This is a genomic window from Flavobacteriales bacterium (assembly GCA_016713875.1).
In the GTDB taxonomy this organism is placed as follows: Bacteria; Bacteroidota; Bacteroidia; order Flavobacteriales_F; family PHOS-HE28; genus PHOS-HE28.
Genome location: JADJOI010000003.1, coordinates 1,540,499 through 1,596,415 on the forward strand (window position 1 = coordinate 1,540,499; position 55,917 = coordinate 1,596,415).

General features: G+C 64.7%; 57 protein-coding genes and 1 other RNA gene (2 of these 58 only partly in view). 35 read left to right on the top strand and 23 right to left on the bottom strand.

The features are described 5' to 3' along the window. Positions 1 to 403: the 3' portion of a murein L,D-transpeptidase catalytic domain family protein gene (locus tag IPJ87_08220; protein MBK7941846.1), read on the top strand. It extends 170 nt beyond the left edge of the window; 403 of the gene's 573 nt are visible here — the last part of the coding sequence; the start codon falls outside the window, past its left edge; it ends in the stop codon at positions 401 to 403. Further along, positions 400 to 2,097, top strand: a complete 1,698-nt coding sequence (locus IPJ87_08225; protein MBK7941847.1) for a L,D-transpeptidase family protein — start codon at positions 400 to 402, stop codon at positions 2,095 to 2,097. Before IPJ87_08220 ends, IPJ87_08225 begins: the two co-directional genes overlap by 4 nt. On the opposite strand, the gene IPJ87_08230 is transcribed toward IPJ87_08225, so the two are convergent. Next, positions 2,066 to 3,484 carry a hypothetical protein gene (locus IPJ87_08230; protein MBK7941848.1) on the bottom strand — a complete coding sequence of 473 codons (1,419 nt, stop codon included), beginning with the start codon at positions 3,482 to 3,484 and terminating at the stop codon, positions 2,066 to 2,068. The genes IPJ87_08225 and IPJ87_08230 overlap by 32 nt on opposite strands. 26 nt (positions 3,485 to 3,510) lie before the next feature. Then, the gene (locus IPJ87_08235; protein ID MBK7941849.1) at positions 3,511 to 4,464 is read right to left on the bottom strand and encodes a glycosyltransferase family 2 protein; all 954 of its coding nucleotides are present in this window, start codon (positions 4,462 to 4,464) and stop codon (positions 3,511 to 3,513) included. A 57-nt stretch (positions 4,465 to 4,521) separates the two neighbouring features. On the opposite strand from IPJ87_08235, the gene ffs reads away from it, so the two are divergent. The 4 genes from ffs (at position 4,522) to IPJ87_08255 (ending at position 6,857) form a co-directional block, all read left to right on the top strand. Further along, positions 4,522 to 4,614, top strand: an RNA gene (ffs, locus tag IPJ87_08240) — signal recognition particle sRNA small type. Positions 4,615 to 4,671: 57 nt separating this feature from the next. Further along, positions 4,672 to 5,481, top strand: coding sequence for an SDR family oxidoreductase (locus IPJ87_08245; protein MBK7941850.1), 810 nt, complete (start codon positions 4,672 to 4,674; stop codon positions 5,479 to 5,481). Between the two features lie 90 nt (positions 5,482 to 5,571). Then, the gene (gene fsa / locus IPJ87_08250) at positions 5,572 to 6,234 is read left to right on the top strand and encodes a fructose-6-phosphate aldolase (protein ID MBK7941851.1); all 663 of its coding nucleotides are present in this window, start codon (positions 5,572 to 5,574) and stop codon (positions 6,232 to 6,234) included. Beyond that, the gene (locus IPJ87_08255; GenBank protein ID MBK7941852.1) at positions 6,231 to 6,857 is read left to right on the top strand and encodes a threonylcarbamoyl-AMP synthase; all 627 of its coding nucleotides are present in this window, start codon (positions 6,231 to 6,233) and stop codon (positions 6,855 to 6,857) included. Before fsa ends, IPJ87_08255 begins: the two co-directional genes overlap by 4 nt. A gap of 401 nt (positions 6,858 to 7,258) precedes the next feature. Here the strand turns inward: IPJ87_08255 and IPJ87_08260 are convergent, their stop codons facing one another. The 3 genes from IPJ87_08260 to IPJ87_08270 form a co-directional block, all read right to left on the bottom strand. Next, a complete protein-coding gene (locus tag IPJ87_08260) occupies positions 7,259 to 8,788 on the bottom strand; it encodes an NAD(P)H-hydrate dehydratase (protein MBK7941853.1) in 1,530 nt (509 codons plus the stop codon). A 72-nt stretch (positions 8,789 to 8,860) separates the two neighbouring features. Beyond that, positions 8,861 to 9,709, bottom strand: coding sequence for a hypothetical protein (locus tag IPJ87_08265; protein ID MBK7941854.1), 849 nt, complete (start codon positions 9,707 to 9,709; stop codon positions 8,861 to 8,863). Positions 9,710 to 9,954: 245 nt separating this feature from the next. Continuing rightward, the gene (locus tag IPJ87_08270) at positions 9,955 to 10,608 is read right to left on the bottom strand and encodes a protein-L-isoaspartate(D-aspartate) O-methyltransferase (protein ID MBK7941855.1); all 654 of its coding nucleotides are present in this window, start codon (positions 10,606 to 10,608) and stop codon (positions 9,955 to 9,957) included. Positions 10,609 to 10,674: 66 nt separating this feature from the next. Here IPJ87_08270 and IPJ87_08275 point away from each other — a divergent pair, with 66 nt between their 5' ends. The 6 genes from IPJ87_08275 to IPJ87_08300 are packed head-to-tail and all read left to right on the top strand — an operon-like array spanning position 10,675 to position 16,179. Beyond that, positions 10,675 to 11,712, top strand: a complete 1,038-nt coding sequence (locus IPJ87_08275) for a Gfo/Idh/MocA family oxidoreductase (protein ID MBK7941856.1) — start codon at positions 10,675 to 10,677, stop codon at positions 11,710 to 11,712. 11 nt (positions 11,713 to 11,723) lie between these two features. Further along, the gene (locus IPJ87_08280) at positions 11,724 to 12,581 is read left to right on the top strand and encodes a hypothetical protein (GenBank protein MBK7941857.1); all 858 of its coding nucleotides are present in this window, start codon (positions 11,724 to 11,726) and stop codon (positions 12,579 to 12,581) included. 9 nt (positions 12,582 to 12,590) lie between these two features. Next, positions 12,591 to 14,006, top strand: a complete 1,416-nt coding sequence (locus IPJ87_08285) for a sugar transferase (protein ID MBK7941858.1) — start codon at positions 12,591 to 12,593, stop codon at positions 14,004 to 14,006. 48 nt (positions 14,007 to 14,054) lie between these two features. Continuing rightward, positions 14,055 to 14,945, top strand: coding sequence for a 3-hydroxybutyryl-CoA dehydrogenase (locus IPJ87_08290; GenBank protein ID MBK7941859.1), 891 nt, complete (start codon positions 14,055 to 14,057; stop codon positions 14,943 to 14,945). A 47-nt stretch (positions 14,946 to 14,992) separates the two neighbouring features. Further along, complete coding sequence (locus IPJ87_08295; GenBank protein ID MBK7941860.1) at positions 14,993 to 15,676, top strand: hypothetical protein; 684 nt, start codon at positions 14,993 to 14,995, stop codon at positions 15,674 to 15,676. 5 nt (positions 15,677 to 15,681) lie between these two features. Beyond that, the gene (locus IPJ87_08300; protein ID MBK7941861.1) at positions 15,682 to 16,179 is read left to right on the top strand and encodes a GNAT family N-acetyltransferase; all 498 of its coding nucleotides are present in this window, start codon (positions 15,682 to 15,684) and stop codon (positions 16,177 to 16,179) included. A 24-nt stretch (positions 16,180 to 16,203) separates the two neighbouring features. On the opposite strand, the gene IPJ87_08305 is transcribed toward IPJ87_08300, so the two are convergent. Together IPJ87_08305 and accC are read right to left on the bottom strand one after the other, a co-directional pair. Further along, on the bottom strand, positions 16,204 to 16,899 hold the full coding sequence (locus IPJ87_08305; protein ID MBK7941862.1) for a DUF4294 domain-containing protein: 696 nt from the start codon (positions 16,897 to 16,899) through the stop codon (positions 16,204 to 16,206). A gap of 64 nt (positions 16,900 to 16,963) precedes the next feature. Further along, positions 16,964 to 18,463 carry an acetyl-CoA carboxylase biotin carboxylase subunit gene (gene accC / locus IPJ87_08310; protein MBK7941863.1) on the bottom strand — a complete coding sequence of 500 codons (1,500 nt, stop codon included), beginning with the start codon at positions 18,461 to 18,463 and terminating at the stop codon, positions 16,964 to 16,966. Positions 18,464 to 19,009: 546 nt separating this feature from the next. Here accC and IPJ87_08315 point away from each other — a divergent pair. Further along, on the top strand, positions 19,010 to 19,351 hold the full coding sequence (locus IPJ87_08315) for a hypothetical protein (GenBank protein ID MBK7941864.1): 342 nt from the start codon (positions 19,010 to 19,012) through the stop codon (positions 19,349 to 19,351). On the opposite strand, the gene IPJ87_08320 is transcribed toward IPJ87_08315, so the two are convergent. Beyond that, entirely contained in the window at positions 19,352 to 20,044 is a 693-nt protein-coding gene (locus tag IPJ87_08320) for an alpha/beta fold hydrolase (protein MBK7941865.1), read from the bottom strand. Between the two features lie 10 nt (positions 20,045 to 20,054). Beyond that, a complete protein-coding gene (gene sucC, locus IPJ87_08325; protein MBK7941866.1) occupies positions 20,055 to 21,245 on the bottom strand; it encodes an ADP-forming succinate--CoA ligase subunit beta in 1,191 nt (396 codons plus the stop codon). 59 nt (positions 21,246 to 21,304) lie between these two features. Between sucC and IPJ87_08330 the strand changes: the two genes are divergently transcribed. Genes IPJ87_08330 through IPJ87_08345 form a run of 4 tightly spaced genes read left to right on the top strand, consistent with a single transcriptional unit; the run spans position 21,305 to position 24,035 of the window. Then, on the top strand, positions 21,305 to 21,952 hold the full coding sequence (locus IPJ87_08330; protein MBK7941867.1) for an ABC transporter ATP-binding protein: 648 nt from the start codon (positions 21,305 to 21,307) through the stop codon (positions 21,950 to 21,952). 18 nt (positions 21,953 to 21,970) lie between these two features. Then, a complete protein-coding gene (locus IPJ87_08335; GenBank protein ID MBK7941868.1) occupies positions 21,971 to 22,684 on the top strand; it encodes a hypothetical protein in 714 nt (237 codons plus the stop codon). An 11-nt stretch (positions 22,685 to 22,695) separates the two neighbouring features. Continuing rightward, complete coding sequence (locus IPJ87_08340) at positions 22,696 to 23,439, top strand: DUF4412 domain-containing protein (protein MBK7941869.1); 744 nt, start codon at positions 22,696 to 22,698, stop codon at positions 23,437 to 23,439. Beyond that, positions 23,436 to 24,035, top strand: a complete 600-nt coding sequence (locus tag IPJ87_08345) for a YdeI/OmpD-associated family protein (protein MBK7941870.1) — start codon at positions 23,436 to 23,438, stop codon at positions 24,033 to 24,035. The genes IPJ87_08340 and IPJ87_08345 overlap by 4 nt, the downstream gene beginning before the upstream one ends. A gap of 16 nt (positions 24,036 to 24,051) precedes the next feature. Here the strand turns inward: IPJ87_08345 and IPJ87_08350 are convergent, their stop codons facing one another. Beyond that, positions 24,052 to 24,840: a hypothetical protein gene (locus tag IPJ87_08350; GenBank protein ID MBK7941871.1), complete on the bottom strand. Its 789-nt coding sequence runs from the start codon at positions 24,838 to 24,840 to the stop codon at positions 24,052 to 24,054. Positions 24,841 to 24,926: 86 nt separating this feature from the next. Here IPJ87_08350 and IPJ87_08355 point away from each other — a divergent pair, with 86 nt between their 5' ends. After that, positions 24,927 to 25,676, top strand: coding sequence for a TIGR02757 family protein (locus IPJ87_08355; GenBank protein MBK7941872.1), 750 nt, complete (start codon positions 24,927 to 24,929; stop codon positions 25,674 to 25,676). Here the strand turns inward: IPJ87_08355 and IPJ87_08360 are convergent. After that, positions 25,663 to 28,083: a VCBS repeat-containing protein gene (locus IPJ87_08360; protein ID MBK7941873.1), complete on the bottom strand. Its 2,421-nt coding sequence runs from the start codon at positions 28,081 to 28,083 to the stop codon at positions 25,663 to 25,665. The two genes, IPJ87_08355 and IPJ87_08360, sit on opposite strands and share 14 nt — an antisense overlap. A gap of 178 nt (positions 28,084 to 28,261) precedes the next feature. Here IPJ87_08360 and IPJ87_08365 point away from each other — a divergent pair, with 178 nt between their 5' ends. Continuing rightward, positions 28,262 to 30,298: a BatA and WFA domain-containing protein gene (locus tag IPJ87_08365; protein ID MBK7941874.1), complete on the top strand. Its 2,037-nt coding sequence runs from the start codon at positions 28,262 to 28,264 to the stop codon at positions 30,296 to 30,298. Then, positions 30,295 to 31,587 carry a dihydroorotase gene (locus tag IPJ87_08370; protein ID MBK7941875.1) on the top strand — a complete coding sequence of 431 codons (1,293 nt, stop codon included), beginning with the start codon at positions 30,295 to 30,297 and terminating at the stop codon, positions 31,585 to 31,587. Before IPJ87_08365 ends, IPJ87_08370 begins: the two co-directional genes overlap by 4 nt. On the opposite strand, the gene IPJ87_08375 is transcribed toward IPJ87_08370, so the two are convergent. From IPJ87_08375 to IPJ87_08390, 4 genes are all read right to left on the bottom strand, one after another. Further along, positions 31,584 to 32,159, bottom strand: coding sequence for a tetratricopeptide repeat protein (locus tag IPJ87_08375; protein MBK7941876.1), 576 nt, complete (start codon positions 32,157 to 32,159; stop codon positions 31,584 to 31,586). The two genes, IPJ87_08370 and IPJ87_08375, sit on opposite strands and share 4 nt — an antisense overlap. Then, complete coding sequence (locus IPJ87_08380) at positions 32,156 to 32,749, bottom strand: peptide deformylase (protein ID MBK7941877.1); 594 nt, start codon at positions 32,747 to 32,749, stop codon at positions 32,156 to 32,158. Before IPJ87_08380 ends, IPJ87_08375 begins: the two co-directional genes overlap by 4 nt. A gap of 67 nt (positions 32,750 to 32,816) precedes the next feature. Then, a complete protein-coding gene (gene ruvX, locus IPJ87_08385; GenBank protein MBK7941878.1) occupies positions 32,817 to 33,236 on the bottom strand; it encodes a Holliday junction resolvase RuvX in 420 nt (139 codons plus the stop codon). Positions 33,237 to 33,719: 483 nt separating this feature from the next. Beyond that, complete coding sequence (locus IPJ87_08390; GenBank protein ID MBK7941879.1) at positions 33,720 to 34,244, bottom strand: four helix bundle protein; 525 nt, start codon at positions 34,242 to 34,244, stop codon at positions 33,720 to 33,722. 480 nt (positions 34,245 to 34,724) lie between these two features. On the opposite strand from IPJ87_08390, the gene IPJ87_08395 reads away from it, so the two are divergent. From IPJ87_08395 to IPJ87_08425, 7 genes are all read left to right on the top strand, one after another. Beyond that, positions 34,725 to 35,540: a 2,3,4,5-tetrahydropyridine-2,6-dicarboxylate N-succinyltransferase gene (locus tag IPJ87_08395; protein ID MBK7941880.1), complete on the top strand. Its 816-nt coding sequence runs from the start codon at positions 34,725 to 34,727 to the stop codon at positions 35,538 to 35,540. A 4-nt stretch (positions 35,541 to 35,544) separates the two neighbouring features. Further along, entirely contained in the window at positions 35,545 to 36,669 is a 1,125-nt protein-coding gene (locus IPJ87_08400; protein ID MBK7941881.1) for a serine hydrolase, read from the top strand. A gap of 4 nt (positions 36,670 to 36,673) precedes the next feature. Beyond that, a complete protein-coding gene (locus IPJ87_08405) occupies positions 36,674 to 37,954 on the top strand; it encodes an HlyC/CorC family transporter (GenBank protein ID MBK7941882.1) in 1,281 nt (426 codons plus the stop codon). After that, positions 37,951 to 38,985, top strand: coding sequence for a glycosyltransferase family 9 protein (locus IPJ87_08410; protein ID MBK7941883.1), 1,035 nt, complete (start codon positions 37,951 to 37,953; stop codon positions 38,983 to 38,985). Before IPJ87_08405 ends, IPJ87_08410 begins: the two co-directional genes overlap by 4 nt. A 304-nt stretch (positions 38,986 to 39,289) precedes the next feature. After that, entirely contained in the window at positions 39,290 to 39,841 is a 552-nt protein-coding gene (locus IPJ87_08415; protein MBK7941884.1) for a hypothetical protein, read from the top strand. Positions 39,842 to 40,207: 366 nt separating this feature from the next. Beyond that, positions 40,208 to 40,423, top strand: coding sequence for a helix-turn-helix domain-containing protein (locus IPJ87_08420; protein ID MBK7941885.1), 216 nt, complete (start codon positions 40,208 to 40,210; stop codon positions 40,421 to 40,423). A gap of 63 nt (positions 40,424 to 40,486) precedes the next feature. Then, positions 40,487 to 41,596: a site-specific DNA-methyltransferase gene (locus tag IPJ87_08425; GenBank protein MBK7941886.1), complete on the top strand. Its 1,110-nt coding sequence runs from the start codon at positions 40,487 to 40,489 to the stop codon at positions 41,594 to 41,596. Here the strand turns inward: IPJ87_08425 and IPJ87_08430 are convergent. Next, positions 41,586 to 42,584 (bottom strand): BstXI family restriction endonuclease, encoded by a 999-nt coding sequence (locus IPJ87_08430; GenBank protein MBK7941887.1) that lies wholly within the window; start codon positions 42,582 to 42,584, stop codon positions 41,586 to 41,588. The two genes, IPJ87_08425 and IPJ87_08430, sit on opposite strands and share 11 nt — an antisense overlap. A 343-nt stretch (positions 42,585 to 42,927) precedes the next feature. Here IPJ87_08430 and IPJ87_08435 point away from each other — a divergent pair, with 343 nt between their 5' ends. The 8 genes from IPJ87_08435 (at position 42,928) to IPJ87_08470 (ending at position 48,994) form a co-directional block, all read left to right on the top strand. Next, positions 42,928 to 43,566 (top strand): hypothetical protein, encoded by a 639-nt coding sequence (locus IPJ87_08435; GenBank protein MBK7941888.1) that lies wholly within the window; start codon positions 42,928 to 42,930, stop codon positions 43,564 to 43,566. A 181-nt stretch (positions 43,567 to 43,747) separates the two neighbouring features. Next, entirely contained in the window at positions 43,748 to 44,545 is a 798-nt protein-coding gene (locus IPJ87_08440) for a cation transporter (protein ID MBK7941889.1), read from the top strand. A gap of 258 nt (positions 44,546 to 44,803) precedes the next feature. Continuing rightward, a complete protein-coding gene (locus IPJ87_08445; protein MBK7941890.1) occupies positions 44,804 to 45,511 on the top strand; it encodes an ABC transporter ATP-binding protein in 708 nt (235 codons plus the stop codon). Beyond that, on the top strand, positions 45,508 to 45,831 hold the full coding sequence (locus tag IPJ87_08450) for a tetratricopeptide repeat protein (GenBank protein ID MBK7941891.1): 324 nt from the start codon (positions 45,508 to 45,510) through the stop codon (positions 45,829 to 45,831). Before IPJ87_08445 ends, IPJ87_08450 begins: the two co-directional genes overlap by 4 nt. Next, positions 45,828 to 46,754: a hypothetical protein gene (locus IPJ87_08455; protein ID MBK7941892.1), complete on the top strand. Its 927-nt coding sequence runs from the start codon at positions 45,828 to 45,830 to the stop codon at positions 46,752 to 46,754. The genes IPJ87_08450 and IPJ87_08455 overlap by 4 nt, the downstream gene beginning before the upstream one ends. After that, a complete protein-coding gene (locus tag IPJ87_08460) occupies positions 46,751 to 48,022 on the top strand; it encodes an endonuclease/exonuclease/phosphatase family protein (protein ID MBK7941893.1) in 1,272 nt (423 codons plus the stop codon). Before IPJ87_08455 ends, IPJ87_08460 begins: the two co-directional genes overlap by 4 nt. Continuing rightward, positions 48,019 to 48,537: a DinB family protein gene (locus IPJ87_08465; GenBank protein MBK7941894.1), complete on the top strand. Its 519-nt coding sequence runs from the start codon at positions 48,019 to 48,021 to the stop codon at positions 48,535 to 48,537. Before IPJ87_08460 ends, IPJ87_08465 begins: the two co-directional genes overlap by 4 nt. Position 48,538: 1 nt before the next feature. Next, complete coding sequence (locus IPJ87_08470; protein ID MBK7941895.1) at positions 48,539 to 48,994, top strand: DUF962 domain-containing protein; 456 nt, start codon at positions 48,539 to 48,541, stop codon at positions 48,992 to 48,994. On the opposite strand, the gene IPJ87_08475 is transcribed toward IPJ87_08470, so the two are convergent. From IPJ87_08475 to IPJ87_08505, 7 genes are all read right to left on the bottom strand, one after another. Beyond that, a complete protein-coding gene (locus IPJ87_08475; GenBank protein MBK7941896.1) occupies positions 48,988 to 50,097 on the bottom strand; it encodes a hypothetical protein in 1,110 nt (369 codons plus the stop codon). The genes IPJ87_08470 and IPJ87_08475 overlap by 7 nt on opposite strands. Then, positions 50,094 to 51,566, bottom strand: coding sequence for a hypothetical protein (locus IPJ87_08480; GenBank protein ID MBK7941897.1), 1,473 nt, complete (start codon positions 51,564 to 51,566; stop codon positions 50,094 to 50,096). Before IPJ87_08480 ends, IPJ87_08475 begins: the two co-directional genes overlap by 4 nt. A 99-nt stretch (positions 51,567 to 51,665) precedes the next feature. After that, positions 51,666 to 53,279 (bottom strand): phosphoenolpyruvate carboxykinase (ATP), encoded by a 1,614-nt coding sequence (gene pckA, locus IPJ87_08485; GenBank protein ID MBK7941898.1) that lies wholly within the window; start codon positions 53,277 to 53,279, stop codon positions 51,666 to 51,668. Between the two features lie 63 nt (positions 53,280 to 53,342). Then, on the bottom strand, positions 53,343 to 53,732 hold the full coding sequence (locus IPJ87_08490) for a DUF423 domain-containing protein (protein ID MBK7941899.1): 390 nt from the start codon (positions 53,730 to 53,732) through the stop codon (positions 53,343 to 53,345). Positions 53,733 to 53,800: 68 nt separating this feature from the next. Then, on the bottom strand, positions 53,801 to 54,400 hold the full coding sequence (locus IPJ87_08495) for a hypothetical protein (GenBank protein MBK7941900.1): 600 nt from the start codon (positions 54,398 to 54,400) through the stop codon (positions 53,801 to 53,803). Between the two features lie 76 nt (positions 54,401 to 54,476). Continuing rightward, positions 54,477 to 55,859, bottom strand: a complete 1,383-nt coding sequence (locus IPJ87_08500; protein ID MBK7941901.1) for an LPP20 family lipoprotein — start codon at positions 55,857 to 55,859, stop codon at positions 54,477 to 54,479. Continuing rightward, a protein-coding gene (locus IPJ87_08505) for a hypothetical protein (protein ID MBK7941902.1) crosses the window boundary here: on the bottom strand, positions 55,859 to 55,917 show its end. Its footprint extends 1,324 nt past the window's final position; the window shows 59 of its 1,383 coding nt (coding positions 1,325-1,383); the start codon falls outside the window, past its right edge — the gene reads right to left on this strand; the stop codon is at positions 55,859 to 55,861. Before IPJ87_08505 ends, IPJ87_08500 begins: the two co-directional genes overlap by 1 nt.

Consider the following 55,917-nt stretch of genomic DNA (forward strand, 5'->3'; position numbering starts at 1 on the left):
CCTCATCACAGGCCGCACCTTGCTGCATACCTACGTGGCCCACGGACAGGGCACCGGGGAGTTGATGGCCGAGGTGTTCGGCAACGAGGAGGGCTCGCACCGCACCAGCCTGGGCCTGTACCGGGTGGGGACCGAGATCGTCAGTCCGAAGCACGGGCAGGCCTTGCTTCTCCATGGACTGGACAAGGGGGTGAATGACCGGGCCTTGGAACGGGAGATCATCATGCACGGCGCGGATTACGTGAGCGAGGCCTTCATCGCTGAACATGGCCGCCTGGGCCGCAGCTGGGGGTGCCCGGCCGTACCGCGCAACACCATGTCGGACCTGGTGCGTCTGCTCGCGGATGGCGGGCTCCTGTACGTGCACCACCCGATGGCCGGTGCCCTGGCCGCGGCCCGATGATCTCACCCGGATCCGGAGGTTCGCTGGTCATCGGCATGGCGCTGCTGTGCTGCGGCGCTTGCGAAGTGGTGCAAGTGCCCTCGGTGAGCGCCGAGGAGGAGGCACGCACCATCAACGCCGTCTTCGAATCGCCCCAGGACTACACCGTGCGCCAGCTCCTGGCCGTCGAGCTCGACAGCTTCCTGCTGGCGCATCCTGAGCACGCGGTGGATTCCACCGCGATCCGCGCGTTCTATCGCCGCCGCAACTGGCAGTATGCCTGGTTCATCAACGACTCCCTCTCGTCCGCCGCGGGCAACTTCCTCAACCTGGTGGCCGCGAACGACAGCGTGCTCCAACGGGCCTTCTCGCATGACGCCCTTCACGCGCTGGTGGACCGGATCGGCGACCGGCGGGACAGCATGCCCCTGACGCCCACCTTCATGCGGCACGTGGAGCTCTCGCTCACAGCGCAGTTCTTCCGCTTCGCCGACAGCAAGTACAGCGGGCTGGTGCAGCGCGACCTCCGTGAGCTGGACTGGTTCATCCCGCGCCGCAAGAAGGACCTGGCGCAGCTGCTGGACTCCCTGGTGGCCGGCCGCATGGACCTGTCACCCATCGAGCCGTTGCACCCGCAGTACATGGCCCTCAAGCGTCACCTTCCCGCGTTGTACGGCCTGCGTTGGATGGATCGGTTGCCGCGCGTCGACCTCGGCACGCGGCGCAAGCTCGAGCCTGGTGACCGGGACAGTGCAGTGGTGCTGATCCGCGAACGGCTGTCGGCCCTGGGCGACCTCACCTGGTATGACCTGAGCGCCGCAAAGGAGCCAGCTCTGTATGACAGCACGCTGGAGTCCGCCGTGAAGGTCTTCCAAGGCCGGAACGGACTGCTGCCGGACGGAGTGATCGGCAAGGGGTTCATGGCCCAACTGAACACCCGGGTGGCGGATCGGATCCGCACCGTGCTGGTGAACATGGAACGGTTGCGGTGGGTGCCCGAACGAACCGCACCCGACATGCTGCTGGTGAACATCCCCGAGTTCCGTTTGCACGTGCACGAAGGGGGCCGGACCATCTGGAGCATGGACGTGGTGGTGGGTGCCGAGGCCACGAGCACCGTGGTCTTCACCGACTCCTTGTCACGGATCGTGTTCAGCCCAACCTGGTCAGTGCCAACGAGCATCGTGCGCAATGAGGTCCTGCCCGCGATGCGACGGGACCCGGGTTACCTGGCGCGCAAAGGCATGAAACGCGTGGGCGGCAGAGACGCACTTCCACGGATCGTGCAGGAGCCGGGGCCGGGCAATGCGCTCGGGCGGGTGAAGTTCCTCTTCCCCAACTCCTACAGCATCTACCTGCACGACACCCCCAGCAAGGGGGCCTTCGCGCGGGAGAACCGCGCCCTGAGCCATGGCTGCGTGCGGCTCAGCGACCCCAGGCGATTGGCGGCCTACCTGTTGCGCACCGACACCAGCTGGACGGCTGAGCGCATCGAGGCCGCAATGGACCGAAAGACCGAACTGGGCGTACCTGTGCGGCCGCGCCTTCCGGTGGTCATCGGGTATTTCACCGCATGGGTCGACGAGGACGGACGCTTGAACTTCCGCGACGACATCTACGGCCACGACGCCCGACTGGCACGCGAGCTCTTCAATGAGCCCACACCAGCGGACGAGCACGTGGTCAGCGCGACAGCTGTGGAGGCCGGACCGTAGCCGGATCGACCACCACCACCCGGAAATCATCGCCGCCGAAATAGCCGGCCAGCGTGCGGTTCCAATAGGCGTCCGGGTCGGCGGTGGGCTCAGGGATGCGTAGGCTCCGCAGGGGTTCGGCGAAGATCGGGACCTCCGACAGGGACGACCCGCTCCGTGCACTGAACGTGAGGATGCGGTGCAGATCCGCCGTATGCCGACGGAAGCGCGATGCATCGCCGCTCAGGAGATCATGCGTCACCCAACGGTCGTTGCCCCACAGCAGCAAAGCGGCCAAGCCGGTTCCCATCGCCAGCCCGCGGGTCGTCCTCGTGAGGAGCCAGGCCGGCACACGTCGCCCGCGCATGCGATGTCCCAGGGCCAGGGCCGCCCCGAGCAGGGCGATGAGGAAGGGCCCCAGCACGAAATTGAGCGTTCGGTGCTGCCCCAGCATGCCCATGCTCCAATAAGGCAGCACGGTGCCCACGGCCAGGGCCATGGCCGCCGCGACGAGCCATGGCATCGGTCCTGGGTCCGATCGCACAAGGCGGCCCGGACCTGTGCCTGAGCGACCGACGACCCACGCCAACAGAAGGGCGGCCAACACCCCGGGATCGGTGACCCACACGAGCGCGAACCGGAGCGCCTGTGCGCCGCCCATGCCGAGCGTCAGCAGCAGGTCGTGGCGTTGCGGGAAGTGCATGCTGCGGACGGCATTGCCAGGAGCCAACGCCACCAAGAGCCCACAGCCGACCGCGGCCGCGAGCACCATCCACCGCCAGCCGGGGGGCATACGCCTGTTCGTGGCATCGCTGATGATCCAGGTCGTGTGGCCGACAACAAGAAGCACCATGGCCGTTTCATTGCTGCCGACGGCCGCGATCAGCGAACCGATCGAGATCACCGCTCTGGACCATCCCCAGCCCGTCCGCACCAAGCGGAGCACGGCTCCGACATGCGCAAGAACGAACACCCAAGCCCCCTGGTAGGTCACCGCACCAGTGTACCAGTAGAGCCCTTCTCCCAAGTGAGGCATGGCATGCAGGTGGAGCAGCGCAAAGGCCAGTGCCAGCATCCAACGATCAATACGCCGGGGCACATGGCCCGGGAAGGCCGCTAGCAGCCAAGCGGTGGCCGCGATGCTGAGGATGAGCAGCAGCACCGGTACCAGACGATACAGCGGAAGGCCGGACGGGATGCCCAGGGTCAGCGGTCCGTAGAGGACAAGCGCGTTGCTGAAGTAGCGGCCGTTCCAGGTGTGATGCTCATGCACCAAGCGGTCCCATGGATCGCTGCGGATACCCATGGCCGCGTAACCCCAATCGTCGCCGTAGGGCGCACAGGCGAAGGCCAGCAGCACATACCGGAGCAGAAGAAGGAAGAGGAGAGCGCCGATCAACCTCCGCATGGACCCGGACGACATGGCATGTCCGGTCACAGACCGACCCGATCGTCGATCCGGTGGTGCCCGCGTTCAGGAGCGTTGCGCGCCACCAGTTCGGCCACGAAGCCCACCGTGAAGAGCTGGACCCCGATGACCATGGCCACCAGCGCCACATAGAAAAGGGCGTTATCGGACACCAGGCGTGCAGGCTGATGGTGGAGCACGTGCCACATCTTGTCGCCAACGAGCCAGGCCGTGGCGGTGAACCCGAGCACGAACATCAGTGTGCCCAACGCGCCGAAGAAGTGCATCGGCTTACGCCCGAAACGGAACACGAACCAGATGGTCATCAGGTCCAGGAACCCATTGATGAAGCGATCGAGCCCGAACTTGGTACGACCGAAGCGTCGCGGGTGGTGCTTCACGACCTTCTCGCCGATGCGGGGGAAACCTTCACGCTGGGCGATGAAGGGGATGTAGCGATGCATCTCGCCATACACCTCGATGGACTTCACCACCTGAGCGCGATAGGCCTTCAGCCCGCAGTTGAAGTCGTGCAGGCGCACCCCGCTCACCAGGCGTGTGGCCCAGTTGAACAGCTTGGTGGGGATGGTCTTGCTGAGGGGGTCGTGGCGCACCTTCTTCCATCCGCTCACCAGGTCGTAGCCCTCCTTGTCGATCATGGCATAGAGGGCCGGCACTTCCTCGGGATCGTCCTGGAGGTCGGCATCCATGGTGACCACCACCCTGCCGGTGGCGGCTTTGAAGCCCTCGTTGAGCGCGGGGCTCTTGCCGTAATTGCGCCCCAGGCGGATGCCCTTGACCCTCTTGTCCTGCGCAGCGAGCGACCGAATGACCTGCCAGGATCCGTCCGTGCTTCCGTCATCCACCAGGATCACTTCATAGTCCACGCTCATTGCGCCCAACACAGCATGCAAGCGCTCCGCCAACGGGGTCAGCGATTCATGCTCGTTGAGAAGGGGAACGACGATGGAAAGGTCCATGGAGCGCACAAAGGTGCGCAAACGCCCGGTGCGCCACGGAGCGCTACCTTTGCCCCGGGGCAAGTCTTTCACGACCAGCTCCCGCTGAACCCCCCAGGGCCGGAAGGCAGCAAGGGCAGGCGGTCGTAGCGGTGCGATGGGAGTCGCTTGCCCCACCTATTCGCGTGCCCGGGCCGGTGATCGGACCGGCCTGGGGCACGATCTCAAATGACCGATCAGGCGTTCGTGAAGGTGGTGCTCGTCACCGGCGGCAGCAGCGGCATCGGCGCGGCCATCTGCACGCGGCTGGCCGCGGAAGGGCATCGCGTGTACGGTACAGGGCGGAAGGTGGACCGGCAGCCCCATGGCTATCATCTGGTGGCGATGGATATCACGGACACCGCTTCGGTTCAACGAGGGGTCGAACAAGTGCTCCGCGAAGCGGGCCGCATCGACGTGGTGGTGAACAATGCCGGTCTTGGTATCCAAGGCCCTGCGGAGGACATCGCCCCCGAACTGGCGCTGGAGGTCTTGAACACCAATCTGATGGGTGCGCATCGTGTATGCCAGGCGGTGCTGCCCGGCATGCGCGACCGCCGGCGGGGGCTGGTGATCCACATCACGAGCCTCGCGGCCAACTACGGCCTGCCGTTCCGAGGCTTCTATAGCGCGAGCAAAGCGGCCCTTGAACGCTATGCGGAGGCTCAACGGATGGAACTGGCGCCGTTCGGGGTGCACGTGGTCACCTTGCAACCGGGTGAATACCGCACCGGCATCGCTGCAGCTCGGGCGCGGCCTACCTCCATCGGCGCCCACTATGCCGAAGCCTACCAGCGCGTGATGCAGGTGCTGGATGGCGGCCTGCATTACAGCCGCGACCCTGACGAGGTGGCGGTGAAGGTCTCCAGGCTCATGCAGCGGTCTTCACCGTATGGCGTTCACTTCGCCGCACACGGCGTCCAACGCTTGTCGGTGCTGTTGAAAAAGGTGCTGCCTTCGCGCCTCTTCGAGCGGTTGATGATGCGGCATTACCGCTAGGGAACGGTGATCCGCCGTGCACCGTGGGACCAGGTCCGGCTGTGGAGAACCTCTCCTTCCAGCTGTTCCCCGTCCGTCTACCTTCGGCGCATGAAATTCTTCATCGACACGGCCAGCCTGGCGCAGATCCGGGAGGCCCACGCCTTGGGTGTACTGGACGGGGTGACGACCAACCCGAGCCTGATGGCCAAGGAGGGCATCACAGGCGACGAACAGGTGCTCAAGCATTACGTGGACATCTGCTCGATCGTGGACGGGGATGTGAGCGCCGAGGTGATCAGCACGGACCTGAGCGGCATGTTGGCCGAAGGGGAACGGCTGGCGGCCCTGCACCCCAACATCACCGTGAAGGTGCCCATGACGCGCGATGGAGTGAAGGCGATCAAGACCTTCACCGGCAAGGGGATAAAGACCAACTGCACGCTGGTGTTCAGCGCAGGCCAGGCGTTGCTTGCGGCCAAAGCAGGCGCGACGTACGTATCACCTTTCATCGGTCGACTGGATGATGTGAGCACGGATGGCATTCAGCTCATCGAGCAGATCAGGACGATCTTCGACAACTACGGATCGACCACACAGGTGCTGGCCGCCAGCATCAGGCACCCCATGCACATCGTCCAATGCGCCGAGGTGGGTGCCGATGTGGCCACCTGTCCGCTGAGCGCCATTCTGGCCCTTTTCGACCACCCGCTGACCACGATCGGGCTGGAGAAGTTCCTCGCCGACCACAGGAAGGCCCAGGCGATGCGCTGATCATGCTGCTTCAGATCCACCCCCGCGATCCGGAGCCCAGGAAGGTGCGCACTATCGCCGAGAAGCTGCGCGATGGAGCAGTGGTGGTTTGTCCAACGGACACGGTGTACGCGTTCGTGTGCAGCCCCAAGCACGCCACAGCGATGGAACGCGTGGCCCGGCTGAAGGGGGTGAAGCCCCAGCGCGCCGAACTATCGTTGGTGTGCAAGGACCTCTCGCAGGCCGCATTGTTCGTCCGTCCGATCGATACCGCCACGTTCAGGCTGTTGAAACGCGCCCTACCAGGCCCTTACACCTTCATCCTTCCGGCCGGTGGCGATGCACCGAAACTGTTTCAAACGAACCGGCGGACGATCGGATTCCGCATTCCGGATCATCCGGTGGCGTTGGCCTTGGTAGAGGAATTGGGCCACCCCTTGGTGGCGGCCTCTGTGCACGATCCGGACCACGTGGTGGACTACACCACCGATCCTGAGCGGATCGCGGAGCATTTGGGCCCGCAGGTGGACCTGGTGATCGATGCGGGAATGGGCGGCCTGGTGGGCAGCACCGTGATCGACCTGAGCGGAGAGACCCCGGTGGTGCTTCGGCTGGGAAAGGGCGAAGTGGAGGGGCTGATCTAGGCCCCGGAACGTTCATTCATGCCAGCGGTGGTACCTGGACCAGGACCCTGTCCCCAGCGATGAAGCTGAACTGGAGCCGTTCTGCTTAAGATCCTGGAAGAGGCTGGTGGTTGGATCATCCGAGTGTTGCTTTGCGGTTCACGAAACGTATGCATGGCCATACATATATTTATTACCCTGATTTTCAATACGTTAATGTAAAGTCAGGCTTGACTGACCAATCAATGATGTTTTATATGCTTGATTATCAATGATTTACCAGCTCAACCCGGGTCGATATATGCATGGCCATGCATATGTTCGATTTCCCTACTTGGCACGCAATGCCGCTTCGTCCGCGCACCACAGCCATAAGGACCTTCACCCTCCACGAGACCGCTAACAGATCCGCCGATAGCAGCTCACTCGCAGTCGACCAAGGTCGCGCCGCGGTGCCTGCGGAAGGCATCGGGTAGGGCCCCGACCACATCCATCGCGGTCATCCCGTCCGCTCCACGCTCTTCAGCGGCGATATCACCGGCCAGACCGTGGATCCAAACACCGACAATGGCGGCGTCCGACGGGGAAAGTCCTTGTGCGAGGAGCCCGGTGATCAGGCCGGTCAGCACATCGCCCGTTCCCCCTTTGGCCATGCCGACGTTGCCCGTCGCATTATACAGGACCCGGCCATCTGCCAGGCAGATGGCCGTATTCGCTCCTTTCAGCACCACCACGCCCCGCCGCTTTTGTGCGAAGGAGGATGACTTTGCGATACGGTCCCGGGTATCCATGGCCGGTCCGAAGAGTCGATCCGCTTCTCCAGGATGCGGGGTGAGCACGGAGCCGGGAGGGAGCAACTCCAAGAGATCCGGCGACCCCGCCAGAATGTTGAGCGCATCTGCATCGAGCACCAGCGGCCAGGACGTGGTGCGCAGAACGTTCTTCAGCAGGAGCGCCGTCTCGTGGTGCAGACCGATACCTGGTCCGATGCCTACGGCCGACCACCGACCTGATGGAGGAGTGCCTCCGAGGTGATCTCCGTCCCCGAGTTCCAGCACCATGGCCTCTGGCACCGCGCTGTGCAGTGCCATGCCCATCTGCCGGGGAACGGTGACGGTGACAAGTCCTGCCCCGCTGCGAGCGGCTGCGGCCGTGGCCATGATCGCTGCGCCGAGATGCCCTGTCCCTCCGGCCATGAGCATGGCGTGACCGAACCTGCCCTTGTGCGCGGCTCTAGGGCGCTCAGGCAGGATGGCATCAATATCCGTGGCTTCCAACAGGAAGTGCAGGCTTCCGCACGATGCCACGGCATCGCGATCGAGGCCGATGTCGACCACGCGCCATTCGCCGCAATGACCCATGGATCCGGGTAGGAGCATGAAAGGCTTCGGCACCTGGAAGGTGCACGTCCATCGCGCGTGCACGATCGCTGAACGGTCCTCCGGGCCACCATCTGCGAAGGCGCCGGACGGAAGGTCGACCGCCACGACCGCTCCCTTCCGCGCGTTGAGCTCGCGCACCAGATGGAGGTAGTGGCCGGTCAATGGTCTGTTGAGGCCGGTCCCGAACAAGGCATCGATCACCAGTTCATCGTTCCGGAACGCAGGCAGCGTCCGGTCCGGACCGGAGAGGACATCCACGACGACCTCCCTTAGTCGCTTGAGGTTAAGTACATTATCAGGGGATGATCCTACGGGATCATAGGGACAGAGAACCCGCACCGGCCACTTCCGGGCCGCCAGGTGGCGGGCGATGGCCAGACCGTCGCCACCGTTGTTACCAGGGCCACAGATGACCAGAACGGGACGGGGAGCGGACCCAAGGACTTCGAGGAAGGCCTTCGTGAAGGCGAGCGCCGCTCGCTCCATCAGGTCCGTGCTCCGTATTGGTTCCCGTTCGGTCGTGAGCGCATCGACGCGTCGGACCTGCTCGGCGGTAAGGACGGGCAGCATGGCAGAAAGGTATCCGAAATGAGGAAGCCCCTGCCTTTCGGCAGGGGCTTCCTCTTCAGCAGGATGGACTCCTTACTGGAAGTAGAAGTTCATGTTGATGGACACACCATTGTTGTTGGTGTCCACGCCGAAGTCGTTCTCCTTCGTACCACCTTCGATCTCGCCAGGTCCGTTGTCGCCAGTGGCGCGGTCCCAGCTCGTGGTGTTGAAGCCTTTGCTGGCCAGCATCAGGCCCCAGCCGTACTCAGCGCCCAGGGACACTTTGGGAGCGACGAACCACTCCACGCCCACGAAGGCGTTCAGGCCCACCATGAGGGCACCGCCCTGCTTCTCTTCGGTGATGCGCGAGCCCGTGTTCTCCAGACTGTTGCCGTACTCGAAGCTCTTCTTCTGACCGGCGATGCCGAAGTTCAGGTCAGCACCGTAGACACCCACCACGCGGGTGCTGCCGACGCGCTTCTCCAAACCCACACCGATCTGGATCGTATTGCCACCCCACTTCGTGGAGTTCTCCACCGTGGCGTTCGGATCGGTAGAACCGGCATCCGGGACCAAGGTCGTCTCCTTGTGGCTGTAGAAGCCCAGGCGCAGGCGGCCGCGGAACGCCGTGTTCGCGTTCTTCAGTTTCTTGACACCGATCACGGCACGGGTCACGCTACCGAAAGCGCCCTCGTCGCCACCACCGGCCCAGTTGTACGGATCCCACGTGCTGGCGGAGATCCAGCTGGGCACAGCATTGCCCGAGGTGCCGTTGAACAGGTTGCCGGCGTAGCCGATGAACGGGGTGGCGTCGATGGTCAGGCCCCAATCACCATCCTGGGACAGCCAATTCTCACCGCGATTGCTGGTGATCTCACCCGTTTGGGCGGTCACTGCCGTAGCGGCGGAGATCGCTGCAGCGAACAGTACAGTCTTTCTCATGACGAACGTTTTGGTTTTACGTGTGCTTCTCGTTGATACTCACGGTCCTTCCCGGTCAAAGGTAGGTCCGAGGCGCGGCAAAGCTATTAACAATCGGTGCGGATATCAACACTTTTTTGTTGATCCATCGATCCGTTCGTCGCTTTGGTCCGCCTCATCGCACGTTCGACCGTAGAATTCGGGGGCGAAGATAGCCTCGGTTCCGACACTACCAAGTTCATGCCGGGAGAACTGTCATTCCACGACTACTGGCGGTAGGCAAGCATTGGTACGAACCGGAAGTCGCCATGCTCCTCGCGGCTGAGCGTATTGTCCTCCAGCCGTCGGATCCGGACCATGCGCTGCACCGGACCCTCTCCTACGGGAATGACCAGGGAACCACCGAGGCGTAGCTGCTCCACCAGTGGTTCGGGCACGAATGGTGCTCCACAGGTGACCAGGATTCGGTCATAAGGAGCATAGGTCGGCAATCCTTGGAAGCCGTCGCCGTGATACAGCGACGCCTTGTATCCCATGGACTCCAGCCTGGTCCTGGTGGACAGGAACAACGGTCGGTGCCGCTCGATGCTCCACACTTTGGCCCCCATCGCAGCGAGCACAGCGGTCTGGTACCCGCTGCCTGTGCCCACTTCCAGAACGCGGTCCCCGCGTCGCACCTCCAGCAGCTGGGTCTGGGTCGCCACGGTGAAGGGTTGCGATATCGTCTGGCCACATCCGATCGGGAACGGCTTGTCCTCATAGGCATGGAGCCTGAGCGCTGTATCCTCGAAGAACAGATGCCGCGGGACCTGGCCGATTGCTTCAAGGACCTGCGACGCGATGATGCCCTTGTTCCTCAATTCCTGCACTAGCTTCCGCCGTGCTCCTTGGGACCTGTAATCGTCACTTGGAAGGGTCATCGCGGCAAAAGTAGCAGCCCCCCCTCGGGGCCGGGGCCTATTTTCGCGCCGCTTTCAACAGTCACCATGTCAGCAGGTCGTTTGCGCATCGGGGTCCTTGGGGCCGGCCATCTCGGTCGGATCCACCTTCAGCAGGCCTTGACCGTGGACGACTTCGAGGTGGTGGGCTTCCATGACCCGGACCCGGACAAATGCACGGCGATCCGATCCGAGTTCGGCCTTCCGGCGTTGGGTTCAGTGGATGCGGTGATCGAGGCGGCGGATGTGGTGGATGTGGTGACCCCGACCTTGAGCCACCACGGATGTGCCATGCAGGCCATGGCCAGGGGACGACATGTGTTCATCGAGAAGCCCCTGGCCAACACGCTGGTGGAGGGTCTTGACCTGGTCCGCATGGCGGAGGACACAGGCCTCTGCGTCCAAGTGGGCCACGTCGAACGGTTCAATCCGGCGTTCCAAGCCGCTGTGCCCAGCTTGAAGGAGCCCCTGTTCATCGAAGGCCACCGGCTCGCGCAGTTCAATCCCCGTGGAACGGACGTGCCGGTGATCCTCGACCTCATGGTGCATGACCTGGACCTGGTGTTGAGCACCGTGAGGTCCACCGTGACAGCAGTGCATGCGAGCGGTGTGGCAGTGGTGAGCGATTCGCCGGATATCGCCAACGCACGGATCGAGTTCGCCAACGGCTGTGTGGCCAATCTCACGGCCAGTCGGATCAGCTTGAAGAACATGCGGAAGATGCGCTTCTTCCAACGGGATGCATACATCTCCGTGGACATGCTGACCAAGGAGACGGAGATCGTGCGGATGGAGGCGGTGGTCGGGGACCCGGATCCCTTCGCGATCACGCTCGATCTTGGCGGCGACAAGGGCAAGCGAGCGATCCAGTTCGAGAAACCCGAAGTGCCTTCGATCAACGCCATCCGGGAAGAGCTGCGGTCGTTCGCCGCATCGGTCCGTGCGGGCACATCCCCCACCGTCACCATCCAGGATGGTTTCGCGGCCTTGGAGCTGGCTCACCGGATCCTTGAGCGCATGCACGAGAACCTCCGGAGGGTGGGACCCGACGGCCACATACCAAAACCCACCGCCCCGCCGTTATGAACCGTCGGTCCATGCGTTCCACCACCCTGATCGGGGTCGCTGCGCTGTCGCTTTTGTGTTCCTGCACCAAGGGCGACAAGGAAGCATCCTATCTGCAGCTCGGCACCGTTTCGGTGGTGGCCGACCCACTGACCGAGGGGACGGGATCGCACCGGATCACCGACCTGTGGGTGTTCGCGGATGACGAGGCCCTCGGGGTCTGGGAGTCGGGTTCTCGCCTGCCCGTGCTGCGCGAGGGTGATGTGACCATCAAGCTCATCGCGGGGATCCCGCGGAACGGCATGCGTGATGATCGCATCCAGTATCCGTTCTACGCCACCTGGTCCGGAACGGTGGCTCTGGCAAAAGGGTCCACGGTCCGGATCGACCCGGCGTTCGTTCACTTCAGTGGGAACACTTACTGGATCGAGGACTTCGAGGACCCTGGATTCAAGTTCACCCGGAGCGCCGAAAGCGACACCACCATGGTGCTCGTGAACGACGCGGCCCTGGTGCTCACCGGGAATGGCTCCGGCCTGATCCATGTGGACCAGGACAAGCCCTACGTGCGCATGGTGAGCAGCGATGCGTTCACACCGAACGGGGCCGTTTTCCTGGAGATCGATCGGCGCAGCGACCATCGGTTCCTGATCGGAGGCCTGATGGACCCGTCCGGCGGGGGAAGCACCATCGATCTGCCCTACCTCTATGTGGCACCCACCCTGCGCGACGACGGCGGCATGCCCTGGTCCAAGATCTATGTGGACCTGAGCAGCCTGTTCAACGCACCCGGGATCACCAACAAGCGGTTCTACATCGAAGTACAGCTCGTGGATGGCGCCACCTCCGGAACCATCTACCTGGACGACATCAAGGTCGTACACCGCTGACCTGAACGCATGGACAGACGCGCCCAGGTCATCCGCTACGTGATCTCCGACATCCTCTCGGCGGCGACCGCGTGGACGCTCTTCTACCTGTACCGGAAGACGGTACTCGAACCCTTGACCTTCGGCCACCCGGTCCCCATCGAACTCGACCGGAACTTCCTCACCGGACTGATGATCATTCCCTTGTTCTGGCTGGGGTTGTACACCATGATCGGCGGCTATTCGGACATCTACCGGCGGTATCGCACAAAGGAGCTCGGGCAGACCCTGCTGATCAGCGTGATCGGGGTGGTCGTGATCTTCTTTGCCTTGCTCCTGGACGACGAGGTACCGGACGGAACCTACCTGTGGCGCTCCTTCCTGGTGCTCTTCGGCCTGCATTTCGGGCTGACCTTCCTGCCTCGGTTCCTGCTCACGAGCCGAACGGTACGCATGGTGCATGACCGCCGCATCGGCTTCAACACGGTGCTGGTGGGGGGCAACGAGCGCGCAGTGGCCATCCATCAGGAGATCGAGGTCATGCCGAAGAGCCCCGGCAACCGGTTCATCGGCTTCGTCAGCGTGAACGGTGGCGATCAGCAGTTGGGGTCCACGGGTCTGCCCCGGATCGGAAAATGGACGGACCTGCGACGTGTGATCGGCGACAACCAGGTGGAGGAGGCCATCATTGCCGTGGAGAGCAGTGAGCATGAGCACATCAGCCGCATCATCAACGAGCTGGAAGGCACCAACGTGCGGATCAAAGTGATCCCCGACATGTACGACATCATGGCGGGGAGCGTGAAGATGACCAGCATCTTCGGGGCGCCGCTGATCGAGGTGAACCCACAGATCATGCCGGCCTGGCAGTTCGCCCTGAAGCGGCTGGTCGACCTTGTGTTCAGCGGGGTGGCGCTGCTCCTGCTCTCACCCTTGCTACTGGTCATCGCCGCCTTGGTGCGCGCCTCCGGTCCGGGGCCCACCTTCTTCCGGCAGGAGCGCGTCGGCCGGTTCGGCAGACCGTTCCGCATCATCAAGTTCCGCAGTATGGTGGCCGATGCCGAGCAGGCCGGTCCGCAGCTCAGCAGCTCCACCGACCCGCGCATCACCCCCATCGGGCGCTTCCTGCGGCGCACCCGGCTGGACGAGCTGCCCCAGTTCTGGAACGTGCTGAAGGGCGACATGAGCCTGGTGGGGCCGCGCCCCGAACGGCAGTTCTTCATCGACCGCATCATGGAAGTGGCCCCCCACTACCGCCACCTGCACAAGGTGCGCCCGGGCATCACCAGCTGGGGCCAGGTGAAGTTCGGCTATGCCGAGAACGTGGAGCAGATGGTGCGCCGCCTCAAGTACGACATCCTGTACATCGAGAACATGAGCCTGGCCGTGGACCTCAAGATCCTCGCCTACACGGTCATCATCATGTTGAAGGGCGACGGCAAGTAGGCAAGGATCACCCCGACCCGTCCGCGCCCTATTTTCACGCCCCTATCCATGAAGAACATCTCCGTCATCGGTGCCGGCCAAATGGGCAATGGCATCGCCCACGTGTTCGCCCAGGGCGGGTACGACGTCACCCTCATCGACATCGCCCAGGACCGGCTGGACAAGGCCGTGGCCACGATCGCGCGCAACCTGGACCGCCAGGTGGCGAAGGGCACCCTCACCGAGGAGGGGAAGCAGGCGGCGTTGGCCCGCATCGCCACCAGCACCGACATGGCCGTGGGGGTGAGGACCGCCGATCTGGTGGTGGAGGCCGCCACCGAGAACGTGGACCTGAAGCTCAAGATCTTCCGTGACATCGATGCGAACGCCCCCAAAGGCTGCATCCTGGCCACCAACACGAGCAGCATCAGCATCACGCGCATCGCAGCCGCCACCCAGCGCCCGGCCGAAGTGATCGGCATGCACTTCATGAACCCCGTGCCCGTGATGAAACTGGTGGAGGTGATCCGCGGCTACACCACCACCGACGCCGTCACCAGAACGATCATGGACCTGAGCACGGCCATCGGCAAGGTGCCCGTGGAGGTGAACGACCACGCCGGATTCGTGAGCAACCGGATCCTGATGCCCATGATCAACGAGGCCATCGAGACGCTCTTCCAGGGCGTGGGCGGCGTGGCCGAGATCGACACGGTGATGAAGCTGGGCATGGCGCATCCCATGGGTCCGTTGCAGCTGGCCGACTTCATCGGGCTCGACACCTGCCTGGCGATCCTGCGTGTGCTGCACGAGGGCTTCGGCAACCCCAAGTACGCCCCCTGCCCCCTGCTCGTGCAGATGGTGACCGCCGGCAAGCTCGGTGTGAAGAGCGGCGAGGGCTTCTACCAGTACACCGCCGGGAGCAAGGACTTGGTGGTGGCACCGGCGTTCAAGAAGTGACCATGCGCAGGTGGGCCGCCATCGTCCTTTTGTTCCTGACGACGGTAGTGCTGGCCCAGGACAGCAGCATCGTGCGCTCGAAGTGGCGGATCGGCGCATCAGGCATCGTTGGCGCAGGCTATCGGCAATTGGTCAGCGATGGGAGCAGCACCTACAACGGTACGCTCATCGCCCTTCGGGATGACCTGGAGGAGCCCGCGCCTGTATTCGGCGGCGGAGTTGATGTGACCTTCGACCTGAGCCCGCATTGGTCCCTGGCCTCGGGACCGCAATTCCTCGACCTTGGATACCGGACGGACAGAATGCCCGTCGTTTCAGTGGATCCGGAAGAAGTGGACCCGACGCTCGCGGAGTCCGGCCGAATCAACTACCACTACCAGTACATGAGCCTGCCCCTGCTTGTGCGCTATCGCATCGGAAGTGGCCGGTTCCAGTTCGAGCCGGCGTTGGGCGTTGCCGGTGATCTCTTGCTCGATGCCTATACCGTCATCGAGTTGTTCGGGCCTGATGGCTTGGAGGACCTGGAACGAAACAGCGCTCCATACGAAGAGCTTCGAAGGATGACGATCTCCGCTGTTGGGGAACTGAACCTGCACTACCACATGGGCCGGCGTTGGGAACTGCGCTTGGCGCCACAAGCCCGGTATCAGGCGATGGTGTTAAGCGACACACCCATATCGGATCGCCTTTACACCGGCGGTCTCACCTTGGGATGCATGTTCCGTCTCTGAGCTCCGTGAGGATCCGTCCGGCCACTGCAGCCGACATCCCGCTGATCCAAGCCATCGCGCACGCCGCATGGCCGGTGGCGTACTCGGGCATCATCAGCCCGGCGCAGATCGCCTACATGCTTGACCGCATGTACGGCACCCCCGCGCTCGAGGAGCAGTTCGGCCCGAAGGGGCACCGCTTCCTCATCGCGGAGCAGGCGGGCACGCCCGTCGGGTTCGCGGGCTTCGAGCATCGGTATGCCCCCGGCCGGTCACGGTTGCACAAACTGTACGTGCTGCCCGCGGTGAAGGGCGCCGGCGTGGGACATGTCCTGCTGGAAGCGGTATTGATCGAGGCCATGAAGGCCGGGGATACCGCCGTGGAACTGAACGTGAACAAGCAGAACCCCGCGAAGGAGTTCTACGCCCGACACGGCTTCACGATCGAACGGGACGAGGTGCTCGACATCGGTGGCGGCTTCGTGATGGACGACCACGTGATGGTGCGCCGGTTCCGACCATGAGGAGCACCGGCTCTGGACGACCGGTCAATGCACCAGGTCCGAGGCCGTCAGTCCGTACCGCTTGAACAACCGCGCCTTGCGTTTCTCCAGCCGCGCGGTGGCCTTGGGGGTGCGCGCCTCCCGGGCGGCCACCGCCAGCTCGCCGGCCTGGATGCGGTGAACGATCTGTTCGATCAGGGCATCCTCGCCCAACGCATCGTAGTCGTCCTTCAGGTCGTTGCCGAAGAGCTTCGCCACACCCTGCCAGATGAAGGCCTGGAAGCTCCCGCGCAACCGCTTCACCAGCTCATAGCCGGTGCTGCCGGTCTCGCGGTCGATGAGCTTGATGAGGATGCCCCCCTGCGTGATGGTGAGGTCGGTGATCTCCGCCTCGAACTCCGCCCGCAGCTCGGCCTCCGCCATTTTCATGTACAGATCGCGGTCCCTGTCGCTCTTCAGCGCGGACGACTCGTAGCCATATTGCTCCAGCAGCTCGGCGCTGACGCGTGCATAGGGATACACCTTCACCACGTTGCGCACCAGCCGGTCGTAGCGCGCGGCCTGCCGTCGTGCCTTCGCGCTGGTGAAGCCTTCGACACGTTTCTCGGGCAGCAGGATGGTAGGCACGGTATCCCCGTTCTCCACCCGAAGGGTGATGAACGGATACGGGGAACCCTCCTGGGCGGCCAGAGGCGACCACCAGGTCAGCAGAAGCAGGGCGAGCGCGAGCGATCGAGCCATGGGACCCCCGATGGGGACGACGGAACAACGCAAAGGTGGGGCCGTTCTTGCCCCTTGTACCCGCTTAGCGCCTGCGAAGTTTCCACAGGGACGGACCCTGGGCGACGGCCGGTGCCACAGCTACGGACCCGGAGCGGCCGTCCAGGATCCCGGCGGCAATGGCCGCAGCGGCCTGCTCCTCCACCGGATCGGAGCCATCCAGCACCTCGGGCCGGAAATGGTCGCGCACGAAGTGCGTGTCGTAGGCCCCCTTGCGAAAGGCCTCGTGCCCCATGGTGAAGCGGCAGAACGGCAGCGTGGTCTCCACCCCGCCGATGGCATAGTCGTCGATGGCCCGTTCCATGCGAGCGATGGCCTCTTCGCGGGTAGCCCCGTGGGTGATCAGCTTGGCGATCATGGGGTCGTAGTGGATCGGGATGGTCATCCCCTCTTCGAAGCCGTCGTCCACGCGGACCCCGGGGCCCTGCGGCGGTCGGTAGGTGGTGAGCGTGCCGATATCAGGCAGGAAGTTGTTGGCCGGGTCCTCGGCGTACACGCGGATCTCGATCGCGTGGCCGTTGATGGCCAGGTCGTCCTGCGCAAAGGGCAGCTTCTCCCCTTCGGCCACGCGGATCTGCAGCTTCACCAGGTCGAGGCCGGTGATCATCTCGGTCACGGGATGCTCCACCTGCAGGCGGGTGTTCATCTCCATGAAGAAGAAGTCGCGCCGCTCATCGAGCAGGAACTCCACGGTGCCTGCGCCCACATAATCCACGCTCTTGGCCACGCTCACCGCGGCCTCGCCGATGCGCTTGCGCAGCTCGGGGGTCAGCACGGCGCTGGGGGCCTCCTCCACCACCTTCTGGTGCCGGCGCTGCACGCTGCACTCACGCTCGAATAAGTAGCACACGTTGCCGTGGGTGTCGGCCATCACCTGCACCTCGATGTGGCGCGGACCGGCCACGTACTTCTCGATGAACACGCTGCCGTCGCCGAAGGCGTTCTGCGCCTCGCTGATCGCGCGCTCCAGGCTCTCCTTCAGCTCGGGCTCGGCGTTCACCACGCGCATGCCCTTGCCGCCCCCACCGGCCGCCGCCTTGATGAGGATCGGGAAGGTGATGGTCTTCGCCACCTTCATGGCCTCCTCCAGGCCGCTCACGGCGCCCTCGGTACCGGGCACCAGGGGCACGCCGAAGGCCTTGACGGCCTCCTTGGCGGCGAGCTTGTCGCCCATCACCTTCATGGCGTGGGGCGTGGGCCCTACGAAGATCACGCCGGCCTTCTCCAAGGCCTGGGCGAAGGCCCCGTTCTCGCTGAGGAAGCCGTAGCCAGGGTGCACGGCATCCACCTTCAGGTCCGTGCAGACCTGCACAAGCTTGTCGATCACCAGGTAGCTCTCCTTGCTGGGCGCCGGACCGATGCACACGGCCTCGTCGGCGAAGCGCACGAAGGGCGCGTTCCGATCGGCCTCGGAGTACACGGCCACGGTGCTGATGCCCATCTCGCGGGCGCTGCGCATCACACGGAGGGCGATCTCGCCCCGGTTGGCGACGAGCAGTTTCTGGATCTTCTTCTTTTTTTGCATGCAGGTGCCCCCAGGGCCGGGTCCGCGAAGATGCGACGGCTTGGCCTGATGTTTGGCACCTTCGGGCCATGCGAGCCTTCGTGCTTCTGGTCCTTGTCGTTGTCACCTGCCCGACCATGCGTGCCCAAGGCCGGGTGCGCACGGTGGAGACCGACAGTGGGCGGGTGGTGCAGCACTACTTCACCACCGGCCAGGTGAGCACGGAGGAATGGACGGACAAGGACGGGCGGTTCGGCCGCAGCCGGGCCTATACACGGTCGGGCGCGGTGCTCGTCGACCACCACACGCGCCGGATCGCCGGGCACGCATCGGTCCATTTCGAATACCACCCCAACGGCGCGGTGAGCCGTTCGGAGTTCAGCGATGCGCCCGATGCGGGGATCCAGTGGTACCGCAGCACCACCACCTTCGACGACCAGGGGAACCGCACGGGCTTCAGCGAGCAGGGCCACGACGATCTTCATATGATCCCAAGCCCGGGCACCACCTTCACCGCGCCGGTGGAGCCCTTCGGCCCCACGGAAGAGCCCGTCCGCGAGCCCGAAGGTGGCCATCTGCCAGAAGCTGTTCGTGAACGAGGTGTTCCTGGTGAACCCGACGAAGTGGACGTGCCAGGTGCACGTTCTCGTCCAGGATCCTTCACCGGGACTGCTGGGCGGCACCTTCACCATCGGCCCTCGGGACACCTTGCGCATCGGCAGTTACACGGTCGGAGAACAGTTCGATGTACCAGTGCGCCATGTTCAAGTGGCGGTGAGCCGGAAGAAGCGCAAGGGCCCCTACCATTGGATGGCGAACTACCGCTTCGCAGAGGTCCAGGTCACGGCTGAACACCGCCGCTACTACCAGATGGTGCACGGTTGGGAGAGCACAAAGAAGATCTGGTGATCACACCCCATCGGTCCCCTCCCAGAACCGCGACAGCTGCGTGATCAGCAGGTCGAGGTCCACCTCCTCGAAGGGGTGGCGTGTCCGGGGCAGCACCATCACCCCGGCATCCATCAGCTTGCGGGCGGTGAGCAGGGTGTCCTCAGGGCCTGCGGTGGTGTCGCGGTCGCCCACGATCAGCAGCACGGGGCATTCGATGGCGGCCAGCACCTCGTTGGTGAGCAGGGGCTGCGCGGCCAGGCCGGTCATGAGGTCGGCGGTGCGCTTCACCAGGTCCTTCCAGCGTTCGGGACCGTGCGAAGCGGCGAGGCCCATTGCGAACTCCGGCACCTTCTCCTCCATCGCCGCCGGGTCGAGCTTCTTGAGTTCCTTCTGTAGACCCTCGGCGGTCCACACAAGCTTGGTGCCCAGGGTGGTCACCGAGGCGACGCGACCCGGATACCGGGCGGCCCAGAGCAAGGCGGCATACCCGCCCATGCTGTAGCCGAACAGGTGCACCGCACCGTTCACCTTCTCCAAGGCCCCGTCGATGTCGTGCAGGAAATGGTCGAAGGACAACCCGTCGGGCGGGGCCTCCTTCTCCCCGTGGCCGGTGAAGGTGAGGCTGCGGCAGTGGACATGATCGAGGCCGTCGGCCAGGAAGGCGAGCTGGCGCTTCGTACCGAGCGCGCCGTGGAGCAGCAGGATGTTCATGGGGCCTCCTTCAGGCCAGCACCTCCTTCACACGGTCGGCGGCCTCCTGGAGCGCTACGGCGCTGAGCACCTTCAGGCCGCTGGCGTCGATCAGCTTCTTGGCCTCCTCGGCGTTGGTGCCCTGCAGGCGCACGATGATCGGCACCTTGATGTCGCCGATGTTCTTGTAGGCGTCCACCACGCCCTGCGCCACGCGGTCGCAGCGCACGATGCCGCCGAAGATGTTCACCAGGATCGCCTTCACCCGCTCGTCCTTCAGGATGATCCGGAAGGCCTTTTCCACACGCGCCGCGTCGGCGGTGCCGCCCACGTCGAGGAAGTTGGCGGGCTCGCCACCGCTGAGCTTGATGATGTCCATGGTGGCCATGGCCAGGCCGGCGCCGTTCACCATGCAGCCCACGTTGCCGTCAAGACGCACATAGTTGAGCCCGGCCTCACCGGCCTCCACCTCGATGGGGTCCTCCTCGGTCTTGTCGCGCATGTCGGCGTACTCCGGGTGGCGGTAGAGTCCGTTGCCGTCCAGGCGCACCTTGGCGTCCACCGCAGCGATGCGGTCATCGCTCATCTTCAGCACCGGGTTGATCTCGAACATGGCGGCGTCGCAGCCTTCGTAGGCCTTGTACAGCGCGGCCACGAACTTCACCATCTCCTTCTTCGCCGTGCCGGTGAGGCCCAGGTTGGTGGCGATCTTGTTGCACTGGAAGGGGCGCAGGCCCACGCGGGGATCCACGCTCTCCTTGAAGATCTTGTCGGGGGTGTGCTCGGCCACCTCCTCGATGTCCATGCCGCCCTCGGTGCTGTACATGATGATGTTGCGGCCGCTGGCGCGGTCGAGCAGCACGCTCATGTAGAACTCCTTGATGGGGCTGGGGCCGGGGCCGTACATGTCCTCGGCGATCAGCACCTTGTGCACCTTCTTGCCCTGGGGGGGCGTCTGGGGCGTCTTCAGCATCATGCCGATGATGGCACCGGCCTTCTCGCGCACCTCATCGGTGCTCTTGGCCAGCTTCACGCCACCGCCCTTGCCGCGGCCGCCCGCGTGGATCTGGGCCTTCACCACCCAGAACTTGGTACCGGTCTCCTGGCTCAGGCGCTTGGCCGCCTCCACCGCCTCGTCGGCATTGTAGGCCACGATGCCGCGCTGGACGGTGACGCCGTATTGCTGGAGGATCTGCTTGCCTTGGTACTCGTGGAGGTTCATGGGTGCGCGCGTTGGCGGGGCGAAAGTAAACCCCGCTCCGGAATGCTTCCTTTGGGGCGATGATCGACGCCCGCGCCATCCGCAAACGCTTCGGTCCCCTGGAGGTGCTGAAGGGGGTGGACCTGCACGTGGCCCGGGGCGAAGTGGTGAGCATCGTGGGGGCCAGCGGGGCTGGCAAGACCACGCTGCTGCAGATCCTCGGCACGCTGGAACGGTCGGACAGCGGCACGCTGATGATCGGTGGCGAGGAGGTGACCAAACTGGGCAGCAGGGCCCTCAGCGCGTTCCGCAACCGGCACATCGGCTTCGTGTTCCAGTTCCACCACCTGCTGCCCGAGTTCACAGCACTGGAGAACGTGCTGATGCCGGGGCTGATCGCCGGGCGCAGCATCGGCGAGTGTGAGCCGCGCGCCAAGGAGCTGCTGGACCGGCTGAACCTCGGGGCCCGCGCCCAGCACAAGCCCTCGCAGCTCAGCGGCGGCGAGCAGCAGCGCGTGGCGGTGGCCCGGGCGCTGTTCAACAAGCCCAGCGTGGTGCTGGCCGACGAGCCCAGCGGCAACCTCGACAGCGCCCACGCCCGCGAGCTGCACCAGCTCTTCTTCGAGTTGCGCCGGGAGCTCGGGCAGACCTTCGTGATCGTGACCCACAACGAGGAGCTGGCGAACATGGCCGACCGCAAGCTGACCATGCGGGACGGGGTCATCTGAGGCCGTTACCTTGGACCCATGTCCGACCCACGGCCCGGTCCCTCCCGGAGGAGCTTCCGCATCGTGCTCGGCCTGCTCATCGCCCTGGCCGCCGCCAACGCGGGCTACCTGGCGATGAAGGCCTGGCGTGGCCCGGAGGGGGTGCACCGGTACACGGGCGACCGGCAACCCGCGCGCAACGACCTGTTCCAACGCATGATCCCGGACAGCGGCGCTATCATCTTCCTGGGCGATAGCCACTTGGAGCACTACCCGCTCACCGAGGTCTTCCCCGGCCTGCCCGTGGTGAACCGGGGCGTGAGCGCGAGCACCGTGAGCGATGTGATGCGGCGCGCGGGCTTCAGCTGCGGTCCATCGCCGGCGCTGATCGTGGTGCACGTGGGCATCAATGACCTCTTCAAGGGGCGCCCCGTCGATCGCATCGATGCGGACCTGACCGCCCTGTTGGATGCCCTCCGGTCCGCCCACCCGTCCACCCCCATCCTGCTGGATGAGCTGCTGCCCACCGCGGACCGGGGCATGGACCCTGCCGTCCGCCGCTGCAACGAGGCGATACAGCACCAGGCCAGGCGCATCGGTGCGGAGGTGCTGCCGCTCTATGCCGCGTTCGCCCAAGGGGACGTGATCGCCCCCACGCTCAGCTACGACGGCGTACACCTCAACGCGGAAGGCTATGACCGCTGGACCGGCCTGCTGGCACCGGTACTTTCGCGGTACGCACGCACCCCCTGATCCCTTCAGCCATGCGCTCGCTCCTGTTCTGCGCCACACTGACCGTGGCGCACTGCTCCGCCGCCCAGGTCCCGTCCGGCCTTCCGGGTTCCTTCCCCCTCGGTGAAGGCGTCACCCTGGTGGACGACAACGACCCGTTCACCCCCAACCGCTTCATCGGCTCGTTCCGGATGGAGACGCGGCTGTATCGCGGCCAGGAGGAGCAGCGCAGCAGCCCCACCACCCTGCGCTATTGGAGCAGCCCCGATCATGTGCTCACCGAGGCGCTCACGGCCGGCAACCCGCCCATGCGCATGCTGGTGGACCTGAAAGGCAAGTGGCAGTACATGCTGATTCCCGAAGGCCAGGGCGCCCGCATGGCGATGAAGATGCGCAAGAAGAAGGTGGTGATGGCCGATGCCGGACGCACGGATCCACCCAGCGTGGAGGTGACCAGCGAGACCCGGGAGATCGGAGGACATCGCTGCGTGAAGGTGGTGTCTCGCTCAGCGGACGGGGTGTGGACCGGCTGGGTGGCCCGCGACCTGCCGACGCCCTTCGCCGATCTGCAGCGCGTGGTGGGCACGGGCGACCCGCAACTCACCCAGCGCATGGCCGACATCCAGGGCTTCCCGCTGGAGTTCGAGTGGGTGGACGCGAACGGCAACGACCGCATGGTCTGCACAGTTCGCGACGTGGTCGTCGGCACCGTGGATGCGGGTGTGTTCAGCCTGGAGGGCTATCAGGTGATGGAACTGCCTGGCATGGGCCGATGAAGCGGACCACCAAGCTTGACGGGCTCGAACGTGTGGAGGTGACCAGCCGCGCGGAGTGGCGCGCCTGGCTGCGCAAGAACCACAAACGCACCGAGGGCATCTGGCTCATCACCTACAAGAAGCACGTCGCTGACAAATACCTGAGCTTCGAGGACAAGGTGCAGGAGGCGCTCTGCTTCGGTTGGATCGACAGCGTACCGCGCAAGCTGGACGCCGACCGCACCATGCACTACCTGAGCCCACGCAGGCCGGACAGCGTATGGAGCGCCATCAACAAGGCGCACGTGGAGCGGCTGATCGCCCAAAAGCGCATGACCGCTGCCGGCCTTGCGAAGGTGGAAGCGGCCAAGGCCAATGGCTCATGGCATACGCTCACCAGCGTGGACCGGATGGAAATACCGGCCGACCTGGCCCAGGCCCTTGCCCGAAGCAAGACGGCACAGAAACACTTCCATGCCTTTCCGCCTAGCGCCAAGAAGATCATCCTGCATTGGGTGACGAGCGCAAAGACCGAGGAGACCAGGAAAAAGCGGATCGCGGCGACGGTGGAGATGGCTGGGCAGGGAAGACGGTCATACCCTCCGACCCGGGCGTGAGCACCGCCGATCGGAGCTAGGGCCACACCGCAAAGCGCGCCACCCGGGCGCCGGTCGCATCCACCGCGGTGTAGGAGCCCGGGCTCCAGCCGGTGGCGTCGAACAACACCCGCCCGGCGGTCGCTGCACGCTCCAGCACCAACCGCCCCGACGCATCCAACACCCGCACCCCATCCACGTCCTGCAGCTCGAACCGGTCGCCGGTCCGCTGCAGGCGCAGCGGTTCCGCATGGCCCGGCATCGCGGTGGCCAGCGGGTCCTCGCAGCAGTTGCCACCGGCGGACACCGCCTGGGTCCCTGTCCAACAGCCGTACTGCGTCAGGTGGGATCGAAGCACCCCGCCGAACTCCGTGAGGAAGTAGTGGGCGACCTGATCGGCGGTGTTGCAACCACCCTGGTTCGAATTGACGTCGCAGGAGTAGGCGCAGATCATGCTGCCGTACCCGTTGCTGTTGGCGAAGGTGGCCGGAGGCGCGAAGCGTACGTCGGTCACCGCGTTCGGGGCCCCGTTGATGGTCACGGTCGTGCCGGAGCCGATGCCGCAGTGGTCATTGCTGCCGTTGAAGCCCGCATAGATCACCTGGGTGACGTTACCGGCGAAGGGGCCGGTGAAGACGATCTTCACGAACTCGTAGCTCACGATGCCCACGCGCAGGTCGGGGATGTTCTCGTCCACATTGATCACGAGCGGTCCACCGTCGTAGTTGGAGTAGAGGATCACGTTGCCCGGGGTGCTGCACAGCGGTTGTGCGTCAACGGGTGCTGCGAGGGCCAGCAGGGCGGTGGAAAGGAGGAGGGTGCGCATCGCGGACGGAATGATGCACCCAAGGTAGCCGATGGTCGCCATCTTGCACCGTGCCGAACGAGGTCCCCGACGCCCGTGTCCACCGCCTGCTGGAGGGGGCGTACCGTCGCTACGCCACGCCGGCCTTTGTGGAGCACGACCCGCTGCAGGTGCCGCGATCGTTCGCCACGCGGAGCGATGCGGAGGTCATCGGCTTCCTGACGGCCACGATCGCCTGGGGGCAGCGACGCACCATCATCGCGAACGCGTGGCGGTTGGTCCGGCTGATGGAGGGGGAGCCCGGCGCCTTCGTGGATTCGGCCTCCGCCCGCGAGCTGGCGCAACTGGCTCCCTTCGTGCACCGCACCTTCAACGGAACGGACCTGCGGCAGTTCGTGCTCGGCGTGCGGCACCTCCGCCGCACATACGGAGGTATGGAGGGATCCTTCCTGCTGGACGGGGCGGTCGGCGACATGGGATCGGCCATCGCGCGGTTCAAGGCGCGCTTCTTTGAACCAAGCCATCCGGACCGTACCCGCAAGCATGTAGCGGATCCCTCGCGCGGAAGCAACGCCAAGCGCATCAACATGTTCCTGCGGTGGATGGTGCGCACGCCCGCCGAGGGGGTGGACCTCGGTCTGTGGACCCGGATCCGACCAGCGGACCTGATGGTCCCGCTGGACGTGCACACCGGCCGGGTGGCGCGCGAGCTGGGGCTGCTCACCCGCGCCCAGGACGACTGGAAAAGCGTGGTCGAGCTCACGGAGAAGCTCCGTCAGCTCGACCCGGAAGACCCTGTGAAGTACGACCTGGCCCTGTTCGGGCTCGGCGTCAACCGGGCGCTCAGCGCTCGATGAGGACGGTGGCCGTGGCGGCGTGGCCAGCCTCGTCGCGGGCGTGCAGCACGTACAAGCCGCCGCCCAGTCCGCTGCGGTCCAGCACCACGGTCGTCGACCGGCGCTGCAGGCGGCGCACCTCGCGGCCCGAGGCATCCACGAGCACCAGCTCCACACGGCCCTGGAAGGCCTCATCGAGCAGGATGGTGGCCGTGCTGCTCACCGGGTTGGGCACCACGATGATGGCGGGGGCCGTTCCACCGGCGACCTCATCCACCCCCACCGTACCGAAGGTGAGCGTGTTCAGCACCGTGTTGGTGATGATGGGCGCGTTCTGGTCGAAGTAGATGGCGGCGGTGTTGTGCACGGTGGCGCCTTCGGCCAGTCCGGCATGGTGCTCCAGGCTGAAGGTGAAGAAGCCCTGGCTGCCGATGGGGTCGCTCGCGCTGTCCGGCAACTGGATGTCGGGGTAGGTCACCACGAGGAGGCCGTCATCGCTCAGCGACACGGAGTGCACATGGCTGGAGCCCAGGATGCGCAACGAGGAGAGATCGAGGTCCTGATCGAGGGTGTCCACCAGCACCACCTGCCCGGCCGGGATGTTGCCGGTGTTCTGGAAGCGGATGGTGTACACCAGCGTGCTGCCCATGTCGGTGAGGTGCTCCGGACCAGTGCCGCGCGGCAGCACCTGCTTGTCGTTGGGATCCACCGCGCATCCCACCTCACTGTCCACCGTGGCCGAGGACGGATGGGCCACACCGTTCACCAGGGCCACTACGGCGAGGGAATCATCGAGCTGCTCGCCCACGTGGTTCTCATCCGGCATCACCACCAGTACTTGGATCTGGCGCGTGTGTGTGGCGGGCACGTTGACGAAGGTCCACTGCGGCACACCGTTCAGCACGACATCGGGCGCAGGGATGGCCCCGGCGAAGGTGCTCAGCGGGTCGAGGTGCAGGGCGGCCGTGACATCGGCGGTCACCGTGCCGGTGTTCGACACCGTGATCCAGTACGGCACCACCTCATTGCAGCGGATGTCGCCAGGCGTCAGCACAGGGCCCAGGGCCACCACGTCCTGATCGGCGTGCAGACCGAAATCACGCTCCAACGCCGTGTTGTTCTGGGCGGTCACCGTCACATTGTAAAGGTCGGGTGTGGTGTTGGTCCAGCCCGCGACCGGCGGCAGCCACACGGCGTAGGGGCCGGGGATCACATTGAAGCTGTACATGCCGCTGTGGTTGGTGAAGGTGGCCGGCACATCGGTGGCCTCCACGCGGATGTTGTACAGCCCGTGATCGTTGCCGTTGAAGATGCCGTCGGCGTTCACGTCGTTGAACACACGGCCCACGATGCTGTTGCCCGCGATGGCCAGGTTGTCGAAGTACACCACGCGGTACTGGGTCACCGAGGCGGTGAACAGCTCGGCATCGCCATCGCCGTCCACATCACCGGCCACCAGCAGGTGCGGGTCCACGAGGCCGGTGGCGATCACCTGGCGCGGCCCGAAGGTGCCCTGGCCATCGAGGTGCTCGTACCAGGCCAGCTCGTCGAGGGTGTTGGAGGCCACGGCCACGTCGAGGTCGCCGTCGAGGTCGAGGTCCTGCACCAGCACACGGTCGCTCACCGACGAGGCGGCGCTAAGGACCTGGGGCGGTGCGAAGCCGTTGGGGAGGCCGCGCTGCCACTGCAGCTGTTGATCGGGGGCGCTGGCCATCACCAGGTCCACGATGCCGTCGTTGTCCAGGTCGCGCGGGGCTCCGATACCCACGGCGCCGAGCACGGCGGGCGAGGCGAAGGAGGCGCCGCCCATGTTCTCGCACCAGCGCAGCTCATGGGTCAGCGGGTCGTTCCACACCACGTCCAGGTCGCCGTCCGCATCGCGATCGAAGGCCTCGGCACGCTCGGCGGAGACAGGGCCGGCCACGATGCCGCCCAGGTTGAACTGGCCCAGCCCGTTGGTGTTCTCCATCCAGCGCAGCTGGCCGGTGGTGGTGGTGATCAGCAGGTCGGTATCACCATCGCCATCGAGGTCGCCGGAAGCGATGGCCAGCGCAGTGGGGCCATTGCCCACCACCTCTGCGGGGCCCAGCCCGAAGGTGCCCACGTTGCGGTACCAGGTGATGGTGTTGCCTTGTTCATCGCAGCCCACGATGTCGATCCACCCGTCGCCGTCCACATCAGTGGCGTGGCCCACCACATCGGTGGTGTTCCAGCTCTGCGCCGGGCCGAAGGACTGCCCCAGGTTCACATGCACCACGAGGCCGTTGCGGCTGCCGATCAGCAGGTCACGCGCACCGTCGTTGGTGAGGTCCACGAGCTCAAGGCTCTGCGGACCTTCCACCGTGAACTCATGGCCGCCGCCGAACTGCGCGAAGGCAGGCAGACATACGGTGCTGGACACGAGAAGGAGGAACCGGGAGGCGTTCATGAGCGAGGCACTTTGCGCGGCTGTTACGCAGGCTCCGTTCGATGAGTTACGTCGGGGCTTCGACCGAAGACCCACCGGATCGGACCGGAAAGCTTGACAGCAGCGGGACGCGTGAAAGGACCGGTCGTGCGGTCCGCAGGCCGGAGGGCGGGCCATCCGCCGCATCTTTGCGCACCGGATGACCTTCCTGAACCCTTCCTTCCTGTGGGCGCTCACCGCCCTGGCCATCCCGGTCCTCATCCACCTCTTCCAGCTGCGCCGCTTCAAGCGGATCGACTTCACACACGTGCGGCTGCTGGAGGAGGTGACCCGCCGCACGCGCAGCATGCGGAAGGTGCGGCACTGGGCCGTGCTCACGGCGCGCTGCGCGGCGCTCTCCGCGCTCGTGCTGGCCTTCGCCCAACCCGTCCTCCGCGGAACGGGTGAGGGCGCCGTGGCTGGCCGACAGGCATTGAGCCTCTTCGTGGACGACAGCTACAGCATGGACGGACAGAACGCCGGGGGGCGCCTGCTCGACCAGGCCCGCAAGGCCGCCGGCGAGCTCATCGGCGCCCAGTCCGCCACCGACCGTTTCCAGGTGCTCACCAACAGCTACGAGGCGCGGCAGCAGGTGCTCGTGGGCCGCGATGACGCGCTGGAGGCCGTTTCCCGCGTGGAGACCGGTCCCTTTGCCCGCCCGCTCTCGCAGGTGCTGGCCCGCCAGCGCGAGGCCCTGGTGCGGAGCGACGAGCGGGGGCGCCGAAGGATCCTGCTCACCGACCTGCAGCGCCATGCGGTGGACCTCGACGCGTGGACGAACGACACGCTGATGCCCGTGCTCATCGTGCCGTTCCAACCCGGCGAAGCGGCCGACCTCAGCATCGATTCCGCCTGGTTCGAGGGCCCCGTGCGCCGCGCCGGTCGGCCCGAAGCGCTGCACGTCCGCATCACCAACCACGGCACCGCCGACCTCACCGACATCCCGGTGCGCCTTGCGGTGGATGGCAGCGTGCGGTCCCTGGGCACCTTCGCCGTCCGGGCGACCTCCGCGGTGGATACGGTGCTCCGCTTCACGCAACTGGGTGCCGGTCCGCACTGGGGCGAGCTCGCCATCCAGGACCCGCCCATCGTGTTCGATGACGTGCTGCCCATCGCGTATGCCGTGGTGGACCGGATCCGCGTGCTGCTCATCGGCGGCGCGCTGCCCGACGGCGATAAGGCGCTACAGGCCGTGTTCCGCAGCGACAGCAGCTACGTGGTCACCGCCGTCGACCTGCGCGCGGTGGAACCGGCGCAGGTGGAGGAGGCCGACCTGGTGGTGGTGAACGGCACCGCCGTTCCCGGTGGGTTGGCCCAACAACTGCGCGAGCGGGTGGCCGCCGGGGCCTCCGTGGCCCTGTTCCCCCCGAAGGAACCGCCGGTGGCCGATCACAACGCCCTGCTGGCCGCCTTGGGTGCAGGGCAGTTCGGCGCGCGGGATACGGCTTCCCTCGTCGTGGACCGCATCGACCTCGACCTGCCCTTCTACCGCGAGGTGTTCACCCACCTGCCGAGCAACGTGGACCTACCCGCCGTGCGGCTCCGGTACACCTTGCGCACCGCCGCCGGGGCCACGGCCCTGCTGCGCACGGTGGACGGGCAGCCCTACCTGGCCCTCTCCTCTTCCGGCGACGGCCGCGTGCTGGTGGGCGCCTCCCCGCTCACCGATGCAGGCGGCGGGCTCATCCGCCACGCGCTGTTCGTCACCACCCTCCTGCGCATGGCCGAGACCAGCCGCAGCTCGGGGCCCTTGTACCAGGTGCTGGGCGCCGAACGGCAGCTGCCGCTGCCCGGTGTACCGCCCGCCGGAGAGGCAGGGTTCACCCTCTCGGGACCAGAAGGCCGCACCTGGGTGGCCGAGACGCGTCGGGGTGCCGGAGGCACCGAACTGATGCTCGGGGGCGATGACCTGCAGGCCGGACCCTACGCGGTGAAGCAGGGCTCCGACACCGTGGCCATGATCGCCCTGGTGAACGACCGGGCAGAGGCCTCGCGGGACCTGATGACCGTGGAGGAGCTCCGCGAGCAGCTGGCCCAACGCGGGCTCACCGCCTACCGTGTGCTGGACGCTCCGCAAGCCGGCGCCGTGCTAAGTTTGAACGAAGTGGACGGCGGCACGAAGCTGTGGCCGTGGTTCATCCTGCTCGCCCTGCTTTTCCTTGCCATCGAGACCTTCCTGATCCGCACAAGCCCATGAGCCGACTGCTGCTTCGCCAGGTGCACGTGATCGACCCCGGAGGCCCCGTCCACGGCCAGGATGTGGACGTGCTGGTGGAGGACGGCCGCGTGACGCGGATCGGGCAGCGGCTGCCGAAGGGCGATGCGCGCGAACTGCGCCGCCCGGGGTTGCATGCCTCCCCCGGATGGGTCGACCTGCGCGCCCACTTCCGCGAGCCGGGCGAAGAGACCAAGGAAGGGGTGATCAACGGGTTGGACGCCGCCGCCGCCGGGGGCTTCACCGCCGTGGCGGTGCTGCCCAGCACCCATCCGGTCATTGATGACAGCAGCCGGGTGGAGCACCTGCTGCGCAGGTCCGAGGGCCACCTCGTGCGCCTGATGCCGTTGGGTGCGCTGAGCAAAGGCCTGCAGGGGCAGCAGCTGGCCGAGCTCTACGACATGCACCGGGCCGGCGCGGTGGCCTTCACGGACGACCAGGAGCCGCTGCGCAACCCGCGGCTGCTGCTGCTCGCCCTGCAGTACGCCGGGGTCTTCGGCGGCACGGTGATCACTTTTCCACAGGACCCCGAGCTGCTGGGCCAGGGGCAGATGCACGAAGGCCCCCTCAGCGCGAGGCTGGGTATGCGGGGCGTGGCCCCCCTGGCCGAGCAGGTGCGGCTGGGCCGTGACATCGCCCTGCTGGAGTACACGGCCTCACGTCTGCATGCCGCCACCATCAGCACCGCCGAAGGAGTGGCGCTCGTGCGTGCGGCCAAGTCCAAGGGCTTGGCGATCACCGCCTCGGTGGCGGCGCACCACCTGCTGCTGGACGACGGCTGCCTGCGCGGCTTCGACACCGTGTACAAAGTGATGCCGCCCCTCCGCGACGCCGTCACCATCGAGGCCTTGCGCGACGGCGTGAAGGACGGTACCATCGACACCATCGTCAGCGATCACCGGCCGGAGGACATCGAGCACAAGAAGGTGGAGTTCGGGCAGGCCGCCTTCGGCATGGGCGGCATCGAGACCGCCTTCGCCGTGGCGAACACCGCGCTGAAGGGCCACATGAGCCTGCGGCGCATCATCGAACGCTTCACCCACGGGCCGCGCAAGGCGCTCGGGCTGCCGGTGCAGCACATCGCGGAAGGTTCAGCGGCCGACCTCACCCTCTTCGATCCGGAAGAAAGCTGGACCTACGAGAAGGCCGCTGCGGTGAGCCGGGCGGACAACTCCCCCTTCTTCGGCCAGCAGCTCACCGGCAGGCCGCTGGGCATCGTGCGGGGCGGGGGTCACCACTGGAGCCCCGCGCTGCAGGAGACCGCGGTTTAGGAAGCCTTGCCCTTCGCCGCGTCGATGCTGTCGTTCATGCGGCGGAACCGCTCGATCAGCTCCTCGTCGGTATACTGCAGGTTCTGGATCATCGCCTTGGCATCCTGGGCGAACCGATGGTCCGGGAAGCGCGCGATCACCTCCTCGTAGGCCGTTTTGGCGCGCCCCTTCTCTTTCAGGTCGGCATCAATGGTGAAGGCGCGCAGGTAATAGGTGTCCGCCAGCCGGCCCCACTTCGGGTACTCCTTGATGATGCGGTCGTACAGCTGCACGGCGTCCTGGGGCTGCCCCAGGCCCTTGCTCATGCCCGCGGCGCGGAACAGGTACTCGGGGGCCATGCTGTCCGTGGAATAGGCCTTCGCGAAGGCCTTGTACACATCGAGCAGCGCCTGCGCGCCGCGGCGGTCGAAGACGGTCTTGGCGAACAGGGTGTCCTCCAGGGTGCGGATCCGGGCACCCATCTCGGGAGCTGCGAGCTTCGCCGGGTCATCGGTGGGGGGCAGGTCGGAAGCGCCGCCACCGCAGGCGGTGATCAGCAGGGCCAGCAGGCCGGGGAATAACAGGGTCCTCATCGGGTGGTCTTCAAGGGGGGAAAGCGCATCTTGTACTTGGCATCGGTGCGCCCGCGCGAGATGTCGCGCAGCTTCCCCTGCAGCAGCTTGCGCCGCAGCGGGGCCAGGTGGTCGGTGAACAGGATGCCGTCCAGGTGGTCATGCTCGTGCTGGATCACGCGTGCCGCGAAGCCCTCGAACGTCTCTTCGTGCTCCGTGAAGGCCTCGTCCTGGTATTGCAGGACGATCCGCGGCTGGCGCGAGACCTCCTCGCGGATGCCGGGGATGCTGAGGCACCCCTCCTCGAAGGGCCACTCCTCCCCTTCCTCCTCCACGATGTAGGGGTTGATGAAGATCTTCTTGAAGCCAACGAGATCCATATGCTCAGGATCGGGCTTGCCGTCCTCATCCTCCGCGAACGGGGACGCATCCACGATGAACAGCCGGATGCTATGGCCCACTTGCGGTGCGGCCAGACCCACGCCATTGGCAGCATACATGGTCTCGAACATGTCCTCGATGAGCTGCTCAAGGCCGGGATGCCCGGGCTCGATGTCCTGGGCCACCTTCTTCAGCACGGGGTCGCCATAGGCGCGGATGGGAAGGATCATCGGGGCGCGAAAATACACCGCCGAGGCGGCGGTCATCGCAGCGTCGACGGCCTTGACGTCTCCGCGTTCAGGATCGAGCTTTTCTGCTCAGCCAGTCCTGCAACAGGATGGTGGCGCTGATGCGGTCCAGCTGGCCCTTGTCGCGTCGGGCCTGCCGCCCTTTGCCACTGGCCAGCAAGGTGCGCTCGGCCAGCACACTGGTGAACCGTTCGTCCACCTCCTCCACGAAGCAATGGGGATAGGCCTTGCGCAGCGCCTCCACCACGGCCATCGCGGGCGCGGTGCCATCGGTGGCGTTGCCGTCGAGCCCGCTCGGCACACCGACCACGAACCCGTCCACGGGCTCCTTGGCCAGGTAGCGTTGCAGGAAAGCGGGAAGGTCGGCCGTGTCGACGGTGTCCAGTGCGCTGGCGATGATCCGCAGGGGGTCGGTGACGGCCAGGCCGCAGCGTCGCGCTCCCGGGTCGATGGCCATCACACGTCCCATGCGGCGAAGCTCGGAAATGCGAGGGGACTCCCCCCAAAATACCCACCACCTCGTGACAGTGGACAGTCCTTCCCGCAGGCTCATCACCCCACTACAGTGGACAGTTCTCCCCGCAAGCCCAGCTTCCCACGACAGTGGACAGTCCTTCCCGCAAGCTCATCACCCCACTACAGTGGACAGTTCTCCCCGCAAGCCCAGCTTCCCACGACAGTGGACAGTTCTCCCCGCAGGCTCATCACCCCTCTACAGTGGACAGTTCTCCCCGCAAGCCCAGCTCCCCACGACAGTGGACAGTCCTTCCCGCAAGCTCATCACCCCACTACAGTGGACAGTTCTCCCCGCAAGCCCAGCTTCCCACGACAGTGGACAGTCCTTCCCGCAAGCTCATCACCCCAACACAGTGGACAGTCTTCCCCGCAAGCTCAGCTCCCCATTACAGTGGACAGTAGCTCTCCCACAAGCTCAGCCAACCCGCGGCAACTTTCAACCACCGAAAGAAGAGGGCGTGAGCAGAACCTCGATCCAACTGGCGACGACCAGGAGCCCACCAAAGCCGGGGAGGTGCCCGAACCGATGTGTGGTCGGGCTCATGTACGCATACAACAACCGGCCGATCTCCTGACACAACCCGAAGGCCCTTTCCACATCGGCCTTGGTCATGTACTCCATCCGACGGGCATGGTGGAGCATCGATCGCACCTCATTGCACGAGCCCTTGGCGATGACCAGATACCTGTTGCGATCCGCTTTCGTGGGCCGCCCATGGCCTTCAGCGATGTTGTTCATGATGGACAATGAGGCTCGAAGCAACTGGTCCTTGAACCAGAACCGCTTGCTATCGCCAAAATGGGTCTCCAGCAGCGCCAACAATTCTCCGGCACGCTGCCAAGCCTTCGATTCCTCGAACGTCGCTGTCATCTCCATGTGCTTGTTCCCGAAACATAGCGCTTCGTTCGGCGTCTCGGATCCATTGCACCTCGTATTCGGCAGAGAAAAGATCGGGGGCACTGTCGTGCGCAGGCCCGAGTTCGCGCGCAGGCACTGTGTGCGTTGGCCTGAGTTCGCGGGCAGGCACTGTCGAGCGAGGGCTGGGTTCGCGGGCAGGCGCTGTCGAGCGAGGGCTTGGGTTCGCGCGTGGGCACTGTGCGCGTAGGCCTGGGTTCGCGCGTGGGCACTGTGTGCGTTGGCCTGAGTTCGCGGGCAGGCACTGTGCGCGTCGGCTGAGTTCGCGCGTGGGCACTGTGTGCGTTGGCCTGAGTTCGCGGGCAGCCCCTGTCGAGCGAGGGCTGACTTCGCGGGCAGGCACTGTGCGCGATGGCCTGGGTTCGCGGGCAGGCACTGTCGAGCGAGGGCTGGGTTCGAGCGTGGGCACTGTGTGCGTCGGCTGAGTTCGCAGGCAGGCACTGTGTGCGTTGGCATGTGTTCGCGCGAGGGCACTGTGCGTGATGGCTTGGGTTCGCGGGCAGCCACTCTCGCCATCTTTGTCCCATGCACGAGATGATCGACCTGGCCTGGAAGGACCGCGACCTGCTGCGCGACCCCGACGTCGTGAACCACATCGAGACCGTGATCGAAAAGCTGGACCGCGGCGAGCTGCGCGTGTCCACCCCGCCCCCATCCCCGGACGGCGAGTGGGTGGTGAACGACTGGGTGAAGAAGGCCGTGATCATGTACTTCCCCATCCGCCAGATGCACACCTACGAGGTGGGTCCGCTGGAGTTCCACGACAAGATGAAGCTCAAGCACGGCTACGCCCAGCTCGGCGTGCGGGTCGTGCCCCATGCCATCGCCCGCTACGGCGCCTTCCTGGCCCGCGGCGTCATCCTGATGCCCAGCTACGTCAACATCGGCGCCTACGTGGACAGCGATACCATGGTCGACACTTGGGCCACCGTGGGCAGCTGCGCACAGATCGGCAAGGGCGTGCACCTCAGCGGCGGCGTGGGCATCGGCGGCGTGCTGGAGCCCGTGCAGGCCGCGCCCGTGATCATCGAGGACGGCTGCTTCATCGGCTCACGCGCCATCGTGGTGGAGGGCGTGCGCGTGGGCCGCGAGGCCGTGCTCGGCGCCAACGTCGTCCTCACCGCCAGCACCCGCATCATCGACGTCACCGGACCTGAGCCCCAGGAGATGCGCGGGGTCGTGCCCCCCCGTTCCGTGGTGATCCCCGGCACGGTGCCCAAGCGCTTCGCCGCAGGCGAGTACGGCGTGCCCTGCGCCCTCATCATCGGCCGGCGCAAGGAGAGCACCGACAGAAAGACCAGCCTCAACGACGCGCTGCGCGAGCACAACGTGGCCGTCTGAACCCATGCGCACTGCACGTCCGGTCCTTCTGTTCCTGCTGGCCCTGGGGCTCAGCGGATGCACCGTGGGGCGGTTCGTGAAGTGGAACTTCGCCGACCGCAGGGACCACCGCAAATTCCCCACGCGGCCGCTCCCGGCCTCCAACGATCCGTTCCAATACGCGGTGGCGGCGAAGGAGATCGGACCAAGCACGGTGACCCACAAGGGGAGGCCGATCCCCTTCGACACCTGGCTCGAAAAGCACAAGACCACGGCCTTCCTGGTGATCCGGCACGACACCATCCTCTACGAACGCTACTTCAAGGGCTACGACGAAGGGCACGTGCACCCCTCCTTCTCCATGGCCAAGTCGGTGGTGAGCATGCTCATCGGCACGGCCATCGCCGACGGGCTGATCCGCGATGTGCAACAGCCCATCGTCGACCTCGTCCCCGAGCTGAAGGCGAACGGCTTCGAGGGCGTCACCATCGAGCACGTGCTGCAGATGACCAGCGGCATCGACTTCAAGGAGAGCTACGTGAACCCCTTCGGCACCGTGGCCAAGTTCTACTATGGCCGCCAGCTCGAGAAGTACACGTTGAAGCTGATGCTGAAGCGCGCGCCCGGCACACAGTGGGAGTACGTGAGCGGCGACACCCAGCTGCTGGGCCTGCTGCTCACCCGCGCCCTGCGCGCCAAGGGCGACGACCGAACCCTCGCGCACTACCTCAGCGACCGCCTGTGGACCCCGCTCGGCATGGAGCACCCCGGCTCGTGGAGCATCGACCGGAAGAAGGACGGCCTCGAAAAGGCCTTCTGCTGCATCAACGCCCCCGCACGCGACTTCGCCAAGCTCGGCTCGCTGTACCTGCGCAAGGGCCAATGGCGAGGGAAGCAGCTCGTTCCGCGCGAATGGGTGGAGACCAGCACCACGGCCAGCACCGCCAGCGGCGGCGTCACCCACTATCGTTACCAGTGGTGGCTTCCCGGCACGCCCGGCGTGTTCAACGCGGAAGGCATCCTGGGCCAGTTCATCCACGTGGACCCCGCGAACGACCTGGTGATCGTCCGGCTCGGCGGTGGCTACGCGGACGTGTCGTGGACACAGCTGTTCCGCGAGATCACGTCCGGCTACATCCTTGCGCACTAAGCCCATGGAGCTCCTGGTCATCCTCCTGCTCACCCTGCTCAACGGCTTCTTCTCGCTGAGCGAGATCGCGCTGGTGAGCGTGAAACCCGCCCGCATCCAGGCGATGGTGGACCAGGGCGACCGGCGCGCGCGCACCATCCAGCGGCTGCTGGCCGACCCCGAGGGCTTCCTCAGCTCCGTGCAGGTGGGCATCACCCTTATCGGCATCATCTCGGGCGCCTACGGCGGCGCGGCGCTCACCGACGACCTGGAGAGCGTGCTGCAGGGCTGGCCGGCCCTGGCGCCCTACGCGCACAACACGGCCTTCGCGGTGGTCATCGGCGGCATCACCTACTTCACCATCGTGGTCGGCGAACTGGTGCCCAAGTCCATCGCCCTCGGCGCCCCCGAGCCCATCGCCCTCTTCGCCGCGCCCATCATCCGCGTCTTCACCCTGGCCACCTACCCCATCGTGAAGCTGCTGGCCGTGAGCACCAACCTGCTGATGAAGCTGGTGCCCGTGCGCGAGGACCGGTCGGACCAGCTGAGCGAGGAGGAACTGCGCGCCATCATCCGCACGGCCAACGTGCAGGGGGTGCTGGACCAGGCCGAGAGCGAGGCCCACCAGAACCTGTTCCGCTTCAGCGCCCACCGCGCCCGCACCCTCATGACCCACCGCGGGCAGGTGGAGTGGATCGACAGCACGCGGCCCCTGCCCGAGATCGTGGCCCAGGTGCGCACCAGCCTGCGCTCCAAGTTCCCCGTGTGCCGCGGCACGGTGGACGAGATCGAGGGCACCCTCAGCGCACGCGACCTGCTGGAACAGGAGGACGGCCCCGGCTTCACCCTGCGCCAGGTGGTGGTGCCCCCCATCATCGTGCCCGAGAACGCGGAGGCCTTTGACATCCTCAAGCGCTTCAAGAAGAGCAAGCAGTACATCGCCCTGGTGGTGGACGAGCACGGCCAGTTCGAGGGCGTGGTGACGTTGCACGACCTCACCGAGGCCATCGTGGGCGACCTGCCCGACGAGGACGAGGAGCACCCCGGCCACATCGTGCAGCGCGCCGACGGCAGCTGGCTGGTGGACGGGCAGGTGCTGATCGGCGACCTCAACCAGCGCGTGGGCCGCACGCTGATGGACGAGGAGGAGACCAGCTACGCCACCGTCGCCGGCTTCTTCCTGGGCCGCCTGGAGCGCATCCCCACCGCCGGCGACCGCATCGAGGCCGAGGAGTTCACCGGCGAGGTGGTGGACATGGACGGCAACCGCATCGACAAGGTGCTCATCATCCCCCGGGCCCGGTGAAGCGCTTCCTGGTGATCCAGACCGCCTTCCTGGGCGACGCCGTGCTGGCCACCGGCCTGCTGGAGAAGCTCCACGCCCACTTCCCCGACGCCGCGATCGACCTGGTGGTGCGCCAAGGCAACGAAGGCCTCTTCGACGGGCACCCCTTCCTGCACCGGCTGTTCGTGTGGGACAAGCGCCGGGGCAAGACCCGCGCCCTCTTCCGGCTGATCGGCGACCTGCGCCGGACCGAGTACGACCACATCCTTAACGCCCAGCGCTTCTTCAGCACGGGCCTGATGACGGTGTTGGCGCGCGCGAAGGAAAAGGTGGGCTACGACAAGAATCCGCTGAGCGTCCTGTTCACGCGCACGGTGAAGCACGTCATCGGCGACGGCCACCACGAGATGGACCGGCTGAACGCGCTGATCGAACACCTGACGGACGGCACACGTCCCCTGCCCCGGCTGTACCCCACGCCTCAGGCCCAGGCGGAAGCCCATGAGCACGACCTGTCCCGCCCCAGCGGGATGTCCGCATGGGCACGACCTGTCCCGCCCCAGCGGGATGGGCATCCGCCCTTCGTCTGCCTCTTCCCCGCCTCCGTGTGGTTCACCAAGCAATGGCCGGAGCATAAGTGGATCGAGCTCGTGAAGGCGCTGCCGCCCGACCACGCGGTCTTCCTGCTCGGGGCGCCGGGGGATAGCGCCCTGGCCCAACGCATCATCGCCGCCAGCGGACGCGGCGTGGACCTCTGCGGCCGGCTCAGCTTGCTGGGCACGGCCGCCCTGATGGAGGGCGCGGCGATGAACATCGTGAACGACAGCGCCCCGCTCCACATCGCCAGCGCTGTGAACGCCCCCGTGACGGCCCTCTTCTGCAGCACCGTGCCCGCCTTCGGCTTCGGGCCACTGCGCGCGAACGGCCACCTCGTGGAGACGACGGAGAAGCTCGATTGCCGGCCCTGTGGGCTGCACGGGCATCGCGCGTGTCCCAAGGGGCATTTCAAGTGCGCGGAGGGGATCGAGGTGGGGCGGGTGTTAGGGCCGTGACCGGGCCGCTGGGTGTTCGCCACCCACGTCTTGGAGAAGCGTACCGAGATCGCTACCTTCAGACCCGGTTGCCCGCTCAAGCCGCGAAACCACCGAGATCCAGAACCATGACCGCCCCAAGGCCCCTGGTCAGCTCAACAGTCCACTGGACGACCTCGACCGCTGACCGTGATCTGGGTTTTACCACCCGGAATAGTGGAATAGTACCACCCCTATAGGCGAAATAGACCCAGGATCTGGGACAACCCCCTAGTTATGCGCCATCCAAATGACCACTAACAAAGCCATCCGTATACTGAAAGACATGAGGAAGGATATTGACGGTCTTCCTCCAGCAGAAACACTGCCCACAAACCAACACAGGGAGTGGTTATGGAGGATCAAGAGCTATGCGGACAATTTTTTTGAGAAAGGATCTAGTGAACACGAGTTGATAAGTTGCACATCATTTAGAATAGAAAATGAAATAACACGTATCAAGGGCTATTCCTTGAAAGAGCAACAGGAAGAATTGAAGAAAGAGGCCAAGCTAAGGATAGACCACTGTATTGATCACTTGGAAAAATTTGGAATCTACGAGCCACCAAAAGCAAACTTCCTGTCCAGAGTAAGCGATACATGGTTATCTATAAGCATCCCAATAATCGTCCTAGCGATATTTGGGCTTGGTGTCATTATAGGAAAGAACCAGATGGACAAAGACTCCATCAAGACAGAGCAAGAACTGAAGGAGCTACGAGATAGCCTATCTATCGCTACTCCTGCCCTTGAGATACCCAATCCAGTAGCTCCCAAAGCTGACGAGAAACATAGCCGCCATCATAGCGACAGTGGTGGTGTTAAAGGCATCAAATGAAAAAAGAAGGACAGGCGCATAACAGCCCCTTGTCGCAAGCCCCCTCAACACAGGCCGACGCTTCGGGCCTGCGTCAAGCGGCGGAACGTTAGGTGCCATCGCGAAAAAGCCAACGCGCAAAGCCCTCGCACGAAAATACGCCGACGCTACCAAGGCCCACGCTCGACTGAGAACAGAACCCGGCCCGGCTGAGAACCCAGAAAAGGGCGGCAGCCAATGCCGCCCGAGAACTTCGGTGGACTGAAGAAAAAGAACCGGCTCCGCCGGAAAGGACTTGAAGAGGCGGCGGCCAACGCCGCAATGTTCACCATGTGTAGAAACAGTCGTAACGCAGCCGAAGCGGCTGGCTACTTTTGCTAGCCTGCCATGAGCAAAAAGCCCGCACAGGAGAAGTTCTACACAACAGATGAGGCGGCCGAATACTTGCGCGTCTCCCCTTCTCGCGTTCGCCAACTCATAGGCGAGGAACGACTCAAAGCAGACAAGGTTGGTCGTGACCACCTGATCGTGGCTGAGGCACTCGTGGAGTATGTCGCCAAGGGCAAGAAGAAGCGCGGCCGACAGCGCAATGTGAATAAGTAATTCTTGCTCGTGCGTTAGTAATGCAGTAGACTTGCCTTCTCAACACTTGATGCCATGCAGGCCATGCACAACAGTGAGCCATACCCGGTTCTTGACAGATCCAGAGACTTCGCCGCTATACGTGCTTCACTTGCCGGCGTCATAGGCTTCGAGCATGATGAAGCGTTGCTTGCTGTTGGGGATTCACTCGAAAACCTGAAGAAGATCCCCGATCATTCGGTCAGTCTAATCCTTACCGACCCACCTTATCACAGCACAAAGAAGGACAACATTCATGGCGATACTGCCTTCAAAAGTGACGCCGACTTCCTTGACTGGATGAAGCAGTACTCAGTCGAATGGAAGCGGATACTTAGACCCAATGGCACGTTGTTCTGCTATTGCTCCTCCGAGATGTCAGCAAGGCTTGAAGTTCTCTTCTCCGAAGAGTTCAATATCCTCTCTCAAGTCGTTTGGACCAAGCCTAACGAGCCCGGCTTCGACGGGTGGAAACAGAAAATGAAGAAGGAGGCTCTACGGCAATGGTACGCGCACACCGAACGAATAATCTTTGCGGAACCATCTAGCCCTGGAAATTTGACGAACTCATGGTTTGCGAACTTCCTGCGCGATGCACGCAAACAGTCAGGTCTCTCAGGGCATCAGCTCACTGAAATAACAGGTGCTTACGGTAAGGTTAATCACGGGGGGGCAGTATCCAACTGGGAAACCGGGCGCAATGTGCCAAGCCGGGAGCAGTATGAGCGCATTTGCACGGCGTTCTTGGAAACGGGAAATGTACAATCCATGCCCGCCTATGAGGACTTAATTCGCCCATTCAATGTCAATGGCAACGTTGAGTTCACGGACGTATGGACCTTCCCGTCTGTTAGACCATACAAAGGCAAGCATCCCGCCGAAAAGCCGTTGTCAATGCTTGAACATGCTATCCAAGCGACTACCCATCCCGGTGACATCGTAATTGATTGTTTCAGCGGATCGGCTAGCACAGCGATGGCTTCTCTCAATCTTGGCCGTCGAACAGTGTCCATGGAAATCGACCCTAAGTGGATAGAACGTACGCAGTCTTTACTAGCGGCGAGACTATCCTCAGGAAAAAGATCAAAGGAGATCACGATGCCGACAGAACCAAAGCCGAAGCGGGTCCGCGAACAGATGGAGCTTACTCTGTAGGAAGTAGACCCGCTTCCTCGTTGCGCCCAATCACCTCTCGCATCCATTTTAAGGTCTTCTCGATTCCTTCATCACCCACGACAACGTTGCACTTGTGATGTCCCCAGCCGAGATTATAGGCTCTATGGTTAAATATTCCCACTCGTAATTCGTTGACGTGAAACAGGTTCACCTGCGTGATGGTTAACCCTAGTACCTCTCTCCCTTCCGCTTGTTCCATACGGTTGAAGAAACTCTGAGCGCTCAAAGGCTCTAGACATAGCGGACAGATAGAAATGTCGTTTGCATTAAGTATGCGTACTTCTCTAAGCTTGTTGTAGTCCAACAATCCTTCACGGATGGCTACTTCAATAGCATGACTTTTACGCCGATCGGCGTCAGCTTCACTCATCCCATTTGACACCGTAACCGCAAGGGCATCGTGGCAATGCCAGAATATTGCTTCGAGCTGCATCTTGCATAGTTCCAGTGTACGACTATCTGCATATTCGTACACGCGAATTCCTGCTCCCTTACTGTCCTTGTGGTTGAAACCTTCATAGATGGGCTTTGCCTTTCTTCCTGAGGTACTACCTGGAACACGCGCAACATACTGCCCTCCAAGTGGAGCTTGCCTACTATCCGCTGGAACCCATCCATGACTGGTCGGGTCATGTGCCTGCCACTGTGCCCTTGACTCGTAAAACACCAAGGCATTCTCGCCTAGCACCAAGCCATTCGTGAGCAGCACATCTTCAACATCAGGGGTGCCGAAATATGTTTCGGGTGATATGAGAACGATATACCCGTTTTCGAATGATTCCGCCCCGCTAGGGTGCATTGGCTCGATGTCGATTCTATTGTAGCGGATGAGTACCGTATTGTTTCGCAACACTCGATTCTGATACACCTCATTGTTTGAAGCGCCTCGTGTTTGCCCGGTCTTGTAAATTTTGTCCTTCAGCAGCTGCGGAAGTGCGGGTATGCGTGCAATGCTCTTCTTGGCCATCCTTGCTTTTCTTTCCGTCCAAGGTAGGTCCTCTTGCCAGAATCCACGTCAACATCGCAACGCTCCTCCAGAATCGCAATGGTGCCCACTGCGCCTAACAGGGAAAGCCCAAAGGCGAACAGACGGGCCGGTTTCTGAGTCCCGCTTGTCCACTGACAGCAAGCCACTACCTTGCAGCAATGGGCGGGACCAAAATGCGGAAGACGCGACGGCACCTAACATCGGCTTGCAGCAATGCGCCCCAACGCACCAAAGAGCCAACGCACGAGCGCACTGCTGCAAGCCTCATCCGTTATGTGCTATGCCAATAGACCGCTACGAACTAACATATAGACATTGACAAATGAAGAAAGAAAACCAAATAAGACTGACAGAAGAAATCATTGAAACTGCATACAGACTGCTAACTCATAAACTTGCTTTTGGCGGACTAACAGCACGAAATGAAAGCTCTTTTCAGTTAGAATTTGGACACATTTTAAAAACATTAGGACAACTCTATGAATTTAGACTTGCTGACAAATTTCATCTTGAATTTGAAACTTACATTTCGCTTAACGAAACAAGTATTAAAAGCAAATCGGACAGAGCAAGAGTAGATTTATTGCTTAAATATCAAGACGACAATAGCACGACAACAGCCGCAATAGAATTGAAGTTTTTCAAAAAAGAAAATCACAGAGAACCTAATAACAGATATGACGTTTTCAAAGACATTTCAAATCTTGAGTTATACAAGAAACACAGCATAGACATTTGTTATTTTATTCTTGCGACAGACCATTCACACTATTACAACCAAGACAATTACTCACAAGACACTTCAGACTTTGATTTCAGAAATGGAAAAAGTTATAAAGCAGGAACTAACTTACAATACAAAACAGACAAACCATACGGACAGGACATTTCATTAAACCAAGACTATGCTTTTTCGTGGGACAATATAAACGACTTGTATTTTTTGAAACTAAAAGTATGACAAAGGCACAAGCACATAACACGGGTTTTGCGTCAGGCTGGGTGACGTGCAAACTTGGAGCTTTGTACTTCTATTCAAGTGTGGTGCAGGTTGACAGTTTTGTGCTCCGAAACCCGCCCGAACGCAAAGCCCGAAAACGTTAGCAGTAATGGCAGGACGACCCAACCGACAATAATAAATAATGCAAAAAACGACATTTAAAATATCAAAAATGGACTGCCCATCCGAAGAACAAATGATACGGATGAAACTTGCCGACTTGAAGAACATCAACTCGTTGGACTTTGATATACCTAATAGACTGCTGACCGTTTTTCACACAGACAACCACGACCAAATTTTTCAGCGACTTGACAACTTAAAATATGACACTTCACTTATTGACAGCGTTTCGGCAGACAATTATTCTGTTACAACCGACAACACCGACCGAGAAAGAAAATTGCTTTGGCAAGTTTTAGCTATCAACTTTTTCTTTTTTGCACTTGAACTTACGACAGGTTTCATTTCAAACTCAATGGGACTTGTTGCCGACAGTTTAGATATGCTTGCCGACAGTATTGTTTACGGACTTGCACTTTTCGCTGTTGGTGGGACAATGACACGAAAAAAGAACATTGCAAAATCAGCAGGTTATTTTCAGTTGACACTTGCCATTTTTGGTTTCATTGAAGTAATCAGACGATTTATTGGAACTGAAACAGTTCCTACATTTCAGACAATCATAATTATTTCAATTCTTGCACTTATTGGCAACGGACTTTGTTTGTATTTACTGCAAAAAAGCAAAAGCAGAGAAGCACATATGCAAGCGAGTATGATTTTTACATCTAATGACGTAGTTGTAAATTTAGGTGTAATTGTCGCAGGCGGACTTGTTTACTTGACAAACTCAAAATATCCCGACCTTATCGTTGGGACAATAGTATTTTTCATCGTTGGACAAGGAGCATTTAAAATTCTAAAACTATCAAAATGACGGAAGAACAAAAAACCACTACTGCTAACAGCGGTTTGGCAAAAGGCGGGGTTTCGTGCTTCGTAGAAACATTTGTGGTTTATCAAACATTTTTGCTTCGTATGAACATTTGTGGTAAAAATCCCGCCCTTCGCCAAGCCGCAATCCGTTGAACGCCATCGCGCCCCGTGCGGCGCGCCAGCGTCCAACCCCGAATGACCACCGCCAGTAGGGTGCACGCCCCGGCCACCCCGTAGTTTCGCGGTACCCGCACCGCCCTTGTCCCCCCTGCTCACCGTACACGACCTGCACTTCGCCCACGACGGGCGGGGTATCCTGCATGGGGTGGGGCTGGAGCTCGGCGTCGGCGAGGTGCTGGTGGTGGTGGGTCCCAGCGGCTGTGGCAAGACCACGTTGCTGCGCTTGATCGCGGGCCTGGAGCGCCCTTCGGCGGGCCGCATCGCCGTGCAGGGCCGCCCCATGGCCGATGCCGGCACCTGGGTGGCGCCCGAGGCGCGTCCGGTGGGCTTCGTCTTCCAAGGCCTGGCGCTCTTCCCCCACCTCACCGTGCAGGGCAACGTGGGCTTCGGCCTGGCCGACCGGCCGCGGGCCGAGCGCGAGCGGCGCGTGCGCGAGGAGCTGGCCGCCGTGGGCCTGGAGGGCCTGGACGACCGCTACCCGCACCAGCTCAGCGGCGGGCAGCAGCAGCGCGTAGCCATCGCCCGCAGCCTGGTGCGCCGCCCCGCGCTGATGCTGATGGACGAGCCCTTCAGCGACCTGGACCCCGCCACGCGGGCGGCGGTGCGGCAGGAGGTGCTGCGCATCCTGCGCGCCCACGGCACCGGCGCGGTGGTGGTGACGCACGACCGCGAGGACGCCTTCCACCTGGCCGACCGCATCGCCGAGATGGACCAGGGCCGCATCGTACGGATCGGCCCGGCAGCGGACTTCCGCGCGGCATGGAGCGCACAGCCTTTCGCCCCATGAGCACCGACCGCCTGCCCCAGCTGCGCGCCCTGCTGGCCGAGGAGCCGGGCGACCTCTTCCTGCGCTACGCCATCGCCCTGGAGCTGAAGCGGCTGGGCGACACCGACCCCGCCATCGCCGACCTGGAGCAGCTGGTGCGCGATGCGCCCCACCACATCGCCACCTACTACCAGCTAGCCTTGATGCTGGCCGAGGTGGGGCGCACGCACGATGCCCTGCACGTGTGCGACGTGGGCCTGCTGCAGTGCACCGTGGCCGGCGACCGCAAGGCGCGCGCCGAGCTGCAGGAGCTGCGCCATGCCATCGCCGACGAGGCATGAGGCGCCGCGCCACCATCGTCCTGCTCGCCGCCGCCGCGGGGCTCGGCGCCCTGCTCACCGTGGCGCCCTGGCTGGCCCTCACCGCCCCGGTGGGCGCTCCGGCCCTGGTGGTGGAAGGCTGGATCCCGGTCGACCGCATGTCGGATGTGCTGCGGCTGGTGCAGGCTCGCGGGATACATCAGGTCTTCGTTACCGGCGGCGAACGACCTCTGAGCGAATACCTCCACACCGGCGACACGCTCGTGATCGACGGCGCGCCAATGGCCGGGCCCTGGCAGATGCAACTGGCCGGGCTGCCGGGCGTGCGCTGGCAGCTTCTGGGCGACACGCTTCCGCTGCAAGCCGGCACGGCCGATGGCACCCTGCGGGCGGTGGACATCAGCGTGGGTCAGGGTGTGCGGCATCTTCGGTTGGTAGTCGCAGCGACGGTTGCAGCCAGCGACACTGCGGCCCTGCTCTTCGTGCAAACACTGTCCCGCGCAGGTCAGGCGCTGTCGGCGACGGGTCATGCGGTGCGGGTGCAAGGGGCCGATGGGACCCGAACGATGTGCGCGCTCACCTGGGCCGAGGAGCGCGCGCAGCGGCTGGTCGCGCTGGGCCTGCCTGAGGCCCACGTGCTGGCGGTGCCGGGTCTGCCCAATGCGCGGGGGCGCACCGTTTCGGCCGCGCAGGCCATGGCGACCCAGGCGCGCTGGCTGGGGCTGGGGGCCTACGAGGTGGTGAGCCTGGGCGTGCATGCCCGCCGCACCCGCAACGCCCACCGGCGGGCCAATGGCGATGCGGTGCTCGTGGGGGTGATCGCCCTGCCCGACCCGCAGGTGCCGCCGCGCACCTGGTGGCTCCGACCTGACGCGTGGCCTCTGGTGGCCAAGGAACTGGCCGGGCTGCTGCGCGATGCCGCAACGGGTACCTTTGGGTCGTGACCACCGTCCGCCTTCGTTCCCTGCCGCTGTGCGCCGTGCTGGTCCTCGCCTTCGGGGGGGCGATGCGGGCGCAGACCACCCTGCGGGTGATGACCTACAACCTGCTGGCCTTCCCGGAACCCGTGCCGGCCGGGCGGCAGGACACGCTGGCCCGCATCGTGGACCATGTGCGTCCGGACCTGCTGCTCGTGCAGGAGATCCGCACGGTCACCGGCGCCAACCTGGTGCTGAACGACGCCCTGAACAACAACGGCGTCACGCGCTTCAGCCAGGCCGCCTGGGTGCCGCAGATCAGCGACCCGGGCAGCACCGTGAAGCTGCAGCAGCAGCTCTACTACGACCACGAGCGCTTCACCCTCAATGGGCAGCAGACGCTGACCACGGCGGTGCGCGACATCAACGTGTACACCCTGTACGTGAACGACGTGGACCTGCCGCAGTCGCAGGACACCACGTGGATCACGGTGTACGTCGCGCACCTGAAGGCCAGCACCGGCGTGGTGAACGAGTATGCGCGGCAGCAGATGGCCGAGGTGCTGATGGCCCACGTGAACACACTGCCCGCGGGCCGCAACGTGCTCGTCGCGGGCGACATGAACATCTACAACGCCAGCGAAGGAGCCTACACCACCTTCATGACCGGCGGGGGGGGTAACCCGCTGGACGACCCCTTGACGCTGCCCATCAGCTGGAACGGCAACTCGGCCATGGCCCAGCACCACACGCAGAGCACACGCACCAACACGCTCTATGGCGAGGGCGCCGGCGGTGGGCTGGACGACCGGTTCGACCTGATCCTGCTGAGCCAGACGGCGATGAACGGCGGGGACCGGTTGAGCTACGTGGCCGGGAGCTGCCGTCCGGTGGGCAACTCGGGCACCTGCTTCAACGACAACATCACCGATTGCAGTTCGGGGCAGACGCCCTTCGCGGTGCTGCGCGCGCTGTACTACATGAGCGACCACCTGCCCGTGGTACTGGACCTGAGCTTCGACGGCGTGGTGGCGGGCGAGGCCCCGCGCGAGACCCCGGCCCCGCTGGCGCTGCGCCACGCGGCGGACGGTGCCCTGTTCGTCGACGCGCAGCGGCCGGGCGAAGGGATGCTGGAGCGCTGGGATGCCCAGGGCCGCCTGCTCGAACGCCGCAGCCTCCGCTTCACCGAAGGCACCACGACCCTGCCCGCTGCGGCCGCCGCTGCTGGCTTTCAGGTGGCCGTGCTGCACCTGGACGGCCTCAGCCTTCGCCACCCCTATGTCATCGCCCCATGAGCACAGCACGCCCGCCTTTGGACGAGATCCCCGCCTTCTACCGCGGCTATGTGGAGGAGGCACCGGGCGTGGATGTGTGCGATGCGCTGGTGCGCGCCGCGGACGCCGTGCAGGCCGCCTTCGGTGCCGTGCCTGAAGCACGCGGCGACCATCGCTATGCGCCCGGCAAGTGGACGGTGAAGGAGGTGCTGCTGCACCTGATCGACGCCGAGCGCGTGTTCGCGTACCGCACGCTGCGGTTCGCGCGCCGCGATGCCACCCCGCTGCCGGGCTTCGACGAGGACGCCTGGGTGCCTGCGGCGCGGGCCGCACGCCGAACGCTGGCCGAACTGCTCGCCGAGCACCGGGCGGTGCATAGCGCCACGCTGGCGCTGTTCCGAAGCTTCGAGGAGGAGGACCTCCTGCAGCGCGGCACGGCCAACGGCAACGCCATCAGCGTGCGCGCCATCGGCTGGGCCACGGCCGGGCACGCGCTGCACCACGTGGCCGTGCTGCGCGAACGCTACCTTGGTTGACATGCGGAGCATCCACGACTGGTTCGCGGCCTACGGCGAAAGTCACCGCGACCCCACCAACAAGGCGCTGCACTGGGTCTGCATCCCGGTGATCTTCCTGAGCATCGTGGGGCTGCTGTGGGGCATCCCCTCCCCCGTGGCCACGCCGCACGTGTGGGCGTGGGTGGCGGTGGCGGCCGTGGCGGTGTTCTACGCCCGCCTGTCGAAGCCGATGATGCTGGCCATGGTGGCCTGGAGCCTGCTGTGCTGCGGGCTGGTGGTGCTGATGGAGCGCTGGCTGCCTCTGCCGCTCTGGGTCACCTGCCTGGGCCTCTTCGCCGGCGGATGGATCGGCCAGGTCATCGGCCACCACATCGAAGGCAAGAAGCCCAGCTTCTTCCAGGACCTGCAGTTCCTTCTGATCGGCCCGGCGTGGCTGATGGGCGATCTGTTCCGCCGCGCGGGCCTGCGCTACTGAGGCAGGCGCCGGAAGTAGGTGGGCCGGTGCGCGGGATCCGTCGCCGGGTCCAGCACGGCCTGCAGGTCGGTGAGCAGCACATCGGGTTCCAGCATGGCGCGACCGAAGAGGTCGGCCTCCGCGCTGTTGGCCACGAACACGGTGCCCCTGCGGAAGGCCGGGGAGTCCAGCATGCGCTGATCCACGCCGGGAAGGTCGGCCGCACCGCGCAGGACGGGCACATCGGCCAGCACGCCCCAATGGGTGCAGGCATGGGCATCGGCCATCACCACCTCCATCGGCAGATCGAGGTTCCCCTGGGCGACGCGGTCCGCATAGCGGTACCGCGCTCCCGCATCGGCCACCAGGCGGGCCATCAGGCTGTTGCCCGCTGGCACGCTCCAGACCCCGCGCCAGGCGCTGCCGACGAACACGAGGGGTGCGTCCGGGTCGGCTTGGCGCACGCGGGCGCGGTAGCGGGCCGCGATGCCGGTGTAGAGGCTGTCGGCCACGGTCGAGGTGCCGGTGAGCACCCCGAAGAAGCGAAGCCATTCGGCACGGCCGAGCGGATGCGGTTCCAGGTATTCGCACACCGGCACCGCCACATGATGCTGCGGCAGCCGGGCCATTCCGCCGAACGGATGATCGAGGACCAGCGCGGGGGCGAGGGCGGTGAGCTGCTCCAGGCGGGCGCCCTCCCCCTCGGCCAGACCGGCGAGGGCATTGGTGGCCAGCGCCGCGCGCAGGGTGCTGTCGCGCTGTCGCTCGGGCCAGGCGCAGGCGGATACGCGTGGCAGGGCGCGCAGGGCGGACACGTAGGCGGTGTGCGTGGTGCTGAGCAGGACGAGCTCCAGGGCGCTGGGCCGCACCCCCGTCCAGGGACCGGCGCACGGCCCTTGCGGCGGCGGCTCCGCAGCGGTGATCAGCAGGCGGGCAAGGGTGTCCATGGCCGCCCCGAGCACGAGCACGGCCTCGCCGTCGGGCCCTTGCCAGCTGCGGAAGTGCGTGGCGGCGTCGTTGGCGCGCTCGGTCCACGGGGCCGCGGCCGCAGGCCTGGCGGGCGGAGCGGCCGGACCGCAGCCGGCGAACAGGGCCAGGACGGCGATGGCCGACAGGGTCCTCACTGCAGCTCGATGATCATCTCCATCAACGCGTCGCGCAGCAGGTCGCGGCCGGTGGCGAGGGCGCGTGCGTCCACCCCGAAGGCGTGGTCGGGCAGTTCACCGCGGTCGAGCAGGCCTCGGGGCGTGCCCTCGTACACATAGCGGATGAGGGGGATGTGGAAGACCAGGCCGGTGTTGGGCGTGCGCATCCGAAGGATGCGGCCTCCGCAGCTGCTGAGGCTGTTGGTACCGACCTCTTCACCGACGATGCTGGCCCTTCCGGCCCGGCGCGCCATCATCACCAGAGCGGCGGCGGCCTCGCGGGTGAAGGCGTCGCACACCACGTACACCTTGCCGTCGAACGCGTTGGGCTGTGGCTCCAGCAACTCCAGGCGCGGGTCGTCCGGGCGCAGGTGGTAGCGGCCGTGATCGCCGGGCAGGTAGTTGGCCGCCAGAGTGGCGAAGAACTCGGGCAGTGGCTCGCACAGGCCGTAATGCTTGGGTGGAGCGCTGAGGCGCACGGTCATGTCCTGCACTACGCGGTAGGGCTTGAGGGCGTAGATGGAATGCACCAGTTCGGCCAGGGCCAGCTCGCTGCCGGCAGCGCCGCGCACATCGATCACCAACACGCGGGAGCGGTTGCGTTTGAGGTCGCGGCGCAGGTCCTCCACGAACCGCTCGGGCTTGATGCCCGCGTTCAGCAGGGTGTCCGTATGGAAGTTCCGCAGCGCGAGCCAGGTGGTGTGGTGGTCGGCGTGGTGGGCCGCGCTCCATGGCAGCAGGGGCCCGTTCTCCGGCCTCACCGAGCGGCGCACCTCCTCACCGGTGAGGCCCATCACCTGTTCGGTGCGGGCGCGGCCGCTGGGCGGTTCGAAGGCGATGGTGAAGGTGGGCGAGCGGTCCAGGTGGCGGTACAGCAGGTAGGGCAGGTCGCGTTCCACCTGGCGCACGCGGAACAGGGAATCGTTCGCATCGGACAGGGCTTTGCTGGCGAGGGTGTCCAGGATGCCGGCGGCCGAACGGCCATTGATGGAGAGGATGCGGCTGCCGGAGGGGATGGAGCGGAAGCCTTTGAGCTCCTCCTCCACGTAGAGGCCCTGGCCTACGGCGCGCACGGCGAGGGGCAGCAGCGGCACCTGTTCACGCAGGGAGCGCTCGACGGTGGCGGGCAGGTCCACGCGTGTGTGGGCGTCGCCGATGAGCTGCAGCACGGGTGTGAGCAGGTCGGTGACCTCGGCGGCCGTGAGGGGGACACGCGCAGCGGCGATGGCCTCGTCGATGGCGCGGTCCAGCGCGGCCTTCGTCACGTGCCGATACGGGTCGGCGTGGGCCTCGTGCAGCGTGCTGCGCCAGAGCTCCAGGTCCGCCGCCACATGCTCCGGGTAGTGGCGCTGACCCTCCAGGGGATCGTGGACCTGCGCCCCGGCCGCCAGCGGGAGCAGCGCAAGCGAGAGGATGGACAGCCCGGCGGCCGGCGTGCGGAAGGTCATGCGCAAAGGGCTGCGAATTTAGGGCCACGGTCTGCCCGTCCGGAATGACATGGCCCCAGCACGGAGGCCGGGGCCATGGACCGATCGGGTGCGGACACGTCAGGCCTTCACCGTGGTACGAGGCGCGGCGGCGAGCACCTCGGGCTCCACACCGTCCTTGTACTTGGCGAAGTTGTCGTTGAACGCCTTGGCCAGGCGCTCGGCCTGCTGGTCGTAGGCGGTCTTGTCCTTCCAGGTGCTGCGCGGGTCCAGGATGCCGTCGGGCACGTGCGGGCAGGTGGCCGGGAAGCTCACGCCGAACACGGGATGCTGCCGGTAGTCCACGCTGTCGAGCTCACCGCGCAAGGCCGCAGTGATCATGGCACGCGTGTACTTCAGCTTCATGCGTTCGCCGGTGCCATAGGCGCCACCGCTCCAGCCGGTGTTCACCAGCCAGATGCGCACATCGTGCTGGCGCAGTTTCTCGCCGAGCATGGCGGCGTACTGGCCGGGGTGCAGGGCCAGGAAGGGCGCGCCGAAGCAGGCGCTGAACACGGTCTTGGGCTCGGTGACCCCGGCCTCGGTGCCGGCCACCTTGGCGGTGTATCCGCTGATGAACCAGTACATGGCCTGCTGCGGGGTGAGGCGGCTGATGGGAGGCAGCACGCCATAGGCATCGCAGGTGAGGAAGAAGATGTTCTTCGGGTGGCCGCCCATGCTGGGCACGGCGATGTTGTCGATGTGGTGGATGGGGTAGCTGACGCGCGTGTTCTCGGTCTTGGTGCCGTCGCTGAAGTCCACCTTGGTGGTGCCCTCGTGGAAGACGATGTTCTCCAGCAGGGCGCCGAACTTGATGGCGTCCCAGATCTGGGGCTCCTTCTCGGCGCTGAGGTCGATGCACTTGGCGTAGCAGCCGCCCTCGAAGTTGAACACGCCGGAATCGCTCCAGCCGTGCTCGTCATCACCGATCAGGCGGCGGTCCGGGTCGGCGCTGAGGGTGGTCTTTCCCGTGCCGCTGAGCCCGAAGAAGACGGCGGTATCGCCATCCTTGCCGATGTTGGCGCTGCAGTGCATGCTGAGCACGCCGCGCTCCTGGGGCAGCACGTAGTTCAGCACGGTGAAGATGCCTTTCTTGATCTCGCCGGTGTAGCCCGTGCCACCGATGATGATCATCTTCCTGGAGAAGTTGATGATGGCGAAGTTGTGCTGGCGCGTACCGTCCTTGGCGGGATCGGCGGTGAAGCCGGGCACGCACACCACATGCCACTCGGGGGTGAACTCCTCCAGCTCGGCCGCGGTGGGGCGGATGAACATGTTGCCCGCGAAGAGGGCGCTCCAGGGGTACTCGGCGACCACGCGCACGTTGAGGCGGTAGGCGGGGTCGGCGCAGGCGGTGGCGTCCTTGACGTACACATCACGGTTCATCAGGTACGCGCACATCTTTTCGTAGAGGGCGTCGAACTTGGCGGGGTCGAAGGCGATGTTGACGTCGCCCCACCACACCGTGTCCTGCGTCTTGGCGTCCTTCACGCAGAACTTGTCCTTGGGGCTGCGTCCGGTGAACTCACCGGTGTCGATGGCCAGGGCGCCGCTGTCGGCGAACACACCTTGGCCGTTGACGATGGCGTGTTCGATCAGCTCTGCGGGCTCGAGGTTCCAGTAGGCATCGCCCACCAGGCCCAGGCCGATGGAGGAGAGGTCCGCGTTCTTCGGTCGCTTGCCGAACTCGTTCATGTCCGTAGGGTTGGAATAGGGCGGCAAAGGTAGAGGAAGGCCGGGTGGGCGGGCCAACATCCGTCAGTGTCCGCGGCGGGCACCCACCAGCAGCAGGAGCCAGCCGGCGATGAAGCACAGGCCGCCCAGGGGCGTTACCGGTCCGATGAACGGTGTAAGCCCTTGGGTGCCAAGCAGGTCGCGGGTGGCCAGCAGGTACAACGAGCCGGAGAAGGCCACCACCCCGGCGAGGAGCAGGCCGCCGGTCAGGCGGAGGGAGCGTTCCGGGATCCGGTCGTGCAGGGCGGCCAGCAGCAGCAGGCCAAGGCCGTGGTAGAACTGGTACTCCACCCCGGTGCGCCACTGGGCGAGGGCCTCGGGCGACAATACGGCCCGCAGGCCATGGGCCCCGAAGGCACCGAGGGCCACGGCGATGGCCAGCACGGCGGCTCCGGCGGTGATGTTCCGACGCATGGCGCAAAGGTGGGTCGAAAAGCGAAGCCCCCCGGATCACCGGAGGGCTTGCACGATCGTGGGGTGGATCAGCGCTCGTTCTTGAGCTTCTCCATCTCCTTGTCGAAGGTCTCCTTGAACTTCTCGTAGTCGTAGTCGATGCGGAGGCGTTCGTCCTGGCTGAGGCGCTCGTTGTACTCGCTCAGCAGGTCCTGCGCGCTGAGCTCGATGGCGAGGTAGCTCTTGTAGGTGTTCTGCGGGGTCTTGGTGAGCTTCTCGCAGATGGTGCGGGTGCCGCTGAGGCGCTGGTCGGTGACCTCGCGGGTGAGGCCCTCGAAGCGCTCGGCGATCTCCTCTTTGTTGTTGAGCTCGCGGCTGTTGACGTAGTTGTCGACGACGCGCTTGACGGCAGTGTTGATGTCAGCGGCGAGCTGACCGCGGGCCGCGTTGAGGGCCTTGCTCTTGGCGGTCTGCTGGTCCATGCTCTCGCCCACGGCGTTGGCGCGGAAGAAGTCCTTGTTGGTGAAGTACTCGGGGCCGGAGCAGAGCACCACCACCTCCACCTCGTTGGGGGGGGGCTGGGTATTGTTCTCGGCGATCTTCTTCTTGGGCTTGCAGGAGGCCATGCCGGCGGCCAGCAGGGCGGCCGACAGCACAAGGGTGGCGGGGCGGAGGGTCGTGGTGCTCATGGTCGTCGACGTGGTTCGTGTCGTTGGGTTGCGATTTTGCGAACGGCGTGCCAAACTTCCGGAATGCCCGTGGTTCCTACAAGATCGCGGCGATCAATGCGGGCACAAGGTCCTGGCGCAGGTCCTGGGCGCCCTTCTTGTAGGCCTCCAGGGCGGCCTTGTCGTAGGCCAGTTGCACGCCCTTCATGCCCTGGCGGCCGGTCTGGTGCACCAGTTCGCCGGTGCGGCGGTCCGTGCAGGTGAGGGTGATGTCGAGGAAGGCGGTGTAGAAGCCGCTGGTGGTGCCGCCCTCGCGGGTGTCGGCGGCCAGCACGATCACCAGGTCGCTCTCGGCCTCGCGGTCCACGAAGCGGAAGCCGCGGCGGGCGAGCTCTTCGCGCAGGGCGAGGGCCACGCCGGCGTTGGCCAGCGCCGAGCCGTAGGCGCGCTCATCGGCCTTCAGCAGCACGCGGGGCATGCGCAGGTCGATGGGCACATGCAGCTCGGGCACGCTGAGGCTGGCAGTGAGGGTGCGCACGATGGCCGGGTCGCCGGCGCCGTTCACCAGGGCGTCCAGGTCCAGGCGGACGAGCAGCTCGGGCGCAGGGGCCTCCAGGGACACCCCCTCCACGGTGATCCGGGCATGGCCGTCGGCGTCGGTGCGCTTGGCCACGCTCACCTTGCCGGCGCTGCCTGGGTAGGAGGCGGAGAGGGGCACCTGGGCCATGTCGCGCAGGACCCCGGAGGTCCCATGTCGCGCGCGGATGAGCAGTTCGCGGCGGTGGCCGTTGGCCGGTTCGAGCACGCAGCGTTCGGGCAGGCTGCCCAGGGTGAGGCCGGCGGTGAGGCCCTGCAGGCCGGCATGCAGCTCGTTGGCCAGCACCACGGACCGCCCGTCGATCTCCGTGCGGTCGGCCTCGCCCCAGTGGTCGCGCAGGGCGATCAGGGCGCGCAGTTCCTGATCGAACGCGCCGGGCAGGTCGCCGGCGTCGAGGGCGGCGCGGCTGCGGGTGTGAAGGTCGATGGCCTGGGCCACGGCGGCGCGCTTCTTCTCGGCCAGGAGGCGGGCGTGCTCGGCCTTGCTCAAGCGGTAATAGGTCCAGAGCTCGGTGCCGCTGTCCCAGCTGTCCACCAGTTCGAAGCCCTCCAGCTGCTGGCTGGTACGGGTGCGCACCGTGCTGGTGTAGCTGTCGGTGAACTGTCCGCGGGTGTCCAGCGTGTAGAGCAGGCTGTTGCCTTCCACGGTGACACTGATCTCACTGGCCAGGTCGTTGAGGGCGTTCTGCTTGGCGGCCTCCTGGAAATCGGGCCGGTTCTTGGGAGCGATGCCGATGCCCACGTAATAGGCGCCGGTGACGGGCCGGCCGTCCACCCAGGCCGGGCGCACCGCCGGCGCGGGCGGGGGTGGCTGCTGCACGTGCTGGGCGGGTTTGCATGCGCCGGCGAGCAGCAGAAGGGACCAGCGGAGGGCGCGGCGCATCACGGGAGCTTCTGGGACACGTGGCCCACCACCTCGCGGGCGATGCGGTCGCCGGCCT

Excerpts from the sequence above, each read along its gene's own strand:
- IPJ87_08225 (MBK7941847.1), top strand. The coding sequence starts at position 400 with ATGATCTCACCCGGATCCGGAGGTTCGCTGGTCATCGGCATGGCGCTG.
- IPJ87_08230 (MBK7941848.1), bottom strand. The coding sequence starts at position 3,484 with ATGCGGAGGTTGATCGGCGCTCTCCTCTTCCTTCTTCTGCTCCGGTAT.
- IPJ87_08235 (MBK7941849.1), bottom strand. The coding sequence starts at position 4,464 with ATGGACCTTTCCATCGTCGTTCCCCTTCTCAACGAGCATGAATCGCTG.
- IPJ87_08245 (MBK7941850.1), top strand. The coding sequence starts at position 4,672 with ATGACCGATCAGGCGTTCGTGAAGGTGGTGCTCGTCACCGGCGGCAGC.
- fsa (MBK7941851.1), top strand. The coding sequence starts at position 5,572 with ATGAAATTCTTCATCGACACGGCCAGCCTGGCGCAGATCCGGGAGGCC.
- IPJ87_08260 (MBK7941853.1), bottom strand. The coding sequence starts at position 8,788 with ATGCTGCCCGTCCTTACCGCCGAGCAGGTCCGACGCGTCGATGCGCTC.
- IPJ87_08265 (MBK7941854.1), bottom strand. The coding sequence starts at position 9,709 with ATGAGAAAGACTGTACTGTTCGCTGCAGCGATCTCCGCCGCTACGGCA.
- IPJ87_08270 (MBK7941855.1), bottom strand. The coding sequence starts at position 10,608 with ATGACCCTTCCAAGTGACGATTACAGGTCCCAAGGAGCACGGCGGAAG.
- IPJ87_08275 (MBK7941856.1), top strand. The coding sequence starts at position 10,675 with ATGTCAGCAGGTCGTTTGCGCATCGGGGTCCTTGGGGCCGGCCATCTC.
- IPJ87_08280 (MBK7941857.1), top strand. The coding sequence starts at position 11,724 with ATGCGTTCCACCACCCTGATCGGGGTCGCTGCGCTGTCGCTTTTGTGT.
- IPJ87_08285 (MBK7941858.1), top strand. The coding sequence starts at position 12,591 with ATGGACAGACGCGCCCAGGTCATCCGCTACGTGATCTCCGACATCCTC.
- IPJ87_08290 (MBK7941859.1), top strand. The coding sequence starts at position 14,055 with ATGAAGAACATCTCCGTCATCGGTGCCGGCCAAATGGGCAATGGCATC.
- IPJ87_08305 (MBK7941862.1), bottom strand. The coding sequence starts at position 16,899 with ATGGCTCGATCGCTCGCGCTCGCCCTGCTTCTGCTGACCTGGTGGTCG.
- accC (MBK7941863.1), bottom strand. The coding sequence starts at position 18,463 with ATGCAAAAAAAGAAGAAGATCCAGAAACTGCTCGTCGCCAACCGGGGC.
- IPJ87_08320 (MBK7941865.1), bottom strand. The coding sequence starts at position 20,044 with ATGAACATCCTGCTGCTCCACGGCGCGCTCGGTACGAAGCGCCAGCTC.
- sucC (MBK7941866.1), bottom strand. The coding sequence starts at position 21,245 with ATGAACCTCCACGAGTACCAAGGCAAGCAGATCCTCCAGCAATACGGC.
- IPJ87_08330 (MBK7941867.1), top strand. The coding sequence starts at position 21,305 with ATGATCGACGCCCGCGCCATCCGCAAACGCTTCGGTCCCCTGGAGGTG.
- IPJ87_08335 (MBK7941868.1), top strand. The coding sequence starts at position 21,971 with ATGTCCGACCCACGGCCCGGTCCCTCCCGGAGGAGCTTCCGCATCGTG.
- IPJ87_08340 (MBK7941869.1), top strand. The coding sequence starts at position 22,696 with ATGCGCTCGCTCCTGTTCTGCGCCACACTGACCGTGGCGCACTGCTCC.
- IPJ87_08345 (MBK7941870.1), top strand. The coding sequence starts at position 23,436 with ATGAAGCGGACCACCAAGCTTGACGGGCTCGAACGTGTGGAGGTGACC.
- IPJ87_08350 (MBK7941871.1), bottom strand. The coding sequence starts at position 24,840 with ATGCGCACCCTCCTCCTTTCCACCGCCCTGCTGGCCCTCGCAGCACCC.
- IPJ87_08360 (MBK7941873.1), bottom strand. The coding sequence starts at position 28,083 with ATGAACGCCTCCCGGTTCCTCCTTCTCGTGTCCAGCACCGTATGTCTG.
- IPJ87_08365 (MBK7941874.1), top strand. The coding sequence starts at position 28,262 with ATGACCTTCCTGAACCCTTCCTTCCTGTGGGCGCTCACCGCCCTGGCC.
- IPJ87_08370 (MBK7941875.1), top strand. The coding sequence starts at position 30,295 with ATGAGCCGACTGCTGCTTCGCCAGGTGCACGTGATCGACCCCGGAGGC.
- IPJ87_08375 (MBK7941876.1), bottom strand. The coding sequence starts at position 32,159 with ATGAGGACCCTGTTATTCCCCGGCCTGCTGGCCCTGCTGATCACCGCC.
- IPJ87_08380 (MBK7941877.1), bottom strand. The coding sequence starts at position 32,749 with ATGATCCTTCCCATCCGCGCCTATGGCGACCCCGTGCTGAAGAAGGTG.
- ruvX (MBK7941878.1), bottom strand. The coding sequence starts at position 33,236 with ATGGGACGTGTGATGGCCATCGACCCGGGAGCGCGACGCTGCGGCCTG.
- IPJ87_08395 (MBK7941880.1), top strand. The coding sequence starts at position 34,725 with ATGCACGAGATGATCGACCTGGCCTGGAAGGACCGCGACCTGCTGCGC.
- IPJ87_08400 (MBK7941881.1), top strand. The coding sequence starts at position 35,545 with ATGCGCACTGCACGTCCGGTCCTTCTGTTCCTGCTGGCCCTGGGGCTC.
- IPJ87_08405 (MBK7941882.1), top strand. The coding sequence starts at position 36,674 with ATGGAGCTCCTGGTCATCCTCCTGCTCACCCTGCTCAACGGCTTCTTC.
- IPJ87_08415 (MBK7941884.1), top strand. The coding sequence starts at position 39,290 with ATGAGGAAGGATATTGACGGTCTTCCTCCAGCAGAAACACTGCCCACA.
- IPJ87_08420 (MBK7941885.1), top strand. The coding sequence starts at position 40,208 with ATGAGCAAAAAGCCCGCACAGGAGAAGTTCTACACAACAGATGAGGCG.
- IPJ87_08425 (MBK7941886.1), top strand. The coding sequence starts at position 40,487 with ATGCACAACAGTGAGCCATACCCGGTTCTTGACAGATCCAGAGACTTC.
- IPJ87_08430 (MBK7941887.1), bottom strand. The coding sequence starts at position 42,584 with ATGGCCAAGAAGAGCATTGCACGCATACCCGCACTTCCGCAGCTGCTG.
- IPJ87_08435 (MBK7941888.1), top strand. The coding sequence starts at position 42,928 with ATGAAGAAAGAAAACCAAATAAGACTGACAGAAGAAATCATTGAAACT.
- IPJ87_08440 (MBK7941889.1), top strand. The coding sequence starts at position 43,748 with ATGCAAAAAACGACATTTAAAATATCAAAAATGGACTGCCCATCCGAA.
- IPJ87_08450 (MBK7941891.1), top strand. The coding sequence starts at position 45,508 with ATGAGCACCGACCGCCTGCCCCAGCTGCGCGCCCTGCTGGCCGAGGAG.
- IPJ87_08455 (MBK7941892.1), top strand. The coding sequence starts at position 45,828 with ATGAGGCGCCGCGCCACCATCGTCCTGCTCGCCGCCGCCGCGGGGCTC.
- IPJ87_08465 (MBK7941894.1), top strand. The coding sequence starts at position 48,019 with ATGAGCACAGCACGCCCGCCTTTGGACGAGATCCCCGCCTTCTACCGC.
- IPJ87_08470 (MBK7941895.1), top strand. The coding sequence starts at position 48,539 with ATGCGGAGCATCCACGACTGGTTCGCGGCCTACGGCGAAAGTCACCGC.
- IPJ87_08480 (MBK7941897.1), bottom strand. The coding sequence starts at position 51,566 with ATGACCTTCCGCACGCCGGCCGCCGGGCTGTCCATCCTCTCGCTTGCG.
- pckA (MBK7941898.1), bottom strand. The coding sequence starts at position 53,279 with ATGAACGAGTTCGGCAAGCGACCGAAGAACGCGGACCTCTCCTCCATC.
- IPJ87_08490 (MBK7941899.1), bottom strand. The coding sequence starts at position 53,732 with ATGCGTCGGAACATCACCGCCGGAGCCGCCGTGCTGGCCATCGCCGTG.
- IPJ87_08495 (MBK7941900.1), bottom strand. The coding sequence starts at position 54,400 with ATGAGCACCACGACCCTCCGCCCCGCCACCCTTGTGCTGTCGGCCGCC.
- IPJ87_08500 (MBK7941901.1), bottom strand. The coding sequence starts at position 55,859 with ATGCGCCGCGCCCTCCGCTGGTCCCTTCTGCTGCTCGCCGGCGCATGC.